The 57,508-nt window shown below is 57.5% G+C and carries 54 protein-coding genes; 37 read left to right on the top strand and 17 right to left on the bottom strand.

The genetic code is table 11. From position 1 onward, the window contains the following. From tnpC to H9S92_RS07645, 13 genes are all read left to right on the top strand, one after another. The coding region (gene tnpC, locus H9S92_RS07700) for an IS66 family transposase (RefSeq protein ID WP_222936018.1) at positions 1-1,477 on the top strand (1,477 nt) is incomplete at its 5' end. Between the two features lie 72 nt (positions 1,478-1,549). Next, positions 1,550-2,212 carry a LuxR C-terminal-related transcriptional regulator gene (locus H9S92_RS07695; protein WP_187466132.1) on the top strand — a complete coding sequence of 221 codons (663 nt, stop codon included), beginning with the start codon at positions 1,550-1,552 and terminating at the stop codon, positions 2,210-2,212. Between the two features lie 83 nt (positions 2,213-2,295). Further along, a complete protein-coding gene (locus H9S92_RS07690; protein WP_187466131.1) occupies positions 2,296-3,531 on the top strand; it encodes a hypothetical protein in 1,236 nt (411 codons plus the stop codon). An 82-nt stretch (positions 3,532-3,613) separates the two neighbouring features. Further along, positions 3,614-3,736, top strand: a complete 123-nt coding sequence (locus tag H9S92_RS22490) for a hypothetical protein (protein ID WP_264757913.1) — start codon at positions 3,614-3,616, stop codon at positions 3,734-3,736. Positions 3,737-3,803: 67 nt separating this feature from the next. After that, positions 3,804-4,823, top strand: coding sequence for a TOMM precursor leader peptide-binding protein (locus H9S92_RS07685; protein WP_187466130.1), 1,020 nt, complete (start codon positions 3,804-3,806; stop codon positions 4,821-4,823). Between the two features lie 12 nt (positions 4,824-4,835). Continuing rightward, the gene (locus H9S92_RS07680; RefSeq protein ID WP_187466129.1) at positions 4,836-6,137 is read left to right on the top strand and encodes a YcaO-like family protein; all 1,302 of its coding nucleotides are present in this window, start codon (positions 4,836-4,838) and stop codon (positions 6,135-6,137) included. A gap of 14 nt (positions 6,138-6,151) precedes the next feature. Next, on the top strand, positions 6,152-7,024 hold the full coding sequence (locus H9S92_RS07675) for a SagB/ThcOx family dehydrogenase (RefSeq protein WP_187466128.1): 873 nt from the start codon (positions 6,152-6,154) through the stop codon (positions 7,022-7,024). Next, the gene (locus tag H9S92_RS07670) at positions 7,008-7,907 is read left to right on the top strand and encodes an ABC transporter ATP-binding protein (protein WP_187466127.1); all 900 of its coding nucleotides are present in this window, start codon (positions 7,008-7,010) and stop codon (positions 7,905-7,907) included. Before H9S92_RS07675 ends, H9S92_RS07670 begins: the two co-directional genes overlap by 17 nt. Positions 7,908-7,909: 2 nt before the next feature. Further along, positions 7,910-8,629 carry an ABC transporter permease gene (locus H9S92_RS07665; protein ID WP_187466126.1) on the top strand — a complete coding sequence of 240 codons (720 nt, stop codon included), beginning with the start codon at positions 7,910-7,912 and terminating at the stop codon, positions 8,627-8,629. Positions 8,630-8,640: 11 nt separating this feature from the next. Next, complete coding sequence (locus H9S92_RS07660) at positions 8,641-9,225, top strand: zinc metalloprotease (protein WP_187466125.1); 585 nt, start codon at positions 8,641-8,643, stop codon at positions 9,223-9,225. A 25-nt stretch (positions 9,226-9,250) separates the two neighbouring features. After that, positions 9,251-9,973 carry a hypothetical protein gene (locus H9S92_RS07655; protein WP_187466124.1) on the top strand — a complete coding sequence of 241 codons (723 nt, stop codon included), beginning with the start codon at positions 9,251-9,253 and terminating at the stop codon, positions 9,971-9,973. Positions 9,974-10,041: 68 nt separating this feature from the next. After that, positions 10,042-12,177 (top strand): TonB-dependent receptor, encoded by a 2,136-nt coding sequence (locus H9S92_RS07650; protein WP_187466123.1) that lies wholly within the window; start codon positions 10,042-10,044, stop codon positions 12,175-12,177. A gap of 1 nt (position 12,178) precedes the next feature. Next, on the top strand, positions 12,179-13,264 hold the full coding sequence (locus H9S92_RS07645) for a BamA/TamA family outer membrane protein (protein WP_187466122.1): 1,086 nt from the start codon (positions 12,179-12,181) through the stop codon (positions 13,262-13,264). Positions 13,265-13,434: 170 nt separating this feature from the next. Here the strand turns inward: H9S92_RS07645 and H9S92_RS22640 are convergent, their stop codons facing one another. After that, positions 13,435-14,388 (bottom strand): T9SS type A sorting domain-containing protein, encoded by a 954-nt coding sequence (locus H9S92_RS22640; protein ID WP_187466121.1) that lies wholly within the window; start codon positions 14,386-14,388, stop codon positions 13,435-13,437. 11 nt (positions 14,389-14,399) lie between these two features. Continuing rightward, on the bottom strand, positions 14,400-15,947 hold the full coding sequence (locus H9S92_RS07635) for a T9SS type A sorting domain-containing protein (protein ID WP_187466120.1): 1,548 nt from the start codon (positions 15,945-15,947) through the stop codon (positions 14,400-14,402). A 512-nt stretch (positions 15,948-16,459) separates the two neighbouring features. Between H9S92_RS07635 and H9S92_RS07630 the strand changes: the two genes are divergently transcribed. From H9S92_RS07630 to H9S92_RS07615, 4 genes are all read left to right on the top strand, one after another. Then, positions 16,460-17,221, top strand: a complete 762-nt coding sequence (locus tag H9S92_RS07630; protein WP_187466119.1) for a ThuA domain-containing protein — start codon at positions 16,460-16,462, stop codon at positions 17,219-17,221. A 214-nt stretch (positions 17,222-17,435) separates the two neighbouring features. After that, positions 17,436-17,576 carry a hypothetical protein gene (locus H9S92_RS07625; RefSeq protein WP_187466118.1) on the top strand — a complete coding sequence of 47 codons (141 nt, stop codon included), beginning with the start codon at positions 17,436-17,438 and terminating at the stop codon, positions 17,574-17,576. After that, a complete protein-coding gene (locus H9S92_RS07620; protein WP_187466117.1) occupies positions 17,573-19,306 on the top strand; it encodes a sodium:solute symporter in 1,734 nt (577 codons plus the stop codon). The genes H9S92_RS07625 and H9S92_RS07620 overlap by 4 nt, the downstream gene beginning before the upstream one ends. 49 nt (positions 19,307-19,355) lie before the next feature. Then, positions 19,356-20,561, top strand: a complete 1,206-nt coding sequence (locus H9S92_RS07615) for an RsmB/NOP family class I SAM-dependent RNA methyltransferase (RefSeq protein ID WP_187466116.1) — start codon at positions 19,356-19,358, stop codon at positions 20,559-20,561. Between the two features lie 5 nt (positions 20,562-20,566). Here H9S92_RS07615 and H9S92_RS07610 read toward each other — a convergent pair whose 3' ends face one another. The 7 genes from H9S92_RS07610 to H9S92_RS07580 all read right to left on the bottom strand — a co-directional run bounded on the left by H9S92_RS07610 (position 20,567) and on the right by H9S92_RS07580 (position 27,848). Then, on the bottom strand, positions 20,567-21,946 hold the full coding sequence (locus H9S92_RS07610) for an adenylate/guanylate cyclase domain-containing protein (RefSeq protein ID WP_187466115.1): 1,380 nt from the start codon (positions 21,944-21,946) through the stop codon (positions 20,567-20,569). Positions 21,947-22,049: 103 nt separating this feature from the next. Continuing rightward, positions 22,050-22,445: a hypothetical protein gene (locus H9S92_RS07605; protein WP_187466114.1), complete on the bottom strand. Its 396-nt coding sequence runs from the start codon at positions 22,443-22,445 to the stop codon at positions 22,050-22,052. 63 nt (positions 22,446-22,508) lie between these two features. Continuing rightward, complete coding sequence (locus H9S92_RS07600; RefSeq protein WP_187466113.1) at positions 22,509-23,057, bottom strand: RNA polymerase sigma factor; 549 nt, start codon at positions 23,055-23,057, stop codon at positions 22,509-22,511. Positions 23,058-23,110: 53 nt separating this feature from the next. Continuing rightward, positions 23,111-23,869 (bottom strand): lipoyl(octanoyl) transferase LipB, encoded by a 759-nt coding sequence (lipB, locus tag H9S92_RS07595; protein ID WP_187466112.1) that lies wholly within the window; start codon positions 23,867-23,869, stop codon positions 23,111-23,113. Positions 23,870-24,029: 160 nt separating this feature from the next. After that, positions 24,030-24,632, bottom strand: a complete 603-nt coding sequence (locus tag H9S92_RS07590) for an MCP four helix bundle domain-containing protein (RefSeq protein WP_187466111.1) — start codon at positions 24,630-24,632, stop codon at positions 24,030-24,032. A 279-nt stretch (positions 24,633-24,911) separates the two neighbouring features. Beyond that, positions 24,912-25,895, bottom strand: a complete 984-nt coding sequence (locus tag H9S92_RS07585; RefSeq protein ID WP_187466110.1) for an NAD(P)H-quinone oxidoreductase — start codon at positions 25,893-25,895, stop codon at positions 24,912-24,914. A gap of 18 nt (positions 25,896-25,913) precedes the next feature. After that, positions 25,914-27,848 carry a sialate O-acetylesterase gene (locus H9S92_RS07580; RefSeq protein ID WP_187466109.1) on the bottom strand — a complete coding sequence of 645 codons (1,935 nt, stop codon included), beginning with the start codon at positions 27,846-27,848 and terminating at the stop codon, positions 25,914-25,916. Positions 27,849-27,993: 145 nt separating this feature from the next. On the opposite strand from H9S92_RS07580, the gene purB reads away from it, so the two are divergent. Further along, on the top strand, positions 27,994-29,334 hold the full coding sequence (purB, locus tag H9S92_RS07575; protein ID WP_187466108.1) for an adenylosuccinate lyase: 1,341 nt from the start codon (positions 27,994-27,996) through the stop codon (positions 29,332-29,334). Here the strand turns inward: purB and H9S92_RS07570 are convergent. Further along, on the bottom strand, positions 29,331-29,903 hold the full coding sequence (locus H9S92_RS07570) for an aspartyl/asparaginyl beta-hydroxylase domain-containing protein (RefSeq protein ID WP_187466107.1): 573 nt from the start codon (positions 29,901-29,903) through the stop codon (positions 29,331-29,333). The genes purB and H9S92_RS07570 overlap by 4 nt on opposite strands. 108 nt (positions 29,904-30,011) lie before the next feature. On the opposite strand from H9S92_RS07570, the gene H9S92_RS07565 reads away from it, so the two are divergent. The 3 genes from H9S92_RS07565 (at position 30,012) to H9S92_RS21995 (ending at position 32,514) form a co-directional block, all read left to right on the top strand. Continuing rightward, positions 30,012-30,998, top strand: coding sequence for an aldo/keto reductase (locus tag H9S92_RS07565; protein ID WP_187466106.1), 987 nt, complete (start codon positions 30,012-30,014; stop codon positions 30,996-30,998). A 195-nt stretch (positions 30,999-31,193) separates the two neighbouring features. After that, on the top strand, positions 31,194-31,955 hold the full coding sequence (locus H9S92_RS07560; protein ID WP_187466105.1) for a creatininase family protein: 762 nt from the start codon (positions 31,194-31,196) through the stop codon (positions 31,953-31,955). Between the two features lie 109 nt (positions 31,956-32,064). Further along, a complete protein-coding gene (locus H9S92_RS21995; RefSeq protein ID WP_222936017.1) occupies positions 32,065-32,514 on the top strand; it encodes a YqaE/Pmp3 family membrane protein in 450 nt (149 codons plus the stop codon). Here H9S92_RS21995 and lpxB read toward each other — a convergent pair. Next, on the bottom strand, positions 32,501-33,622 hold the full coding sequence (lpxB, locus tag H9S92_RS07550) for a lipid-A-disaccharide synthase (RefSeq protein ID WP_187466104.1): 1,122 nt from the start codon (positions 33,620-33,622) through the stop codon (positions 32,501-32,503). The two genes, H9S92_RS21995 and lpxB, sit on opposite strands and share 14 nt — an antisense overlap. Positions 33,623-33,760: 138 nt before the next feature. Between lpxB and H9S92_RS07545 the strand changes: the two genes are divergently transcribed. Next, positions 33,761-34,690 (top strand): DMT family transporter, encoded by a 930-nt coding sequence (locus H9S92_RS07545; protein ID WP_187466103.1) that lies wholly within the window; start codon positions 33,761-33,763, stop codon positions 34,688-34,690. A 163-nt stretch (positions 34,691-34,853) separates the two neighbouring features. Here H9S92_RS07545 and H9S92_RS07540 read toward each other — a convergent pair whose 3' ends face one another. Both H9S92_RS07540 and H9S92_RS07535 read right to left on the bottom strand, forming a co-directional pair. Then, the gene (locus H9S92_RS07540; protein WP_187466102.1) at positions 34,854-35,606 is read right to left on the bottom strand and encodes a ZIP family metal transporter; all 753 of its coding nucleotides are present in this window, start codon (positions 35,604-35,606) and stop codon (positions 34,854-34,856) included. Positions 35,607-35,726: 120 nt separating this feature from the next. Continuing rightward, positions 35,727-36,047 (bottom strand): ArsR/SmtB family transcription factor, encoded by a 321-nt coding sequence (locus H9S92_RS07535; RefSeq protein ID WP_187466135.1) that lies wholly within the window; start codon positions 36,045-36,047, stop codon positions 35,727-35,729. A 284-nt stretch (positions 36,048-36,331) separates the two neighbouring features. Between H9S92_RS07535 and H9S92_RS07530 the strand changes: the two genes are divergently transcribed. From H9S92_RS07530 to H9S92_RS07520, 3 genes are all read left to right on the top strand, one after another. After that, the gene (locus H9S92_RS07530; RefSeq protein WP_187466101.1) at positions 36,332-37,267 is read left to right on the top strand and encodes an N-acetylmuramoyl-L-alanine amidase; all 936 of its coding nucleotides are present in this window, start codon (positions 36,332-36,334) and stop codon (positions 37,265-37,267) included. A gap of 213 nt (positions 37,268-37,480) precedes the next feature. Next, entirely contained in the window at positions 37,481-38,632 is a 1,152-nt protein-coding gene (locus tag H9S92_RS07525; protein ID WP_187466100.1) for a hypothetical protein, read from the top strand. Between the two features lie 351 nt (positions 38,633-38,983). After that, complete coding sequence (locus H9S92_RS07520) at positions 38,984-39,340, top strand: hypothetical protein (protein WP_187466099.1); 357 nt, start codon at positions 38,984-38,986, stop codon at positions 39,338-39,340. A gap of 199 nt (positions 39,341-39,539) precedes the next feature. Here the strand turns inward: H9S92_RS07520 and H9S92_RS07515 are convergent, their stop codons facing one another. From H9S92_RS07515 to H9S92_RS07500, 4 genes are all read right to left on the bottom strand, one after another. Next, complete coding sequence (locus H9S92_RS07515; RefSeq protein WP_187466098.1) at positions 39,540-40,661, bottom strand: cysteine desulfurase family protein; 1,122 nt, start codon at positions 40,659-40,661, stop codon at positions 39,540-39,542. Positions 40,662-40,749: 88 nt separating this feature from the next. Beyond that, positions 40,750-41,523 carry an exodeoxyribonuclease III gene (locus H9S92_RS07510; RefSeq protein ID WP_187466097.1) on the bottom strand — a complete coding sequence of 258 codons (774 nt, stop codon included), beginning with the start codon at positions 41,521-41,523 and terminating at the stop codon, positions 40,750-40,752. 185 nt (positions 41,524-41,708) lie between these two features. Continuing rightward, entirely contained in the window at positions 41,709-42,185 is a 477-nt protein-coding gene (locus tag H9S92_RS07505) for an acyl-CoA thioesterase (protein WP_187466134.1), read from the bottom strand. A gap of 55 nt (positions 42,186-42,240) precedes the next feature. Then, the gene (locus H9S92_RS07500) at positions 42,241-42,645 is read right to left on the bottom strand and encodes a hypothetical protein (RefSeq protein WP_187466096.1); all 405 of its coding nucleotides are present in this window, start codon (positions 42,643-42,645) and stop codon (positions 42,241-42,243) included. Between the two features lie 175 nt (positions 42,646-42,820). Between H9S92_RS07500 and H9S92_RS07495 the strand changes: the two genes are divergently transcribed. From H9S92_RS07495 to H9S92_RS07440, 12 genes are all read left to right on the top strand, one after another. Continuing rightward, a complete protein-coding gene (locus tag H9S92_RS07495; protein WP_187466095.1) occupies positions 42,821-43,486 on the top strand; it encodes an IMPACT family protein in 666 nt (221 codons plus the stop codon). Between the two features lie 48 nt (positions 43,487-43,534). Then, positions 43,535-44,644, top strand: a complete 1,110-nt coding sequence (locus tag H9S92_RS07490; protein WP_187466094.1) for a TRAP transporter substrate-binding protein — start codon at positions 43,535-43,537, stop codon at positions 44,642-44,644. A 257-nt stretch (positions 44,645-44,901) separates the two neighbouring features. Next, complete coding sequence (locus H9S92_RS07485) at positions 44,902-45,948, top strand: PorP/SprF family type IX secretion system membrane protein (protein ID WP_187466093.1); 1,047 nt, start codon at positions 44,902-44,904, stop codon at positions 45,946-45,948. Between the two features lie 131 nt (positions 45,949-46,079). Beyond that, positions 46,080-46,541, top strand: a complete 462-nt coding sequence (locus H9S92_RS07480; protein WP_187466092.1) for a bactofilin family protein — start codon at positions 46,080-46,082, stop codon at positions 46,539-46,541. Further along, the gene (locus tag H9S92_RS22215) at positions 46,528-46,752 is read left to right on the top strand and encodes an AtpZ/AtpI family protein (RefSeq protein ID WP_187466091.1); all 225 of its coding nucleotides are present in this window, start codon (positions 46,528-46,530) and stop codon (positions 46,750-46,752) included. The genes H9S92_RS07480 and H9S92_RS22215 overlap by 14 nt, the downstream gene beginning before the upstream one ends. 61 nt (positions 46,753-46,813) lie before the next feature. Then, positions 46,814-47,197: a hypothetical protein gene (locus H9S92_RS07470; protein ID WP_187466090.1), complete on the top strand. Its 384-nt coding sequence runs from the start codon at positions 46,814-46,816 to the stop codon at positions 47,195-47,197. A gap of 155 nt (positions 47,198-47,352) precedes the next feature. Continuing rightward, a complete protein-coding gene (locus H9S92_RS07465) occupies positions 47,353-48,186 on the top strand; it encodes a M15 family metallopeptidase (protein WP_187466089.1) in 834 nt (277 codons plus the stop codon). A 98-nt stretch (positions 48,187-48,284) separates the two neighbouring features. Then, the gene (locus tag H9S92_RS07460) at positions 48,285-48,629 is read left to right on the top strand and encodes a hypothetical protein (protein ID WP_187466088.1); all 345 of its coding nucleotides are present in this window, start codon (positions 48,285-48,287) and stop codon (positions 48,627-48,629) included. A gap of 95 nt (positions 48,630-48,724) precedes the next feature. Next, positions 48,725-51,076, top strand: a complete 2,352-nt coding sequence (locus H9S92_RS07455) for an alpha/beta hydrolase family protein (protein ID WP_187466087.1) — start codon at positions 48,725-48,727, stop codon at positions 51,074-51,076. A gap of 298 nt (positions 51,077-51,374) precedes the next feature. Continuing rightward, positions 51,375-54,920, top strand: coding sequence for a choice-of-anchor I family protein (locus H9S92_RS07450; RefSeq protein ID WP_187466086.1), 3,546 nt, complete (start codon positions 51,375-51,377; stop codon positions 54,918-54,920). A gap of 163 nt (positions 54,921-55,083) precedes the next feature. After that, the gene (locus H9S92_RS07445; protein ID WP_187466085.1) at positions 55,084-56,502 is read left to right on the top strand and encodes a S41 family peptidase; all 1,419 of its coding nucleotides are present in this window, start codon (positions 55,084-55,086) and stop codon (positions 56,500-56,502) included. Positions 56,503-56,708: 206 nt separating this feature from the next. After that, positions 56,709-57,508: transposase (locus tag H9S92_RS07440; RefSeq protein ID WP_187465446.1), on the top strand; the 800-nt coding region annotated here is incomplete at its 3' end.

Genomic DNA, 57,508 nt, shown 5'->3' with positions numbered 1-57,508 from the left:
ATTAGTAGTACTTTTCGGCATGACTTTCGCAAAACTTAAGGCTGAAGTTGATAATCTCCGCCCGGCGCTTAGTGCTGAGGGCTTGATGCTTGTGGACTTATTCATGCCATTCTGCGAAGCTCAGCAAGCGACGATAAAGAAGCTTGAAGATAAGTTAGCGGTTACTAGTGGCAATAGTTCCAAGCCGCCAAGCAAGGATGACTTCAAGCCTACTAAGGCAAGGTCTCTACGGGAAAAGTCGGGCAAAAATCCCGGCGGTCAATCGGGGCACAAAGGAAGCAAGAGCCGCCTGATCGACAATCCCGACGAGATTATCCCCTACACGATCACCGCGTGCCCGGGCTGCGGATCTAACTTATCAGGAGTATCTCCGGATGGTTTTATTCGCAAGCAGGTGGAAGATATTCCACCGCTAAAAACGATTGTTACCGAGCACAGGATTGAAATCAAGACCTGCCCATGCTGTGCCATCCAATGGCAGGCAGCTGGTTGCCCGGAAGATATCAAGCACGAATTCCAGTACGGCCCCAGAGTCAAAGCGATCAGTGTCTATCTATCAGCTTTTCAATTCATACCTGCTTTTCGGACCAAGCAGTTACTGAAGGTTTTTGGCGTAAACTTGAGTACCGGAACGCTGGACAACTTTCGCAAGAGTGCTGCACGCCAATTACCGGAGTTTCTGGAGACGTTACGCTTTTCCATAATAGCATCCCTGTGCGGCTTTTTTGACGAGACGGGTATGAAGGTCAAAGGTATCGGACACTGGGTACATGTGGCGGCAACGGAATTGTTCAGTTTGTTCATGATTCATCCCAAGAGAGGACGTGAAGCACATGATGAGATGGATGTGCTCACTTGGTTTGAAGGAATCCTGCACCGGGATGACTATCACTCTTATCATGCCTATCCCCAAGCCACTCACTCCTTATGTGTTGCCCATCTGCTACGTGACCTTATCTATGCTATTGATCGGGATAAACAGGGAGAATGGGCCGATCCCTTCATCAAACTTTTGCTCCAAGTAAAGCGACAAAAAGTCGAATCCTCCACCAGTGTCGTTGATCGCCGATGGCAGGGCCGCCACCGAAAAAAATACCGCGAGCTCCTTGCGATCGGGCTGAAGCAAAATCCTCCGGCCGTTAAAGAGGACGGGAGTACGCGCGGGCGAACAGCTCAAACCAAAACGGTGAACCTACTGCTGCGACTAAGAGACAATGAAGACGAAGTGTTACGTTTTATGACGCATGCATTGGCTCAGTTTGATAATAATCAGGCGGAAAGGGATCTGCGCATGAATAAGGTCCGTCAAAAAGTATCTGGAGGCTTCCGTTCGCTGGTCGCCGCCCAGGAATTTATGGACATTCGCTCCTTTGTTGCTACTGCAATAAAGCGGCAGGCGGACCCGGTAGAAGAACTCGTTAACCTCTTCACTCCGGGAAATTGTGACTATATGAGGCTGGCTCGACACCCTGAATAGTTACGATTTGCTTATCTTTACCCAGGCTAGCTGGTTCACCAAACTCTACCGCCGTCCGCAAAACCATGCTCCATGCCCCTGCCGAAAGCTACTCCCATTAGCATTCTAATCGCGAAGCAGAACCAGTTGCTGAGTGATTGCCTTAAGGAACTGTTCGTCTTGAATGGCTATACGGTGGTGGGACAAACGCGCTGGGGCGCGCGGGTCGCTTCGCTGGTTAGCCTTCACCAGCCTAATATTTGCATTTTGGGGGCGGATTTTCAGGACATGCCGGTAGCAGAAATTTGCGCTCAGGTACGCGAAGCAGCTCCACTGACTCGGATCGTCATTTACGCCCACCGCTTTGGAGACCAGTACGTAGGCACACATCAGTACCAATATGGAGATGGGTTTATCATCTCAGACTGTACCTTCGAAGAGTTGCTGGTTTGCATGGAAACGGTAGCAGCTGGGGAACCCTACACCACCCCCAAGGTGCATGAGTTACTCAATAAGTCGTTTCACAACCTGACGCTGGACACACCGCCGGATTTAAAATTATCCGACCGGGAAAAGGAAATCTTGTCGTTGGTGGCCGACGCGCTAACCATGCCAGAAATCAGCCATCAACTGAACATCAGCGTAGCTACAGTAAACAATCATTGCTATAACATCCGTAAGAAGTTAGACTTGAGTGGTCGCAATGCCCTGCACCAGTATGCGTTTACGGTGAAAAATAGTAGAATTCTCTCATAATTTTTGAGAAAATCCCCCTATTGACTCAGGGGGTCGTTACGAAGTATTTTTGCGGTATACAGAATATCTGCAAAGCCAAAGCGATGGACCTTCGCATTATATATTGTACAGATTTCTCGCACAATGATCAGTGCAAAACAGGATCATTCTTCCGGGGAATCCCCGAAGAGGTGGCACAGGTATTTGAATTATCGCTAGCCCACTTCTCGAGTAACTTTGGTGAGATTACGGTATCCGCAGGAGATCAGACTTCCCCTTGCGTTGCTTCCGGAGATTTGGTGTTTCTCTTTGCGGATGTAACTGGAGCTAGATTGGCTGCTGGACTGTGCGCTTCAATTCGTCAACAAGGGGCCACGGTAATTCTTGGGGGGCCCTTTTTTTCACGCCAAGGCGGGGAGGAGGATAACGGTGCAAATGCGCTGCTCATTGGTAGCCCGTCCGTGCTCTGGGAAGAAGTAGCTGGCAGCTACTTGGCAGGTATGACGCTGCGCAAGCAGTACCTTGCCCCGGCCGAACGTTCGCCATTTGTTGTGAAGACCTATTCTGCGGCTACGGCTGCGACGCGGGTGTTTCGGAATCATTACGGAAAATTTTTCACCGTCCAACTTACTCTGGACAGCAGGTGCTATCAAAGCACAGCCAGTAACAAAGCTGGGAATATTAGCTGTCGAGACCCCGAGGATGTTGAACGACTCCTAGCGGCGATTCCGGCAGACATTCCACTACTTTTCCGTGGAGTTGACGCCTATTTGCAAAAATGGGGAGAAGAGGTGTTTTTTCAGCTCGCCGAAAAGACCGGACACCCCTGGGTTGCTGAAGGCAATGCGGAGATTTGCCTGCGGGCAGATCTCCCCCGACGCTTGGCCAAGCGTGGGTGTCATTTACTATTACTTGATATACACAGCATAGACGCAGCGGAACTTCACGGGCGCTTCGGAGGCAGCATAAACCTTGGAGGTATTGAGGACTTCTTACGGCAATGTGCAATGTTTGATCTGCGGGTTTTCGTTCGGGGGAGTTTCGGTTTTGAGCGAGAAACGCCAGCCGTCTTCCAACGCGCTTTTGCTTGGATGAAACAAGGTGGCTTCGAGCGTTGGATGCCGCAGTTATGGGTGCCTTTGCCTTACACCGTGGAGCATTCAACCTTAAGTTCCCAGGGCAGGCTCAGGAAGCTGCCCCCGGAGGAGTACGACGGGTATCACCTTGTCTACCAACCGGCAATGGGAACCGCTGAAGAATGGGAGCGCAGCTTGTACGATTTCCACCGGAAGGTTAATCGTTATGCATTCCGAAAAGTAATTATTGAACAAAACGTCTAGCGTAAGCCTGGCTCTGCCAATTGTCGCTAAACGGTTTTATATTCACACTTATTCCATCATTTTTCACTAAACCATTCGTATCATGAAGATTACCAAACTTCAGGGTGCTGGCGGCGCGCTCCGGCGCGTAGTTGCTGGCGCTTGCAACTGTAACACCTGTTCCTGCTGCAACTTCAAGATCGGCAAAAAGAAGAATGTAGCGTAATACGGTAGAAAATGGTTCCCGGTCTGCCTCGATTGATCGGGAACCTTTTCACCACAAAAAACAAATCATGGTACTAAATGAAATTATGGACATCTTTCCTGATGAAAAAATTGACGGATACCAGGTAAGGAATAAGGAAACTGGAATAGAAATAAAGTTCGAAGGAAAAACGGAAAAGGAAATATTTGAGCTAATTGTACAAATGCTGCAGAAAAAACCTACCCCGGGGGGTACGGAAGTACTGATTGAGCAGTTAAGCGTCCAGTTCCCCCGCGAGAAAGTAATATCCATTGTACAGGATTTGCGCGACAATGGCATTATTACGGATTATACATTGCGTGAATTGCTCAAGCGAAAGAGCGCGCCTCAGTACCTTTTTTGGAGTAGGGTAGAATTTGCTCAATTGGGGGAAAGCGCAATAGCACTACAAAATAAGTGGGCAAGTACCAGCCTGGGAATTATTGGTGATGGTCACCTGGTAGAATTGATCGAACAGAAAGCCCGCTTAAGTGGGCTGGTCCGCATAGAGCAACTGGCAAGACCAGCGCAGGCTTTGGAGGAAACGAAGCTGGGAAAGCTGCTAGAGCAAGACCTCCTCATCTGTGCTTATGATGACTGGCACCCTTACCAGCTCGACCAGATCAACCGCCGAGCCTTAGCCAATAATAGGCCTTGGTTACTCATCCGGGGGATGGACGGGTTGAGTGCCTCCGTTGGTCCCCTCTTTATGGGTAAGGACACGGGCTGCTACCACTGCCTGAGTAGTCGCCGTAAAAGCCACCTGGAGCACGTCAATCAATTTGAGCATTATGAGGCTTATTTGACGGAACAACGCATTGCTGCCAAAAGCCAAGGGGCTCCCATGCCTGCTTACGACGTGATCGCTTCTTTGGCCATACTAGAGCTGATGAAATTCCGTCTTGACTTCGCGGTTCCCGTTACTTATGGCAACATGGTCACCTTCGATCTTTACGACATGGAGACTGCTATCCACCCGTTTCTTAAAGCACCAGTTTGCCCAGTGTGTAAGCCTGAATTGGAACACGCCTCGGCTCCCTGGTTAGAACCCCTCATCATTTACAATTAAATCTCCTTTGCCATGGTCGATACCCGTAAAAGTGGATTGCGTAATGGCCTTAAGCTCATTTCACCCGAGCTGGGAGTGCTACAACACATTTTTCGCTTGCCGCGCATGGATTATGACCCCAAGTTGGTGAGTTTCGGCGTATGGCCGGGAGACTCGACCAAAGTAGGGGGATTTAAGTTCAGTGGCCGAAGCAGTGGCTGTGCGCCGAATTGGGACAATGCCATCTTAACTACCGTGGGCGAAGTAGTTGAACGCTACTGCCCGGCCTTCTACAACCGTGAAAGCCTAGTTTTTGGGAGCTATGAGCAACTCAAAGAGCGCGGTGCATTTTCTCCCCGCGAAATTGCGCTATACCACGAGAAACAGTACGAAAAATTTGATTTCCCCATTATTCCTTTTACTGAAAAAAGTGAAGTAAACTGGGTAGAATGCTGGGATATTGGCTGCGGGAGGAAAGTACTTTATCCAGGAAGCCTGATCTACATCCCTTGGGTAGAGGAAGAAGAATGGGTGGCGGTGACGTCATCTACCGGGATGGCTGGCCACGTCAACGAGCACGCCGCGATTCTTAATGGGTTGTACGAAAACATTGAGCGCGATTCTTTCACCATTACCTGGATGCAGTGGTTGGACGTACCTAAAATCCTTATTGACCGGGAAATTCGTGCTTACTTAGATGAAAAATTCCCTAGCAACTTCGAGTTCCATTTCCTTGACGTCAATCTAGACCTGGGCGTACCGGCGGTGTTTGGCTTCTGTTTTGGAGAATCGGATTTTGGGAAATTCGTTGCCGTTGGTTCAGCGGCTCGCAGTACCTATGCCGATGCGCTTAAGAAAGTGGCCAATGAAATCGGGCAGGCCATTTCCTATTTTCGCTACTTGTTAGGGGAAATGCCCGATTGGGTGCCGGATGACAACTTCGACGATATAATGAATTTTGAAGAACATTCGATTTTCTACCAAAAGCGCCCGGACCTTTGGCACGTTTTTGATCGTTGGCGGTTTAAGGATGCGGAAAAAAAAATAAATTTCTATGAGAAACGCACCAACACGGATCGGGAAGAAATACGCCGAATCACCAAGTTATTGGACGACAAAGGCTACAGTGTGCTTTGCAAGGACCTTAGCACTCCAGATGTACGACAAGCTGGATTTTGCAGCCTTAGGGTGATTGTACCACAGCTAATTGAAATGGCAGGCTCTTACGCTCACTATTTCTCCGGTGGCCGTCGGCTCTACGAAGTTCCTGAAAAGCTAGGATACTTGGTGCGTGACTTCGACCAGCTAAATCCGTATCCCCATCCCTTCCCTTAACAATGGACTCACTGATGGATATTCATACCCTTCAACACAAAAAACGTTACGGTAAATTTGATACTGGGCCCTATGGCTTAGAAAAATACGCGGACTCTCAGGCGTTGATCTACCACGAAAACAGCAAGTTAGACCGTTTTCTGGCGAGGCGCTACGGGATCGGTTTAGCGCGATTCGATACTGATTATTTCCGTCAACGGTCTCAACGGCCCTACAAGGTATATCCAGGGGCAAAGAGAGTATCCTTGACCGAATACCAGTTACTTGGGCCTCCGTCGCAAGCGGACTACTTCACCCTGCTGGGTAACCGTCGTAGCGAGCGGATCTATACCCCTTACGACCTTTCCCTTCGTGAGCTATTTGTGTTGTGCCACTATACTTACGGTATATCGCGCTACGAACAGCTCGGGGAAGAAGAAAAGGTAGGCTTTCGGTATGCCCCGTCGGGAGGCGGCCTTTACCCCTTGGAACTCTACGTAGCTCTGTTGGCCGGAGATGTGGAGCTTGGATTGTACCACTATCGCCCCGACGTGGAAGCGCTGGAACGCTTAAAGAGCGGCGATTTCCGGAGCGAGGTTGCCCGTATCGTTCCTGGAGCGCCTTTTGTTGATATGGACAACTGTAGTGCCGTGTTTCTGGTGACCAGCGTCGCAGAGCGCGCCATGCTAAAATATGGCGACCGGGGCTATCGCTGGATACTGATGGAAACTGGAGCGATTGCGCAGAATACTGGCCTGAGTGCCCTTGCTTTAGGGCTAGGGTCCTGCTTGGTAGGCGGTTTTTTGGATGACGAAGTCAACCGCTTTCTAGGAATAAATGGGGTTTCAGAAACCGTTCAAAAATGCATTGTAATTGGTAAACCTGCGGACGATGACCAAGACAATTGACCTAACCACCAAACGGGTGAACAGTAAACTGGCCCTGAATTTAGTAGGGGTTGGCTTCCGGCGTAATGACCGCTGGATTTTGCGGGATGTTTCCTTTTCGGTAGCACCCGGTGAACGGGTAGCCTTGCTCGGCCCAAATGGTGCGGGCAAGTCTACGCTAACCGACCTCATCACTGGGATGATTCGCCCAATGGAAGGGGAGGTATCGGTTTTCGGGGATGCTTTCGCCGCTCACAAAGGCCGCATCGGGGTGGTTTTTGAGTACACTCCGCTTTTCGATTACCTTACGCCTCAAGAAGTGAGCCGCTACCACGCGCTAATGCACGGCCTGAGTTTTGCGCAATTACAGCCTATTATAGATAAGTTAGGGATGGAGCCCTTGATGCGCAAACAGAGCTATGTTCTTTCGAACGGCGAACGGCGTAAAGTTGGGCTACTACTGGCTTTGATGCATAGCCCAGAGTTCCTCATTCTCGATGAGGCTACGGCTAATCTAGACCCTTTCATTCGCGACCAATGCTGGGATTTGTTTCAGCGGCCTGGCCGTACCATACTTTTTAGCACCCACCACTGGGAAGAGGCGGAACGCTTTGCGGACCGCATCGTTTTCATCCACCAGGGCAAGGTATACCCTGCGGATACGCCAAGCGGCTTTCTTTCAACCCGTTATTTGGTAGCGGATAAAAAAGTGGTGCTTGATCGCTCCGCGCTTCACCTGCCCGCAGTGGTCCAATCCCCTCACTTTTTCGAAGACGACAAAGTCTACGTTTTCCCAGCGGATCTGAATGCGTTTTTAGATGCTGTGAAATTGGCTACTCCGCGCTTATCCATTTTCCCCAAAGACCTTAAAGACGTTTTCCTTTATCTCACGCAAAATAAGTAATCATGCGAGCAATACGCGTAATCGGTTGGTCTTCCTATTTACAAACCCTCTCCTTTTTGAGGGTCAAGGAAGCCCTTTTCTTTTCGCTAGCCTTTCCTATTTTCTTATTTTTACTCTTCGGATACATCTGGGGGGGGCTTGACGACCTTGAATACGTCGAATACTTATTTACTGGCATCCTCGGCATGACCATCGCCAACGACGCCTTGTACGGTTTTGGGCCCATTGTGAAGAACTTGCGAACCAACAATTTACTCAAAGTGATCAAGTGTACGCCAATACCGGTAATGTATCACTTCACAGGGCTTTTCCTGAGTCGGGTGAGCCTCATGCTTTTTACCTATGTACTATTGTTGTTGACGGCCGGGCTTACATTCAGTTACTTACCGACTAGCGAACAAGTGTTCCTTCATTTGGCGGGAGTAGCGCTGGGCTCAGTAACGTTTGCGTTGCTCAGTCTGCTACTGACGCTGCCTGGTCGCAAAGGCGATGAGAACGGCTTCCTAAATTTCCTGTTCTTCTTCATGCTTTTTACGTGTGGAGCCTTTTTCCAGATCAGCGAAACATCATTCCTTTACTCCATCGCGAGCGTACTGCCCCTTACTCACTTAGTCGCTTTCTTACGGGGTGAGACTGGAGTGCTCCTCCCGTTGATTGCGTGGATGGTTGTTTCTTTCATCTCATTTGCTTTGTTATTCCGGCGCACGCAGGTGTACCGTTAAATCAGTAGCTTATGGAATTCATCGTGATCCTTGCTATAATAACGCTTTTCACCCTCTGGCACGAGTTGGGTCACATCGCCGTGGCACGATTGCGAGGGTTGACCATTGAAAAATTTGGCTTCAGTTGGCGGCCGTATCCTCATCCCTACGTAGCCGTTAGCGATGTACCTTCGCAACGAGACGGTCTATTATTTTTAGGGGCTGGTTCTGCTTTCACGCTGTTGCTCACGATTGTTTTGTCGCTCACGGGAATCTGGCGTTTTGAGGTCGTTTACTGGGCCATCTGTATCCAGTGGCTGATCGAGACAAACCCTTTTTATTCCGATCTGACTTTGGCGGCCAATAGCCTTTTGCCAGAGCAACGACTACGCGCCTACTTGGCGGAGCACCAACCCGACCATGTGGATCAGTATGGCATGGATGGACTACTGGCTTATTACCGATCCACCATCGACGCAACCGTAGGCCGGTACCTCAACTTATACGCCTTCAGTGCCCCTTGGTATTTGCACTTTGTGCTTTGGATCGGTTTATTCGCCCTGCTTTTTGGGCCCCATTCACCCTTGGCAACGGGTGTACTAATTTCACTATTTTAACTAACCCTTTCTAAATTTTTCGACCATGAAAAATGCAAAATTTCTTTGGCTCTTCATTGCAGCCATCCTGTTTGGCACCCTACCCGCAACCGCCCAGAGCGGTGGCAAACTGCTCCCGGTGTACCTAGCCGGAGACCTGGAGGGTGCGAAAGCCATCGTTGACAACTGGTTAGTGACTGACGAGGAAGCGGACCATTTTGCCCGCTTACAGGCCTACTATGTATTGCTCAATAACACCATGGCCAGCGAAGACGGAGCGACCTTCAACCAATACGTTGGCCCAGCGCAAAAACTGGCCGAGGACCTCGCTGCCTCGGAAGGAACCAAAGCGGCAGAATCCCAGGCCATCCTGGCGGGCATCTACGGACTGAAAATGGCTTACTCCCCAATGAAAGGCATGATCCTGGGGCCTAAGTCCCAAAAACTTTACCGCAAAGCACTCAAGACAGCGCCGACATCTCCTTTGGTGTTAACCTTTTACGGGATTGCCCAGTACAACACCCCCGAAAACTGGGGCGGTAGCGTTGCGATAGCGGAAGAGAGCCTGCGCCAAGCCATCGAAATCATGGGGTGTGAGGCAATGGATCAATGGCTATACCCCCACGCCCGTGCTTGGTTGGGTATTGTCTTGGAAGACCAAGAACGACCCGTTGAGGCCCGGGATGTTTACCAAGGAATCTTAACGGACTACCCGGCCTTCGCTTGGGTAAAAAACGTGTTGCGACCCGAATTGGAAAATAAGCGTTAACCAATACCTTTGAAGCTTAGCCGATGTTTAAGCTACCTTCATCCCCTTGGCCCTACCCATTATTTTTATTGGCTTGGCTCTTCTGTGCCGTTGCCCAGGGGCAGGGCGAGGGGTGGCGGGGCAGTGTTGTAGACCTGGCTAACGGGGAGCCCCTGCCGGGAGCTACCCTTAGTTGGGTAGCCGGAGAACACCTGCTGGGGGGCACGACTACGGACGCAGCCGGGGAATTTTATCTTGCGCCTCCCTCGCCGGATTTCGCTGAGAAGTGCCAGCTGGAAGTCAGCTTTATCGGTTACCGCTTACTCGTCTTGCCTCACCCTGAACTTCCCTCCAAAGAGAAAGAACTTCAGCTGCGGCTACAGGATGCTTCCAATGAGTTGGCCCAAGTGGAAATAAGTGCTGAGCAAGTCTTGGCCGCTGGTTTTCGGGTGGAGAAGCTAGACCCGCTGGAGATCTACACCAATCCCATTGCAAAGGCCGACCCCTTACTTGCGGTTACGGCTAGCCCTTCGGCCACCAACACGGATGAATCGGCGGCGGTGAGTTTAAGGGGCAGTTCCCCCAATGCCTCCTCCGTTTTTTTTGAGGGCGTCCCCCTGTACGGGGCGGTGCGGTTTGCCCAGCTGGAGGGTATTGGCACTTTCAGCATCTTTAATACCGCCACATTAGAAGATGTGCAAGTCTTCCCTTCCAATCCCCCCCTGGAATTTGGCAACGTAGCCGCTGGCTTGATCAGCCTCCAAGGCAGCGAACAACTCCCTGAGCAGCTCTACGGAGGAGCCACGCTTTCTCTGGCTGGCCTAGGACTGAACCTGGCCGGAGCAACGGGCCAGCGGGGGCGTTTTTTAGTCTTCGGCAGTTACCAGCCGTCCGATTTACTCACCCAGGCGAACCCTGCGGCCTTAGCGCAGTTGCCCTCCTTCCGAGCCGTAGACGGCGGCGTATACTGGCATTGGCGGCCTGACTCCGTCAGTAATTTAAAACTTCTGCACTACCAATTGGATGAAAGCTACCGCTTCCTGACCGAGCACCCCAGCAACGCCGACCTCCGCTTCGACCAATCCCGGTACCGCCATTCTACGGTTTTGAGTTACCGCCGCCGCACGGGAAAGAATGCCTATTTTTCTACCGCTTTGGGCTGGACGAGGGACCGGGCAACTTTCGGCGGCGGTAACCTCAACATTGCCTCCCAGGGAGAAGACCTGTATTTCAGCCTGGCCTACCGCACCCTGTTGGGCCCCTGGACTTGGCAAACGGGCCTCACGGCCGATCACCGCCGCCTAGTAGCCCAAGGAACGGTTCCTGCTTACGATTACGCCCTCCGACCCACCGACCCTGTGACGGAGTTTACGGGTACGGAAATCCTGCCCTTGTACGAAGCCTATTCTTTCGCCAATCGTGAGTTAGGGCCACACTGGCGACTCGGACTCGGGGTACGGGGGCAATTGCCCATTGGCCCCGCCCCCCGGTTTTTGGGCGGACAGGTGTACGGGGAGTGGACGCCCACCAACCGGCAGCGGGTTTTATTTTCAGCGGGCAATTACCGGCGGCTCAACCCCGCTGGCCTGGTGGCCCCAGGAGAAGCCCAAATACTGAGTCAGCAGCTCGCCATTGATTACGAATATCGCCGCAAACGCTGGGTATACCAAGCGGGGCTTTACCACAAGCAGGAGCAATTGAAGGACCGGGCAAGAACCGTTTGGGGTGCGGAATCAGGCATTGACTTTCGCATCCCCCCCAAGTTAACCCTCTCCCTAGCGGGCACCCTGCTCCGCGTCAGCGGTGAACAACAGGAAGTCCGTAATTTCGATGCCTTTGACGTGCCCTTTTTCCTCCGCAGTACGGCCCAATACCAGGCACCCGGCGGCTGGACTTTTGGGCTGAGCAGCATCTGGCGGGCAGGGACGCTCTACTCCCCTTTACAAGCCGTGCGTTTTAACGAAGCCCTCGAACTCTATGCGCCCATTTTTGGACCAGCCGAAATGCCCCGCCGCCTGCCCAATTATTTTCTGCTGAACGCAAATGTTTCAAAGCTCATCCCCCTCGGCGAATCTTGGTCAGTACTTGCTTTCGCCAACCTCAACAACGCCTTTGACTACGAAAACCCCAGTGGGGTGGCCTACAATTTCGATTATACGGCATCGCGCTTTGAACTTTTTTCCCGCCGCTTACTTTTTTTGGGGGTAATGGTAAACTGGCTTTAAAATGAACAAGCTGCTGCTGGCCTTTACACTGCTTTGCGCACTTGCTTGGGGAAAGACCCAGGCACAACAAAGAGATTTCCCTACCGCTGCACGCTGGTCTTTTGCACCGGTTATCGGCTACGCCCCGGAAACAAAATGGCAATTTGGCATCAATGCTACCCTACTCTATCAGGGAAGCCGTGCCGATTCCATTGCACGTCGTTCGAATGCCAACGCAGTAGCCATTCTAACCACTAACCAGCAATACTTCTTCCATACAGATCACCGCACCTTCTTGCGGGGGGAAAAATGGTTTCTTCCCGGAGAAATTGACCTTTACAAGTTTCCTCAATTCTACTATGGCATAGGGGCGGAAATGCCCCGTTCAAATGAGGAAAGCATCGGCTTATCCTACTTCCAGGCCCAGCAACAAGCACTTTTCCGCATCCGCCCATCCGTTTTTGTAGGCGGTGGCCTGCGCTATTTCAACACTTTCAACCTCTCTTGGCCTGAAGGTGGGGTGCTGGCCAGCGAAAATCCAGCAGGGTTGGAGGGTAGTTCAGGGTTAGGCCCCATGGCATCCTTTCTCCTCGATAACCGGGATGATATCCTGACCCCTACCCGCAACTGCTTCCTGAATGTGACTTGGGAGGGCTACCGCAAAAACTGGGCAGGAACCCACAACTTCTCGCGCCTCACCTCCGACCTTCGTGCCTACTTTCCACTCGATCAAAAAGGCAAAAAAGTACTGGCGTTCCAGCTATTACAAACGATGACGGCAGGAGAAGTTCCCTTTACTGAATTAGCGCTGTTGGGCGGAGAAAACACCATGCGAGGTATTTACCGCGGGCGCTTTAGAGACCGACACCTGCTGGCTGGGCAGGCAGAATACCGCTTCGGGCTATTGCCTTGGCTAGGGGCAACTACCTTCGTTGGCTTGGGCAACGTAAGCAACCAGTGGCTTAACTTCAGCGCCCCCTGGCGTATGGCCGGGGGAGTTGGACTCCGTTTTGCCGTCATCCCCGGAGAAAATGTGGCATTACGCATGGACATTGCCTTCGCCGAAGGAGGCCGCAATTTCTACTTTGGTTTTGCCGAAGCGTTTTAGCGCTGACCTAATTTTTCAGCCCTGATTTTTTGGTTTTTCCTACACAATCAATTACGCCCAGAGGGACCACGAGCATTAGTTGTATTAAAGTTTACCAACCGCCTAACAATCAGCAAGCAAAAATGTAGCGCCCATTGTCCTTACCTATGCTGCACTAGTAACCACCCACCTCAACCAGCAGTCTTCAAAAACTGCTTCACCACACTCCCGCCCGGGAGGGTAAGGCGCAACACGTACCAACCTGCGGGGAGGTCAGCGGTGGGAAAAGCGATGCGGTGCGGGCCAGCGCCCAGGCCGGAGATCTTTCGTTCGCCGACCTTACGGCCGTGCAGATCGTAGCAGGTAAGGTAAGCTTGCTGGTGACTTCGTTTGAGTTCTAATTCCAGGAAAACTTCGTTCTGGGCGGGATTGGGGAATAGGCGGACGCTTTCGGCCAACACCAAGTTGCTGGTGGAGGTAAGGACCAAATCGCAGTCACTGAATTCGCCGACGCAGTAGTCGATTAGCCGGTAACTATACATATTCGTCCTGAAGTAACTGCCGCCTGAAAGCGGCCCGTACTCTTCCGAGCCAACACCTTGGTAAAAATCGTACCCATAGGTAGAAAGGTAAGGCCGCTCAGCTCCAAAAATATTGATGGATCCTTTTTCCGTCACCGTTATCCTAAAAGGGTCGAAATCAAAAAAATAATAGCCCCGCACAGTATCACCTACCTCCAAATTATAATCTTGCAATAGGGTATCGGGGGATAGTGCTCTGCTCTCCGAATAAAAGCGGTGGACCCTGCCGTATACCCGCTGGTTGGTGGTATCGTCGCGCAGCAGCCCGATCAGTTCTCGCTCGGGGAGTACCTGGTAAGGCGGAGCCAACCGAGGCCCCATGGCCGTATCAACGTAAACAATCCTATGCTGGTAAAGCTTCTTGTAATGCCTCCCATCCACGATAGAATCCCCAGCGATAACCTGTGCAAAGACGGTAAACCCATCTGCATAATTGGGCGTATTCGAGTTCAACAGCACCCAGTTGGCCCCTTCAACGGCGGTAGGGATGTACTGCGCCCCTACGGAAAGGCTGCTGCCCAAGAGCAAGAAAAAGAAGCTGACACGGAGAAGAATTGCTGACACGGATGCTTATTTTAGGGGGTTTTGACGAATTTTTTACTGCCCAGGCGGCGGCCGTTTTTTAGCAGATTGAGGAAGTAAAGGCCGGGGGGCAATGCGCGGACATCAATCTGTTCCCGTTCGCTGCTGCGTTTACTTTGCAGGATGATGCGGCCCGCCGGGCTCATCACCTCGTAGGCATACTCACCTGCGGGCAGGCCAGTGAGGCTTATTTCCAGATTGAGCCAATCCCGGGTCGGGTTGGGCCATAGTTTAAAGTCATTTTCACCATTCGCTGGATCCGTTTCCTGCACGGCTACTGGTTGCTGGAGATGGATGGTATCGGAAGTGCACCCTGGGTCCAGGCAACCATTGGCGTCGAGTTTGACGATCCAGGCTTCGAGGCTGTTCCGGCCTTCGGGGCGGAGTTCAATGATGTATCCGGCCCCGGCTATACTGCCATCGGTGAATTCAGTGACGTCAAAAAGCTCTGTCTTCACGTTGTCTTCCTCCGCCGTCCGGTGATCCTGGATGTAGCGCTCCCAGATGAGTTCTGCTTTAGAAGACATCCGGAACATCCAGCCGCACCAGCCGATGTCCGTCCAGGCCACCCCACAGCCCAAGAGATCCCCATTGCTGGTGGCGCGCAGGGTGTTCAGCGTACGGAGGTTACCGTGAAAAGTGAAGCTATCCCGTTTATTCCCCAGCGTATCGAGCATATAGATCACCGGGGGAGACTCTTGAACATCCCAATCGTTGGTATCCCTCGTCCAGGCAAAAGCGATCGTGCTGTCGTTGGCAACCGCCACTTGGGGCCAAACGACCTGGTTGCCAGCTGTTCGTCCGTAGTTTTTTTGCCAAACCAATTGGCCAGTAGGGTCGATTTTTGAGAGCCATGCTTGGTGTGGATAGCAGTTTGAGGCTCCTTTACAGCCTAATGAAGGTATATAAAACTGATCATTGATATCCTTGGCCATTCGTTCACTAGCTACTCGGCTAAAGTCATCGAAATAGTTTATTCTTCTAAATTCACTTCCGTTCAATTCTAACCAGCGTATAGTAGAGGGAAAAGACTTGGGTTCAACTTTTGGACGCTGACTAGAAAGGACTAGCTTGTCTTCAGACAAAAGGAAAAGATCTCCCACATAATATGGCTGCTCATCTGAGAAGCGCAGCACCCTTTCCGTTCCAGTTTCCAATTCTGCGAAAATTATCGTGTTATTAGAAAAATGAACTTCATTTACATGGTTAGCAGCGAGGATAATTGTGTCACGGTGTAAGATCATCGACTCTTTAAAAGAAATTCCTACCCTACCTTCAGGGAAATCCCAATTTCGAGCATAAACAACCACGCCATCCTCATCCAAGCGCACCAACCCACCTCTATCTGAATGCTCTTGATCCACGAGAAAAGTTGAGTTGAAAAACGCCATTCCGTCAGGAACCTGAATAATTTTCCTTGCGGCATCACCATACTGCACATCAAAGGCATACTTGTTTATAAAGGTGTTTTGAGCGAAGAGGGTAACACCAAAAAACACCCAGCTGCATACTACTAAAATATTAGGAACATTGCCTCTCATCGTACAACTATTTTCTGAACAACAATTCCACTTAAAGTAAAAAATTCAATTAAGTACAGTCCTGGCCTTACATTCAATTCAAAAGTATTTACATCAGCCCCATAAAGAATCAATTCTCGGATTGTTTCTCCTTGGATATTTCGCAAAATGGCATAAGAAAAGGGTTTATCTTGATGAGTACAAATACGGAAATTTTCACTTTCCCGATTGCCAAAATCAATGGTGAGGATAAAAGTGAAAGCCGCTTATTCAAAGATAGTTTGTAAATCCATACCACGCAACACCCAGCCCTAAAATAACCAAAAACAATACACCATCAGCGGGCAGCTAGCAACAGGCCAGTTGGCAAACGGAAGCAGAGGGGCGCTAGGAAAATTATCGCCAGCCCTCAACTGCTTTTCGTACGTGCGCTGCTGCCTCCCCCCACTCCCCTTGAGAATTTTCACCCCGCCCGGACCTTGAATTCGGCGAAGGGGCTTACCTTAGGCCCCATCCACAAGTCTAAACGATCCATGCAAAAGCTTCTCCTTACCTTCCTTTGCACCTGCGTCAGCGCCCTGGTGTTCCACCTGAACGCCCAGCAATTTAAGGCCCTCATGGTGGTGCAGACCGCCGGCTGGCAACACGAAAGCACTTTTGATGCCATCCCCGCCCTGCAAAAACTGGCGAAACTCCATGATTTCACCCTCGATGTGAAACAGCGGGCCATGCCCCTTACCGACCAGCAACTGGCCCGCTACGACGTTCTGCTGATGGTCAATACCACCGGCGACGTGTTCACCGACGCCGAGCAAGGTGCCGTAGAACGTTTCATCCAATCCGGCAAAGGCTGGGTGGGCGTGCACGCCGCCTCCGACACGGAGTACGACTGGAAATGGTACACCGATATGGTGGGCCACATGTTTCATATCCACCCCGTGGTGCAAACCGCCATGCTCGAAGTGCAGGAGCCCGACTTCCCCGGCCTGACGGCCTGGCCCAAGCGCATGCTCTGGACCGACGAATACTACGAATATAAGGACGGCAGCAAAAAACCGGGCTTCAACTACGTGCTCACCGTAGACGAAAGCACCTACGACATTACCGCCAACTGGGGCGGCGACCGCATTGCCAAGGGCCACGGTGATTTCCACCCCATTGCCTGGTACCACAACTACGACGGCGGCCGCGCCTTCTACACCAACCTGGGCCACGTCCCCGCCGTTTTCGGGGAGCCCGCCTTCCTGCAACACCTCTACGGCGGCATCTGGTGGGCGGCTAAGGGCAAGAAGTAATTGGCTTTCCCTGCTGCGCAGGTCTTTTTGAACCACTAAGGGCACTAAGGGCACTGAGTTTCACTAAGTATTTGAAACAGCGCTTTTTGAACCACGCAGTCACCATCCTTAGTGCCCCTTAGTTTACTTACATCCTTAGTGGTTCAAAAAGGCCGCGCAGCGGAACCAGAATGGTTCAAAAACCCGCGCAGCGGAATTTAACTACCTTGGCACCATGTCCGAACAAAACGAAGCCGACTCTAACGACGAGACCCCGCCGATCTTAGGCGCGTGGCGCAACATTTACCTGTTTGTGCTCGTCCTCCACGTCTTGCTCATCCTATTCTTTTACTTGTTCAGCAACGCCTACGCATGAGTTGGATTGATTGGTTGGTGATGACGGGCACCCTGGCCTTCATCGTCATTTACGGCGTCATCAAAACGCGCTCGGTGGACAATGTGAAGAGCTACTTGCAGGGCGACCGCGACCTGAAGTGGTGGACCATTGGCCTTTCCGTCATGGCCACCCAGGCCAGCGCCATTACTTTTTTGAGCACGCCGGGCCAGGCCTACAACAGTGGCATGGGCTTCGCGCAGTTTTACTTTGGCTTGCCCATTGCGATGGTCATTCTCTGTGTGTTCGTGTTGCCCATCTACTACCGCCTCAAGGTGTACACCGCCTACGAATACCTCGAAGGACGCTTTGATTTGCGGGTGCGCACGCTCACGGCCCTGCTTTTCCTCATCCAACGGGGCCTGGCCGCAGGCATCACGATTTACGCGCCCGCCATCATCCTGTCGTCCATTCTCGGCTGGTCTTTGGGCTGGACGATCCTGATCATTGGCGTCGTCGTCATCTTTTACACCGTCATGGGGGGCACCAAGGCAGTATCCGTCACCCAAAAGCAGCAGATGATCGTGATTCTGGCGGGGATGTTCATCGCGGGCGTCGTGGTGGTCCAGCAACTGCCCGCCAACGTGGGTTTTGGCGACGCCATGGGGGTGGCCGGCAAGCTCGGCAAACTGGAAATCCTGGATTTCAACTTCGACCTCAACGATCGCTACAACATTTGGTCGGCCCTCTTCGGCGGCACCTTCCTGTTCCTCAGTTATTTTGGTACGGACCAGAGCCAGGTGCAGCGCTACCTCTCGGGCAAAAGCCTGGCGGAAAGCCGTCTGGGCCTGCTGTTCAACGGCATTTTCAAGGTGCCGATGCAGTTTTTGGTGCTCTTTGTGGGCGTCATGGTGTTCGTCTTTTTCCTGTTCCAGCCGCCACCGATTCACTTCAATACGGCCAATTTGGATAAGGTCCGGCAGAGCCCCTACGCAACGGAACTGACGGCCCTGGAAAATGAATACGCCACCGTCAACGCCACCGCCGGGGCCGCCTCAACCGCCCTGGTGGAGGCCCTGCGGACCGACGACGCGGCCAGCATCGCCGGTGCACGCACTAACCTGACTAACGCCTTGGCGGCGCGGGAGGGCCTGGCCAGCCAGGTCGATGCCCTCATCACCAACGTGGATGGCGAGGCGATCGTGGAAGACCGCGACTACGTTTTCATCACCTTCATCATCAATTACCTGCCCATTGGGCTGGTGGGTTTGCTGCTGGCGGTCATTTTTTCGGCCGCCATGTCGAGCACCAGTTCGGAGCTCAGTGCTCTGGCGACTACGAGTTTGGTCGACATCTACCGCCGCAGCCTCGTGCCCAACCGGGAGGATGCGCACTACTTCGCGGCCAGCAAGTGGCTCACCATGCTCTGGGGGGCCATTGCGCTGGGCTTTGCGGCGGTGGCCAACCTCTTTGACAACCTGATCCAGGCCGTCAACATCATCGGCTCCCTCTTTTACGGGGTCATTTTGGGCATCTTTGCGGTGGCCTTTTTCCTGAAGCGCGTGGGCAGTCAGGCGGTCTTGATTGCGGCCATCATCTCACAGGTTTTCGTGGCGGCCACCTTCATCGCCAGCGCCTACGGGGTCATCGACTTGGCCTACTTGTGGCTCAACCTGATCGGGTGCGGGCTCACGGTGTTGTTGGCGCTGGCTTTCAACGGGGGCAATCGGCGGGAGGAAGCGGCTTTGGGCGCGGACGCAGGTGCAGTTTAAGGGATGAGGAGCGAGGGGAGCAAGCCCCGCAAGCCGTACCTTCGCCCCCATGGACCGACTCTACCCCGCCCACTTCGAAGCCATCGCCGAGGCCCTGGGCAACATCTTCACCGCCGATGCCTACGCCGACCGGGAAATTGCCCGCGTGCTCAAGGCCGATAAGCGGCGGGGCAGCAAAGACCGGGCTTTCATTGCGGAGCAGACCTACGAAGTGGTCCGCAACTACCGCCTGCTGCGCCACCTGGCGGGCGGCGGCAAACCCAAAAAGCGGGAGGACTTCTGGCGGCTCATCGGCATCCAGCTGCACCTGCAAGGCCGGGAATTGCCCGCCTGGCGGGAGTTCGGCATCATCGATGCGGCCGACATCCAGGCCAAGCTCGCCGCCGCCCAACAAGACCGGGCCCTGCGCGAAAGCATCCCCGACTGGCTCGACGCCGTTGGCGAGGCCCAACTCGGCGCACAGTGGACCCCCACCCTGGCCGCCCTCAACGAACAAGCGCCCGTGGTCTTGCGCGCCAACCGCCTGAAGACTACGCCTGCCGAACTCAGCGTCGCCCTGGCCCGCGAAAACGTCGTTACCACCCCCATCGCGGCCGACGCCCTGCTCGTCACCGAACGGCAAAATCTCTTCACCACCAAAGCTTTTCAACAAGGCCTCTTTGAAGTCCAGGACTTCAGCAGCCAGCAGGCCGCCCCGAGCCTGGAGGTCAGTCCCGGCCAAACCGTGATCGACGCCTGCGCCGGCGCAGGGGGCAAAAGCCTCCACCTGGCCGCCCTGCTGGAGAACCGCGGACAACTGATCAGCCTCGACATCCACGGCTGGAAACTGGAAGAGCTGAAAAAACGGGCCCGCCGCAACGGCGTCTCCAACCTCGAAACCCGGGCCATCACCTCCTCCAAAGTCATCAAGCGCCTCGCGGGCCGGGCCGACCGGGTGCTGCTGGACGTCCCCTGCTCCGGCCTCGGCGTGCTGCGCCGCAACCCGGATGCCAAGTGGAAGTTGTCCCAAGACTTCATCGATCGCGTAGTGATTGAGCAGGCCGAGATCCTGAGCAGCTACAGCCGCATGGTGAAGCCCGGCGGCAAACTCGTCTACGCCACCTGCAGCATCCTCCCCCGCGAAAACGACGAGCAGGTAGCCGCCTTCCTCGGCTCTCCCGCTGGCGAGGGCTGGACGCTGGAACACCAGCACACCTTCTTACCCCAGGTGGAGGGGTACGATGGATTCTTTTTGGCGCGGTTGGTGAAGGGCTGAATGCCTCAAGGCGAAGTCACAAAATAACGCCGCATCGGCCCGATGTTTTTCGCCTCGAAGGTACCGGCCAGGACACAACTGTAGCCCGGGCCAAGCAGGGCTTTGGTACTGCTGGAAATGGCCACCCGCCCAATTTCTCCCGCCGCCTCCAGGCGCGCGGCCTGGTTGACGGTGTCTCCCCAGATGTCGTAACTGAACTTGTCTTTCCCTACCACGCCCGCCACTACCGGCCCGGTGTGGATGCCGATGCGGGCCGAGAAGTTGGGGTTGGTGGCCAAATACTGTTGCATGGCGAGGGCGGCGCGGACCATCCGTGGGGCGTGGTTTTCCGTCGGCCGGGGCAAGCCGCCCGCGCACATATAGGCGTCGCCGATGGTCTTGATCTTTTCCAGTTGGTGCTCGCGAACGATCTCGTCGAACGCGCGGAAGGCCTCGTCGAGCATCCCCACCAGGGCCTCGGGTTCCAGGTTGGCCGCCAAGGTGCTGAAACCCTGAAAATCGGCGAACAGGACGGTGACGGAGTCGTAGCGCCGGGCGGTGGCGGAGCCTTGCTGTTTTAGTTCCTCGGCCACCTCGGCGGGCAAGATGTTCAGGAGGAGTTCGTCGGAACGGTTGCGCTCCGCTTCGATGATGGCATTCTTGGCCTCCAGGTTGCTTTGGTAGCGCTGGTTGGCGCGGAAGCGGGCGTAAAGTCCACCAAGAACGACCAGGATGACCGCGCCGAGGCCCAGCAGGGTATTGCGGCGAAAGCGCTCCCTTTGCACTTCGGCGCGTTGGGCCGTGATGAGGTTTTCCTGTTGCAGCAGGAGCAGGCTGTCGTTGAGGTTGCGGAATTCCAGTTCGTCCAGTTCCCGTTGCTGTTGTTGGAGCTGGACGAGCTGGCGCACCTGGCTGTCCGTCAGGGCAGCAATTTCCTGGTTTTGGAGGGCGACGATGGCCCCCAGAGAGGCCGTTTCGATGGAGTCGGCGCTAACGGTGGGTGTGCGAGGGACGGACGTAGCCAGGCTGGCGTCTTCTACGGATTGGCTCCCGGTGAGTTCCTGGAGGCGCAGCAGGATAGAATCGAGGGGAGGGCCGACCTTTTCCTTTCGAAAAAGCTGGGCGGCCAGGCGAAGCTCCCGGATGCCCTCCACCCTTTCGCGGGCGGTGGCGGCGGGGTTTTCCGTAAGCGTTCGCCCCAGCAGGTAACGCCCCCTGGCGGTGACGATGGGCAGCATCGCCTGTTCCCCGCTTTCTACCAGGGCCTGGCTCTGGGCCCGCGCAATGCGGTAGTTGCCTTCTTGTAGCAAGGATTCAATGGCCTTGACCTGGCCGGTGTATCTTCCGGATTGCCCAAACAGCGGAACCGCAGAGAGGAAGACCGTAAGCAGCAATAAGTTACGCAAAACCATAGGAGCAGTCTCAGGGGCAAACAACCCGCCCCACCGCTCAAGGTAGCACATTTTCTACCGTATGGCTCCGGATTTTAACCCTACACCCATTCCCTCCCTAACTGTTGATGCGGTATTTGGCGGAGACGACGATGTCGCGGTATTCCAACGGCGTAGCGCTGGGGCTATCCACCTGCCCGTCGGGGAGTTCGTTGCGGTAATCTGCGGGATTAAAGGATTCCTCGGGGACATAGGGAGTGTTCAGTTCTTCGATGAACTGGGAACGCTGGGCGAGGGGGTTGTTCCGGTCGGTGGCAACGCTCGTCACGATGCTCGCTCCGGCCACCAACAGCAGCAGGGCGGCGACCATCCAGGGCCGGATGCCGAAGATCCGCAGGCCGCCACGCTGGTCGAGCCGATGCTCCAGGCGGTTCCAGGCCTGGGCGGAAGGCGTCCGGCGCAGGCCCGTGGCGCGGCGGCGGAACTCAGATTCAAAGGGATCGAAAGTAGCCATGGTGGGATGGTTTTAAAAGCAGTTCAGAAAGGGCAGAAACGAATAAGGTGGTGGGCAGTTTACTCAGCCATCGGCGGCGCGGTAACCGAGTTTTTCCAGCTGTTCGCGCAGTCGTTTTTTGGCGAGGATGAGCTGGGATTTGCTCGTGTTGATGCTGATGTCGAGCAGTTCGGCAATTTCGCGGTGCTTGTAGCCTTCCACGACGTAGAGGTTAAAGACCGTCCGGTAGCCCACCGGCATTTGGTCGAGCAGGCTCATGATGTCCGCCTCGGCCAGGCGCTGGACCGCTTCGGCGGGCACCGAGTAGCTGGCGGGGTTGACCTCGCTCAGCTCACTGGCCTGCCGCAGGGCGTGCTTCTTGCGGAGCAACATCAGGGCCTCGTTGACCACAATGCGGCGGATCCAGCCTTCAAAGCTCCCCATTTCGGTGAAGGTGTCAATCTTTTCAAAGACTTTGTAAAAGGCAGCCACAATCACGTCTTCCGCATCGGCATCCCGGGCGGTGTAGCGCCGGGCGACGGCCAGCATCAGGGGACTGTATCGATCGTAAACCTCCCGTTGGGCACGGCGGTCATTGGCTTTGCATCCAGTGATGAGGTCTTGCTCGTTCATGGGAAGGATTACGGCTCGCGGCGACGATGCGCTGCTCTTCAGATGCCAACAGCTCAGCAATTGGTGGGTTCGGCCCAGGAAAATCCAAAGACTTCCTGAAAATGCCGCTGCACCAGGGGTTTCACCTCCTCCAAAGCTATCCTCCGTCCCAGTTCCTGGCTGAGGCTGGTGACACTCCGGTCCGCTTCCGCAATCCCGCAGGGGACGATGTGGCCAAAATGGTTCAGGTCCGGGCAAACGTTGAAGGCAAAGCCGTGCAGCGTCACCCAGCGGCTGAGGTGGACGCCAATGGCACAGATTTTACGCCGCGCCAAACCCTTTTCAGTATCGCCCGGCAGCCACACGCCGGTGTAGCCAGCGTCGCGCTCGGCGGCCAGGCCGAAGTCAGCGCAGGTGCGGATGACGACCTCCTCCAGAAAACGGACGTAGCGGTGCACATCCGTAAAAAAATCTTCCAGATCAAAGATGGGATAGGCCACCAACTGCCCCGGGCCGTGGTAGGTGATGTCTCCCCCCCGGTTGATGCGGTGAAAGGTAAAACCACCCGCCGCCAATTCCTCCGCGCTGAGCAAGAGATGATCGGCCGAACCCGACTTCCCCAGCGTATACACCGGCGGATGCTCTACAAACAGCAGGTGGTGTCGGAGTGGCTCGGGAGCCGTGCCCTGCTGCACCAACTCCCGGTTCCGGCGCTTGCGGGCAATGCTTGCGGTGTGGAGATCGGTCTGTAAATCCCACGCCTCCTGGTAACCCAGTCGGCCAAGGTCGCGAAATGCTACGGGAGCGCGGGTGATGGTCGGTTCACTAGCCATAAGGTGGCAAACAACGCACGGCGGAGGGGGGTTGTGTGCCGAATGGGCAACTGGGCGCGGCCGCAGGTGCTCCCCCCCGCCCCCCCGAAGGGGGGAGAATGTTGGCCCCCCGCCCCCCAAAGGGGGAGGAGCAAAGGAAGACAATACACCCGGCAAGTTCCTATTCCGCCGGCTCCTTCCGCGGCGTGTAGATGATGATGACCTGCACGGCGATGGCCATAACGATAAGGGCCGCAATTTCCAGTTGCGTGAACAAATCGGCTGAACCGATGGCCCGGTTGCTTTCCGCTACTTCTAGTCGGCTTTGCTGCATCTGGATAACGGAAAGGTCGTCAAGGTGGGTGCGGATGGAGGCGACTTTTTCCGTCAGCGCGTCATTGAGCAGGGTACCGCTTCCGACGGCGGATTCCAGGCCTTCCAACTCCTGCAAGCCCTGGCGGAGGCGCTTGAAAACAACTTCCTCCTGCGGGGTCAACTTCGTCGTCGCAAATTGCTCGATGTTGGCGGCAATCTGCTCGTTGTTCGCGCTTACCGTGGCCACTATTTCGTTAGACGGGAGGGTGACGTAGGCCAATTCCTTTTGCCCGATTTGCACGGAAATACCGTAAATCAAATTCTGGGCCACCAGGCGGTCGGCGTAGATGGTTTGCACCGCGTCACGCACGATGGTAAAACTCTGGCGGTCAATTAAGTTGGTGGTCAGAATCAGAATGAACACCAGGGAAATACCCAGCACCCACTTTACTTTATTGAAAACATTCATTGTCGTGGTTTTATCGAAGAAAGAGATGATGGACCTGGGTCGTCAAATCGGAGAGCTTGCCTAATGGCTATACCTCCGGGCCAAGCGATTGCCCCGCGGCGGAGGATCCAGCAAATGGTCCGGCTAAATCTTCAGCGTCCGATCCCTAAAGAGGGTAACGCGCTAAAATACGCCCCAAACGGGACATTCAGAAGGAAAGCGGGACAAATATTCGTGGCGCGTCTTCCTTTGCTCCTTTACATTTTCCCCCTGCACCTGCGGCCGCGCCCAGGTGCCCTACTACTCCCCGATGCAGAGCACGATTTTGCCGATGTTGGCGTTGGAGGCCAGGTATTCGAGGGCGGGGGTGACCGACTCCCAGTCGTAGATTGTATCGATGACGGGCTGCAGCTGGCCGGTGGCGAAGGCGGGCCAGATGCGGGTGCGAAAATCGGCGGTGAGGGCTTCTTTGTAGGCGGGGCTGCGGCTGCGCAGGGTGGTGCCGGTAATTTGCAGGCGCTTGGCCAATACGGGGGCCAGGTCCACGGCCGCAGCGTTGCGTCCGCCCAGGAAACCGAGCAGCACCAGCCGTCCGTCGGTGGCCAGCGCGCGGAAGTTTTGGGCCAGGTAGGGCCCGCCCACGAAGTCGAGCACCACGTCCACTCCCCGCCCTTCGGTGGCTTCCAAGACGACGGCGGCGAAATCTTCGCTGCGGTAATCGATGCAGCGTTCTGCGCCCAGGTCGTAGAGCGGACCGTGCTTGCCCGCGCTGGCCGTCACCAGGGGTACCGCACCCGCCAGGCGGACGAGCTGGATGGCCGCCGTCCCCACCCCGCTGGCGCCAGCGTGGATGAGCACCGTCTCGCCCTCCCGCAGTTCCGCCAGCCAGTGCAGCGCCTGAAACGCCGTCAGAAACACCTCCGGAACGGCCGCCGCCTTGGTGAAGGAAAGCCGCTCCGGCAGGCGCAGCAACATCTTTTCCGGCACCGCAATGCGCTGGGCAAAACCGCCGCCATTGAGCAAAGCACAGACGTTGTCGCCTACCTCCACCTCCGTAACGCCCGGGCCTAAGGCAATCACCGTTCCGGCCATTTCCAGGCCCAGCAGCGGGTTGGCGTCGGGCGGAACGGGATATTTGCCTTCCGCCTGCAACAGGTCCGCCCGGTTGAGCGCCGTAGCGGTGATGTGGACCAGCACCTCCCCGGCACCGGCTTCGGGCTCGGGGGCGGAGCCGATCTCTAGCTGGCCCGTGGTGAGGTAGTGGGTGTGGTGGATGGCTTTCATGGGTGTAGGACGTTCGATTTAATTGACCGTTAATTCAAAGGGGGTGACGGGCAGTCCTTCCTTGCTGAACAGGTTGCCATCGGGGTTGTTGGCCCAGTTGTAGCGGACGGTCTTGACTTTCAGGCCGGAGGGAACTTCGACGAACAGCGCATTTTCGCTTTCGTCCAGGAGGGCCCGGGCGAAGTGCCATTTCCCGCTCGCGTCCTGGATGGTCAGGCCCGTGGGGTAGCGGTAGCGGTCGGTGGATTTTACCATCAGCCCTCCGCCCACTTCTGCGAAGCGGACCACTACGAAGCCTGCGTCATTTTTGGCGGATTTCGCCACCGGGCTGCGGGCCTGGACTTTCTTGCCGTAGATGTCTTTGAGAGCGTGGAGGGAAAGGCGGCGGCCCACTTCCCACTTGTTGCGGGGGTGGATGTCGTCGGCCTCGCCGATATCGGTGATGACCGCCTGTCCGGTACGCGGCAGGGCGGTGGCAATGGTCTGGCTGTTGCGCAAGACGGCCCAGCCGGGCTCATTGGGGGTGGATACTGCGGCCTGAAAATTAGCCAGTTGCACCCAGAAGAAGGGCAGATCGGGCTGCTTGAAAAAGCCGCGCCATTGTTTTACGAGGCCCTGCATCAGGTCGGCGTAGCGTTCGTTGTCGCCGGGGCCAGCGTTGCTTTCGCCCTGGTACCAGAGGACGCCCGTCAGGGGATAGCCTTCCAGCGGAGCGATCATGGCATTGTAGAGGATGGTGGGCACCTGGTTGGGTTGGCCGCCGGCACGAAATTCGCCGATGTTGTACCTGAAATTGCCGGCCAGGTTGACGGCCCCGGCGGATGTTTCCAGGCGAAAATCGACGGGGCTGGCCGAGAAACCGCCGCCGCCGCCGCCGTCCATCACCCGGATGGCGATGGTGTTTTCCCCCGTCCGCAGCGTCCCGGCGGGCAAGGTATAGACCCTGGGTTCCGCGTAGGCATTGGGCATGCTGCCGACGGCGGTGCCGTTGAGGTAGGTCCAGTCGCCATCGTCAATGGCGCCCAGGTAGAGGGTGGCGGGGCCGGCCGCCTGTGCGGAAGTGAGGGTAAAGGTGCGGCGGAAATAGAAGTAGCCATCGACGTTGGGGTAGCCGGCCGCTTCCCAGTAGGTGGGCAGGGTCATGGTGGGCCAGCGGCTGTCGTCAAAGTCCGCCCGCAGCCAGCCCAGGGCTTCGCCTTCGTCTTTGGTGGGGATGGCCCGCCCGGGAAAGACGGTGGCGAAGGTGGCGCGGCCTTCCTTGCCCGCAGCCTGCATAATTTCATCAACGGCATTTTCGGCCACGGCCTCCATGCCCAGGGCGGCGGGGCTCATCCAGGGCTCGATGCGGCTGCCGCCCCAGCTGGCGTGGAGGAGGCCGATGGGGACGTCCACTTCCTTACGGACGTAATGGGCAAAGTAGCTGCCTACGCCGCTGAACTCGCCGATGCGTTCGGCCGTGCCCACCATCCACTGGTCGTCGGTAGCCTCGTCAATGTCCAGGTGAACGAGGGGCTGGGTGGCGTAGGACCGCTTCACCTTCAGTTCGCGGATCAGGGGGTCGGCGATGCTGCGGGCGCGGCTGCTGTCGGGGTCCGATTGCCGCAGGCGCCACTCCATGTTGGACTGCCCGGAGAGGAGGTAGACGTCGCCAAAATAAATGTCTTCGAGCAAGATGGCTTCGCGTTTGGTCTGGACGGATATCTTGTGGGGTCCACCGGCGGGCGTGGGGGGCAGCAAGACCCGCCAGCGGCCGTCCTTGCCCGTTTTGACGGAGAGGCGTTGTTCCCCGAAAAGCACTTTTACCACCGTCCCCGGCCGGGCCCAGCCCCACAGCGGATGGTCGGTATTGCGCTGTAGTACGGCGTGGTTGGTGAACGACTCGAACAATTGCAGTTCCTGGGCGCGGCCGCAGGTGCAAAGCAGAAACAAAACAGCAAGGAAGGTAAAGCGCACGGCAGATCGATTTTGAGCGGTGGTAAATATGGGGAAAGTTTTGCTTTTCCGGCCTTCCGTTGCTTCCCCACCGTTCATTGCACCTGCGACCGCGCCCACAAACCCACCCCTGCCCTATCTTCGCCCCCCAAATCACCCAGCAAGCATGTCCGCACTCCGCGCCATTGGCCCCATCGACGGGCGCTACGCCCACCAGACCCAGGAATTGAGCGACTACTTCAGCGAGTACGCCCTGATTCGCTACCGCGTGTTGGTGGAAGTCCGTTACCTCCAGGCCCTCCACCGCCTGGGACTGCCCCAGCTCAGTCACGTCACGGCGGTGCAGATGGACGACCTGAACCGCATCGTGGCCAAGTTCAGCGAGGCCGACGCCGAGGCCATCAAAAAAACCGAACGCACTACGAACCACGACGTAAAAGCGGTGGAATACTTCGTCAAAGAGCACGTCGCCGCCAGCGGATTGGGCGAAATTGTGGAGTTCGTTCACTTTGGCCTCACGAGCCAGGACATCAACAATACGGCCATCCCCCTGACCCTGCGCGATGCCCTGGATGAGGTCATCTGCCCCCAGCTGGAGAGCCTGATCAGCCTGATCGACCGCCACGCGATGGCCTGGGCCGACGTCCCCATGCTCGCCAAAACCCACGGGCAGCCCGCCTCCCCCACCCTGCTGGGCAAGGAATTCAGCGTCTGGACCCACCGCCTGCGCGAACAACTGCGGCAGCTTCAGGAAATCCCCATCCCCGCCAAGTTCGGGGGCGCCACCGGCAACCTCAACGCCCACTACGTCACTTTCCCCGACTACGACTGGCACGCCTTTGCCGACGACTTCGTGGCCAAGGACCTGGGCCTGCGCCGCTCCTACCCCACTACCCAGATTGAGCACTACGATAATCTGGCGGCCATCTTTCACGCCCTCAACCGCATCAGTACCATCCTGATCGACCTGTGCCGCGATGTATGGCAGTACATCTCCATGGAATACTTCCGCCAGCAGACAGTGGCCGGCGAAATCGGCAGCTCCGCCATGCCCCACAAGGTCAACCCCATCGACTTCGAAAATGCCGAAGGCAACCTCGGCATCGCCCGCGCCCTGTTCTCCCACCTGGCCGATAAACTGCCCATCAGCCGCCTGCAACGCGACCTGACGGACTCCACCGTCCTGCGCAACCTCGGCCTGCCCATTGCCCACCTCCTTCTGGCGAACAAAGCCATCACCAAGGGCTTCGGCAAACTGCTCATCAACGAGGAAAAGATCGCCGCCGACCTCGAAGCCAACTGGATCGTCTGTGCCGAAGCCATCCAGAATATCCTGCGCCGCGAAGGCTACCCCCAGCCCTACGAAGCCCTCAAGGAACTCACCCGCGGCCGTACCCACTTCAATGAGGCCAGCTTACACGACTTCATCGACGGTCTCAACGTCAGCGACGCCATCAAGACGGAGCTGAAAGCCATCCGGCCCGAGACTTACGTGGGCCGCTTTTAGTGGGCCAGGGCAGCCCCCAGCTGCGCCAGCACCCAGTCATTGACTTCCATATCCATGACCAGATGCACCCGGTCGGGACCATCATTGCGCACCGAGTGGGGGTCCGAAAGGCGCAGGTACCAGCACTCCCCCGCCTGCATGATCACCCGCCGGCCGTTGAGCAGGAAGTGGACCTCCGGGTTGGTCACTACCGGAACGTGGATGCGCACGGTGCCCCCTTCGACGTCCAGATCGTGGTCGCGGTGCTCCTTAATGATCGACCCTCGTCCCAGCCGCATCAAGCGGGCCGCCAAGAGCCTGGTGTGAAAATGGCCCAACACCTCCGCGAAGTAAGGACAGGCCGCCAGAAAGGGCGTATCCACGTAATCATCGGACGTAGGATCGGAGTAAATCATCATTACGGGGTGGGTAGCATTGCGGTTGGCACGCAAGGGGATCACCGACCAGGAGCCCTCGTAGTTCTGGGTCACGTAATGGTCGATCCAGTCGGCCGATGCCGCCAGCACTTTTTCCAGGTCCTCTTCCAGGCGGCGGGCGTCAAAATGCAGCGACAACTTATGGCTATCCATCGTTCTATGGTTTATTTCTTTGCGCATTCAACCATGCTGAAAGGATAAATGTAGGTAGAGCGGACCGGATGAACCCGTATTTTCCAAAACTTCCGATCTGCACCGCTTATGAACTACCGTCCCCTTGGCAAAACCGGTTTCCGCATTTCCGAACTCTCCCTCGGCACCTGGCAGGTGGGGGGTAAGTGGGGGGAACCTTTCGACGACCAGATTGCCGAATCCATCCTCCACGCCGCCATTGATGCGGGGGTAAACTTTATTGATACGGCCGACGTCTATTCCGCCGGGCTGAGTGAGGAGGCCGTGGGCCGGGTCGTCCGCAGCCGGAAGGAACACGTTTACGTAGCGACGAAGTGTGGCCGGCAGATCACCCCCCACACCAACGTCGGCTACACGGAAACGGCCCTGCGCGGCTACGTCGAAGACAGCTTGCGCCGGACGGGCCTGGAGCGGCTGGACCTGATCCAGCTCCACTGCCCGCCCACCGAAGTGTACTACCGCCCGGAGATTTTCGGCCTTTTCGAGCGCCTGCGGGAGGAAGGAAAAATTGCCCACCTCGGCATCAGCGTAGAAAAGGTGGAAGAGGCCCTGAAAGGGATGGAATACGACAATGTGGCGTCCGTCCAGATCATCTTCAACGTCTTCCGGCAGCGGCCTTCCGGGTTGTTTTTTCAGCGGGCGCGGGAGCGCAACGTGGGTGTAATTGTGCGGGTCCCCCTGGCCAGCGGGTTGCTGACGGGCAAGTTCGACGCCACGTCTACCTTCAGTGCCGAAGACCACCGCAACTTCAACCGCGAGGGTGCGGGCTTCGACAAAGGCGAGACCTTTAGCGGGGTGGATTATGACCTGGGCCTCCGGGCCATGGAGCGCATCAAGGCCCTGTTCCCCGGCGAAAGCAACCTGGCCCCGCGGGCTTTGCAGTGGATTCTGCGCTTCCCGGAAGTCAGTTGCATCATCCCGGGCGCATCGCGCGTTCAGCACCTCTATTCCAACCTTTCTGCGGCCGAGCTGCCTCCGCTGAGCGATGAACAGGTGGCGGGAATGAACGCGGTGTATGAAGATTTGATTAAGGAAGGGGTGCACCAGCGGTGGTAGTTTGAATGGCTTCGCTGGGCGCGGCCGCAGGTGCAGGAAAAGGACAAAGGAGCGGGGGAGGTTCGGGTGAGGGACACGGGATAGTTCAACAGTGCAGTAGTTCATAGTTCAATAGACTCACTTAGATGAACAGTCTCGGGCATACCCTCAACCGGATCCTGGTTTTATCTTCCCCGCTGAACCAAAGCCATTGTCATGCGCCCGTACATCCTCGCCGAAACCAACTGGAAAGCCGTCTCCGCCACCCGTTTTACGTTGGCGGTACTGCCCTGGGGAGCGACCGAAGCCCACAATTACCACCTGCCTTACGGTACGGACAATTACCAGGCGGAGGGCATTTGCGCCGCCGCAGCCGCCAAGGCCTGGGACCGGGGGGCGAAGGTGATCGTTCTGCCGGGCATACCCTTCGGCGTCAATACGGGGCAGGCAGACATTACGCTCGACATCAACCTCAACCCTTCCACCCAGCTGGCCATTCTGGACGACATCGTCGCCACCCTCCAGCGCCACGGCATCCCGAAGCTGCTCGTCTTCAACGGCCACGGTGCCAACCACTTCAACAACCCCCTGCGGGAACTTGGCCTCAAGTACCCCGGCGTTTTCCAGTGCTGGACCAGCTTCTTCAAGTCCCTGCCCCGCGAGGAGTACTTTGAACTGCCCGGCGACCACGCCGACGAGCTGGAGACGAGCCTCATGCTCCACCTGCACCCTGAGCTGGTCTTGCCCCTGGCCGAAGCAGGCGACGGCAGTGAAAGAGGCCCCCGCATCCCCGCCTTCAAGGAACCCTGGGCCTGGGCCGAGCGGCAGTGGAGCGAGGTAAGTGCGGATACGGGCATCGGCGACCCCTCCCTGGCCACCGCAGCGAAGGGGAAAAGATACTTTGAAGCAGTGGTTGCAAAGTTTGCCGACCTCTTTTACGATCTGGCAGAATTGGACCGCCGCGACTTCTACGCCTAAAATACGCTGGCCTCCCAAAAAACCTTGGCGGACCATGGAACATTGGCCTGGCAAATGGAGTTATGCACAGCAGCAATATTGCTCTCACAACCCACCTGTTTTTTCGCTTATGCGTTATGCTACTTTTTTCCTCCTCTTTACCCTTCTGCTTGGTTTTAGTGCGCCCGCCCACGCCATCATCGTAGCCCCCGGCACGCCCGTCACCACGGATGCCCCCGCTACCGAAGCCGACGCCCGCGCCGCTGCGGCCGCCTACAAAGCGACCCTGGATGCCATGACCCCCGCCGAACGCCGCGCCCACAAAAAAGCCCAGAAGCAAGACCTGCGGGATGCCCTGCGCCAGTACAAACAAGACGTCAAAAATGGCACCCAAGATGCCGATACCAACACCCTGCTGCTGGTCATCCTGGCCATCCTGCTGCCCCCCGTGGCCGTGCTCGTGCACCAGGGCGAGCTGAACAGCAAATTCTGGATTGCCCTGATCCTGACGCTGCTTTTCTACCTTCCGGGCCTGATCTACGCCCTGCTGGTCATCTTCGGCAACGCTAAGAAGAAGTAATCAGCCGCGCAGCGCGTACCGCTGCGCCGCCTTCCCCCAGCCGCTCGCGGAGCAGTTGGAGGTCTTTTAATTGCCGGTCTCGCAGGGGGCCGGCAATTATTTTTTCCAGGTGACCGGCCAGGTTGGCGGGGTTGAAATCGGCCTGGATCAATTCCGGCACCACGGGGGCATCCATGACCAGATTAACGAGGCTGATGTACTTGATGCGGTTGGCGATCATCCACTTGGCAATGCGGTAGGCCAGCCAGTTGCCGCGGTACACGACAACCTGGGGGACCCCAAATAGGGCCGTCTCCAAGGTAGCCGTGCCGCTGGTAACGATGGCGGCGTGGGCCGACTGAAGGACCTGGTAAGTAGCGTTCATCACCACCCGGACGCGGGGGGGGGCGGTGGCTCCGGCAATGATGGCCGCGTAGAAACTTTCCTCCTGGGCGGGGGCTCCGGCAATGACGTAATCGTGTTCCGGGTGCCGGGCGGCAGCGGCGAGCATGAGCGGCAGGCCGACGGTGATTTCCTGGCGGCGGCTCCCGGGCAGCAGCGCAATCGTCCTTCGCTCTTGAACGACTTGCTCTGCATCCTGCGGCCGCGCCCCGTTGCTTTCGGCCTCCCGCACCACGTCAAGCAATGGATGGCCTACGAAAGTGACCGGCACCCCCCGCGCCGCGTACCAGTCGGCCTCGAAGGGGAGGATGACGAGCATTTGATCGACGTAGGCGCGAATGCGTTTAACCCGCGAGGAACGCGAAGCCCAGACCTGGGGGCTGATGTAGTAAGTGACGTGAAAACCCGCAGGTTTGGCCCACGCCGCGATGCGGAGGTTGAAGCCCGAATAATCGATCAGCACCAGGCGATCGGGCTGGAAAGCGGCGATGTCGTCCCGGCAAAAACGCTCATTGCGCAGGATCGTGGGCAGGTTGCGGATCACTTCGACCACGCCCATGAAGGCCAGCTCGCGGTAGTGCTTGGCGAGGGTCGCGCCGGCCGCTGCCATCAGGTCGCCCCCCCAGGCGCGTACCTCGGCCGTGGGGTCCTCCGCCCGGATGGCGCGGATGAGGTGGGAGCCGTGCAGGTCTCCGGAAGGCTCGCCGGCGATGAGGTAATACTTCATGCAAAAGGGGCTTGACACCGGCAAACCTAAGGAAAAGCACGAAGAGCGTGTCTTAATCCTGTCAGGCTCCGCACCCCCCGCCCTTCAAGCCCGCGATTTAGCCGACCTTTGCGGCCCGTTTACCGAATGCCTCCGCCAATGCCCCTCGCTGCTCCCGTTCTGCTTTCGCCCGACCGCAAAATCGGCGTTGGCCTCATGCTACTGGGGGCCGTGCTTTTTTCCTGCAAAGCCATCGTCATCAAACTGGCCTACCAGTACGAGATTTCCAGCATCAGCCTGCTGGGCCTGCGGATGGCTTTTTCGCTGCCCCTCTTTCTGCTCATCGGGTATTTCCGGCGGGAGCGATCGGCCACCAACGGCCCCTTGAGCGCGCGCGACGTGGCGACCATCGTCGTCCTCGGCATCTTTGGATACTACCTGGCCAGCTACACCGATTTCCTGGGGCTCAAGTACCTCAGCGCGGGTTTGGAGCGGCTTATTCTCTTCGTTTATCCCACGATGGTATTGCTCTTGCAACGCATCATTTTTGGCACGCGGATCCAGCCCCTGCAGTGGGTGGCGACGGCGATCTGCTACGCTGGCATTGGCCTGGCCTTCAGTGATGCGGATTTCAGCGCGGGCAGCAACCTGATGCTGGGGGGCGGACTGATTCTGCTGAGCGCATTTTTGTACAGCTTTTACGTGATCGGCAGTGGGTTTTACGCGACGAAACTGGGTACGGTGCGCTTCACGTCTTTGGCCCTGGTGGCGGCCAGTGTGGCGGTATTGGTGCACGTATGGGTTTCGGGCAATACCCTGTTTGGTTTCCCCCCGGTTTTATACCTGTACGGGGCGGGGTTGTCGGTCTTTTGCACCGTCATCCCCACGTATCTGGTGACGGAGGGCGTGCGGCGCATCGGGGCGGGAGACGCGGCCATCCTCGGGGCCATCGGGCCGGTAGCGACAATCGTGCTGGAATATCTCGTGCTGGGCGAGCACCTTACGCTCCTACAGGGCTTGGGGGCGGTGTTGGTGATCGTCGGCGTCATCATCATCAGCCGGGGGAAGAGCAAAGGGGGAAAGGAATAATGGGCGCGGTCGCAGGTGCAAGGGAAGGACGAGGAGCAAGGCCGCTGGGATGGTCGATTAAGTGCGTCGCTGAAAGCAAGCCCCCACCGGCCCTGGAGGGGCCGCTTATGTAGCGTCGGGTGGAAGCCCGACGTTTTCGATTTAGATGAACAGTCTCCGTGCCCTAATGCGCCGTAAAATACGCCACCAGCATACCGGCGATGACGACCACGAATTTGCGCACTGTTATCCCGTGTTCCTTACGGCCGTCGGCTTCAAAGAGGATGGTGGTAGAAATGTGGAGGAAGCTGCCCACGACGAGGGCCAGGACGCGGTTGCGCCACACCGGATCGATGCTGATCGCTTCGCCAAAAACGGCGCCCAGCGGAGACAGGCTGGCAAAAACCAGGAGGCATACCCAGGTGAAGGCCTTGCTGAAGCCCGAATAACGCAGCAACAGGCCCAGGGCGAAGGCCGCCGGTATTTTGTGAAGGATGATGCCCACCAGCAGGTGTTCAGCGTCCATCGCCGTGTGGGCGGCCAGGGATTCGCCGGGCTCAGGGGCCGTTCCCAGCGGCATCCCTTCCAGAAAAGCGTGGAGGCCAAGGCCCACCATTACCGTCAGGGCAAAGCGGAAATTGCCGTGCTCGTGGGCGTGCACGTGCCCGTGTTCAATCCCCTGGCTCAATCCTTCCAGGAGGAGCTGAATGAAAAAACCGGCCAAAAGCCAGACGCCCGTGTGGTACTGTGGGTTGCGAAAGACCGTCGGCATCATCTCCATCGCCGCAATGCCCAGCAGGTAGGCACCACTGAAGGACAGCAAGAGGGGGAGGTACCTGCGCCAGTGTGCGCTCTCCGTACGACCGCGCATGACCTGTGCCAAGCCGCCACCGAACAACACACAGGTAAACAAAAGAGCATATTGCCAAAGGGCCATAAGGAGTGATCATTGGCCAGGACCGCACTGGCGCTGGCGCAAAGTTAATGCGACTTTGTGGCAATTACGAAAAAGCTTTTCGTGGAAGCCCCGCGGGTAAAGCGGGAAAGGGGATCGCCTTTACATGTTGCACTGGCAATTTTCCAGACATTCAATGATCAGGCTGACGTCGCGTTCCTTAAGCGAGTACATCATTGAGCGGCCGTCGCGCTTGACGGAGAGGATACCCTTTAGCTTCATATTCTGCAGGTGATGACTGACGAGCGACTGCTCATAACCGAGCGCTTCGCAGATGTCGGTCACGTTCAAACGCGGGTGTTGCTCCAGCAGGTGGATGATCCCCAGCCGCAGCGGGTGCGCTACGGTCTTGAGGATGTAGGCGATGCGTTCGAGCTTCTCGGCTTCCTGCCCGTTGAGGGCGTTGGGCTTGACTTGTTCCATGCTGGGGGCGATGTCTGCGTAAGTTGGCACAGTCCTTCCCAGGTACTGCTGCACCATAAATGAAGTGCGGTAGCGGGGCGGGCCGTGGGAAGAATACAACTCATTCCCCTTCTAGGTTGACTCCGTCCTTTCGGTCCGGGCGGTGGCGGGCTGGCGGGGGTGTTGAGCCGGGGTCAGCCCGAGCCGGGGTGGAGGGGATGACCGAACGACAAAAATTCTTACCTTGCTCGCGGCAATTCCCGGGCCGTAGCCTACTGTGGCCCTCCGCTATTGCCTCCGCTTGTATGAAGGACTTCCTCCAGGCCATCGTCGATATCCTTGCCGTGCTCTTTGGCGATGCCCCCCAACGGCCGCGACCACCCAGGCCCCTGCCGCCAGCCTTGCCCCCGGCGGCGCCCCTGCCCCCGCGTGCGGATCCTGCGGAACCCCAGGATGCCTCCGACGTCGGTGGCGAAGATGCCATCGTGGTCAGCCACGAAGCAGAGCCTCCCCGGGATACCAACGGCCCTGAATTTGACCTGGATCCTTTGCCCGCCCCCGACGACGGCAACAGCCCGCCACTGTCCCCTGATGATCGCCCCCGGGGGCCCGTCCCCCCCGCCCCCGAGTACCGCGCCCGCTACCTCTGGTGCATCGATAATGGCCACGGTGCGCTCACCGCCGGCAAACGCAGTCCCATCCTCGAAGACGGTCGACAGCTTTTTGAATACGAGTTCAACCGTGCCGTCACCGCCCGCATTTTCGCCCAGCTCGATCGCATCGGCGTGGCCTACTTCAACGTCGTGCCGGAGGTGCAAGTCGGCAATTTCCTCACCGAACGGGTAGACCGGGCCAACCGCCTCAGCAGCGCCCTGCCCAAAATTTTCGTCAGCGTCCACGCCAACGCCGGCCCCGCGGCTTCCGAACAGGACTTTACCGACGATCGCGTCCGGGGCATCGAGACCTGGTACTACCACGGCAGCCAGACGGGCCGCGCCCTGGCCGCCGTTTTTCAACGCCACCTGATTGCCCACACCGGTCTGGTCAATCGCCACCTCCGCAGCAAAGTAACGGGCCAGTTTTACGTCCTCCGCGCCACCCGCATGCCCGCCATCCTCACCGAAAATGGCTTTTTCAATAACCGCTTCGAACTTCCCCTTCTCCTCAGTGATGCTTTCCGCCAGCAGGTGGCCGACGCCCACGTGCAGGCCATCCTGGAGGTGGAGCGGGAAGGGGTTTAGTAAAGGAGGAAGGGAATAAGGGGGGAAAGAAATAAAGGAGCTACCGCACGAGATAGTGACGCGGCTCGGAGAGTGTGTCGCTGAAAAGAAGCTCTTTATTGGCCCTGGGCCCCGCGAAGCGTTGGGGTATATAGTCCGATGTTTTAGGTTTAGTTGGCGAATTGAACACCACACTTTGATGAACAGTCTCCCACAAGTCTTACCTTAGGCCCCATGTCCATCACTACCCAGGAACAGCTTGAGGAATTAAAGGAAACCCTCCGCACGGCGGTGGCGGAAGCGGCTACGGACGAGGCGCTGGAGTTGCTCCGCACGGCCCTGCCCCCCGAGCGCCCCAAGCACCAGCAGGTCATTCTCCTGGCCAGTCGCTACGCCGATTTGCTGCAGTACCAGATCGGTAACACCCTGGATCCGCTGCGGATTGATGTCCTCCGCCAGGAACTCCGCCAGGATATTCTGGCCTTCGTTACCCACCTGGCTTTGGTCGACTTCAGCCCCCAGGCCCCCGGCCGCCCGGAACTCAAGCCCGGCCACCTGCTGTACAAAGTCCCGCCGCGCATGCAGGTCCGCCAGGCCCACGAATGCCTGGTGCGGGTCGCCCACCAGCTCAGCCAGGTACTGAGTGGCATTGCGCTGGACGACAGTGTCAGCCTGGAAGAAATCCCCGTCGCTCAGGTCATGGAAGTGGAAATCATCGACCCCTGCCTCGACGGGGTCCGGCAGTTTGATATCCTGCTGCTTTCCGACGGCGAGCAAATCGTTGACGAGTACAGCTACACGGAGTGGGTTTTTCACGTGCGCCCCCTGGTAGAAGGCCGCCATGAACTGGTGCTCAAAATTTCCGTCCTGCTTACCGTCGCTGGTAAGGAGCGGACCAAAAACCTCATCCTTCGCCGCCCCATCGAGGTGCGCGCCGATGCCGAACCCGGGCCGGCTACTCCGCTGCAACGGGTCAACACCGCCGACCCTGGTGCCGTCGGAGCAGCCGCAGAAGAATTGCCCAACCCGGAAACAGAAATTGAAGCCACCCTACCACCACCCCGCCCCGCGCCCCCCCAGGCAGGCGGGAAAGGACTCAGCACCCAGCCGTTTCCCAGCCCCCTACCCCACTACAGCCCTTCCACCGTCCCGCCCGACGACGTCACCTTCAGCAGCCGACCCAAAAAATCTTCGGGGTGGCTGCGGCCCATGCTCACGGCAGCAGCCACGGTTCTTTTTCTCCTAGTCGGCTTCTGGGCAATTGACGGCAGAAAATCCAGCGAAAATTTAACCGGTACCGACGATCCCACCAACGGCGTCCGAACGGATTCGCTTCAGGATGCCACGGACCGCCAGGATTCTTTGCGTCTCCAGCAAGAGCAATAGCCAGGAACGCGCCGGATGCCCCGATGGCTGGCCAGCGCTCCTCCGCTTTGGCAGTATTGGTGAAAAAATAAGAGCGTGTCTAAAATTTTTAAGAACTGATAATCAATGACTTATGGTTCTGGCTAGACAAAAAATTGCGCGCATAGTGGACTACGTAAGCCATTTTTTGTGACGCCAGGTTCATAGCACGAAGTACTGCGTAGCAAACTGCTTGGTTATCAGGAAGTAAAAATTTAGACACACTCTAAGCTGCTAAAAATTCGGTGCAGATGTAAAAAGTGTGCCTACATTAGCTATTGCTACACCTTACGTGGTGCAGTAAATTTCCCTTTTCTAAACTATACCATAATCATGACGAAAGAAAGAATTGGCATGGCCCTCTGGGGCCTCGTTGGCATCGCCCTGCTGGGCAGCAGCATTATGAAACTCATCGGCGGCGAGGAAGTGGAGGCCATGTTGGGCAAAAATGCACTCTATCTGGGGCTGATTGAGCTCACCTGCGTAATCGCTATGTTTCTTCCCGCCACGCGCAGCCTGGGCTTTTTCCTCTGCGCCAGCTACCTCGGTGGCGTCATCGCTACGGAGTGGATCAATGTTGGGGAGGCACCTATTCCCGGCGTAACGCTCAGTACCCTGCTCTACGTTGGCATCGCCCTCTACCGCCCGGCCGCCATGGGTTACCTGCTGGGGGGCAAGGATAAGGTCTAGGAGAATCAGTGGTTCGAAAATGGTGGAGCCGGCAAGCTTGTAGCCCAAGGAGTGACTTGGAGTAGAGCATGGAGTGGCTTGGAGTTTCATGAGGTGAAGGCGACAACGCTTAGCCCTTCTTCGTGTCCTTAGTGGTTCAAAAAAAAAGCGAAGCTCAAAAAACGCAGCACTTAAATAAAGCTCCGCAGGAGCTACCCACTTACAGCATCCCCCCCAACTTCTCCACCACCGCATCCAACTCCGACTTGGTATTGTGGTGGCTGAAGGAGAAGCGGATCGTGTGGCGCGGGCTCCCCGGGTAAAGGTGGCCGATGACGTGGCTCCCCACGTCAATACCGCTGGAACAGGCCGACCCTCCGCTGGCGGAAATCCCCGCCATATCGAGGTTCATCAACAGTAATTCGCCCTTAGCGCTGGCCGGGAGACTGACGCTGAGCACTTTGAACATGCCGTTTTCGGGGTCGCCGTTGAAGCGGATGTCCGGGTATTGCTCCGTCAGGCGACGCATAAAGTAGGCCTTCAGTTCGGCGATCGTGGCCGCCCGCTGCTCCCGCTCCGCCGCAGCGCGTTCCAGGGCTGTGGCCAGGCCGACGATGCCGTAGATGTTCTCCGTGCCCCCGCGCATGTTCCGCTCCTGCGCCCCGCCATCGAGGTAGGGCTTGATCTGGTTGTTGTTGTTCACGTAAATGAAGCCCACGCCCTTGGGCCCGTAAAACTTATGGGCCGAACCCGAGAGAAAGCTGACCTGCGTCGCATTCAGGTCAATGGGCAAAAAACCCATGGTTTGCACCGTGTCGCAGTGGAAATAAGCCCCCGCTGCGGTGCAGAGGGCACTGACCTTTTCCAGGGGCAGGAGGTTGCCGATTTCGTTATTGGCGTGCATCAGGCTGACCAGCGTTTTTTCCTGGCTGGCGGCCAGGCGCTGCTCCAGATCGGCCAGGTCGATGTTGCCCTTCGCGTCGGTGCCCACCATTTCAATGCGCGCTACGCCCGCCGCGCGAATGCTGTCAAGGCTGTGCAAAACGCAGTGGTGCTCCAGCGGGGAGGAAATAATGCGGGTCACGCCCAGATCGCGGACGCTGTTCTTCAGGGCCATGTTGTTCGCCTCGGTCCCCCCGGAGGTAAAAAAGATCTCCCCAATGCTGCAATTCAGGGTATTTGCTACCGTCTTGCGGGCCTTTTCGATGAGGGCCCGGGCCTGCCGCCCTTCGGCGTGGATGCTGGAGGGGTTGCCGTAGTGCTTGGCCATCACCTCGGTCATGGCCGCCAATACTGCAGGATCAAGGGGCGTCGTAGCGGCGTTGTCAAGAAATATCCGCATGGATTAGTTTTGGTTGTTACTGGTCAGGAAAAAATGGCCGAAAAAGAGCGCAAAAATAGTGGGGCCCGCCCGGAAGCAGGCAAGGGCTTTACAGGGCCAGGTCGAGTAAAATCGGGCAATGATCGGAATGCACGGCATCTTTAAGGTGCTCCACCCGGGTAACTTTATCGATCCACCCCGGGCTGAGGCTGTGGTAATCGATGCGCCAGCCTTTGTCGTTGTTGCGGGCGTTGGCACGAAAACTCCACCAGCTGTAGGCCTGCCCCGTGGGGTGGCGGTGGCGGTAGACGTCAATCAGGCCCGTTTCCGCAAACCACTTCGTCATCCACTTCCGCTCGTCGGGCAGGAAGCCCGAGCTGTTCTGGTTGGTCTGTGGGGAGTGGAGGTCGATTTCCTGGTGGGCAATGTTGTAGTCGCCCACCACCAGCAGGTTGGGGCGATCCTTTTGCAGGCGCTGTACGTAGGCCAGGAAGTCGTCCAGAAAGCGGTACTTAAATGCCTGTCGCTCATCTCCCTGCCCACCGTTGGGGAAGTAGCAGTTGAGGATGGTTAGGTCGCCGAAATCAGTGCGCAAAACGCGGCCTTCCCGGTCGTAGTCCTCCATGCCAAAGCCCGTCTCGGTCAGTTCCGGCGGCAGTTTACTCAGGGTCAGCACCCCGCTGTAACCTTTTTTGCTGGTGGCGCTGTGCCACTGCTGGTAAGTGTAGCCGGCGGCAATCAGCTCGTCGGTGTCCACCTGGTCGGCGTGGGCCTTGGTTTCCTGAAGACACAAAATGTCGATATCGGTTTGGGCCGCCCAGCTGGCCAGGCCCTTGGTCAGAGCGGCGCGGATGCCGTTCACGTTGTAGGTAACAATACGCATGGCGCGAAGGTAAGACGGCCATTGGCAATTTCCCGGCGGATTAGGTGGGCGCGGACGCAGGTGCTCACCTCAAGATAAGGAGCAAGGGGAGTCGGCCCCCGCCGTAGCTACCACCCCGAGCCACGGACCAGTGAAAAAAGCAAGGCCCTAACCCCTCACGATCAGAAGCTTAAGCGGACAACTGCTCAACCGAAAATTTCGCGCAGGTTTTTCGCCTCGCCGGGTTTCATGCGGCCGGCGAGGACCAGGCGCAGTTCCCTCCGGCGCAGGGCGGCGGCAAAGCGCTGCTCTTCGATTTCGGAAAGGGGCATCACCTCCGGCACGGGTACGGGGGTGCCGTTGTCTTTGTCCAGCGCCACAAAAGTGAAGTAGGCGTGGTGGGTCCGGCGGGCGTTCTGTCCCTGCATGCTGGCGGCGGTAGCTTCCACGTACACCTCCAGGCTCGTGTTGAAGGCCCGGGTGACGGTAGCCTCCAGCGTAACCACCTCTCCGTTGCGGATGGGTGAGCCAAAGGCCACGTTGTCAACGGAAGCCGTTACTACCGGCCTGGCGCAGTGTTTGCCGGCGCAGATGGCACAGGCGATGTCCATCCAGCGGAGCATGTTGCCACCCATCAGGTTGTTCTGTGGGTTGGTGTCGTTGGGCATCACGAGCTCAGACATGATCGTCCGGCTGTCGGCCACTTTTTTGGGGGTTGGTCGGGGCAAAAGACTGTATTTACCGGAGCATTACACCGGGTGAATTGAGAACGGGTACGGCTTCGAGGGCCTCCGCCGAAATGGCACCGGCCTTAAAGATGAAGCGCTTATCGAGCAGGGTATCCGCGTCATTAAAGCTGATCCAGTATTCATTCTGGATGCCGAAAAGTTCGCTTTGGATGGGTTCCACGCGGATGGCCGTATAGGCAGGTAGCTGCTGGTGGAAATGCCGCAGAACGGTGGTCGTCTTGTCCCGTCCATCCAGTATGCCGTGGCCCTGGCTGGTGATCAGGACATTCTCCATCGGGTCGTCGCGGAGGTTGACGAGGTAGATGTCCCAAAGTACTTCTTCCACGTTGCCGTTGCGCGGTACGGCGGCCACGATGACGTCTTCTACTTCGGGGGTGATAATGTCTCGTTTCATGGGATTTGCTTTAAAAAAGTGGGTAGGGTGGGTGCTGCGCCGCGAAGATAAGCTTTTCTTTGTTCCTTTGCTTGTTTTGGTACTTTATCTAAGGTTATCACTTTACTAAATTTCCTTCCCTCTTTCCGTTCCACCTCCAGCCCTGCATCCATTCATTCCCTTATTCCCGCCCTGCATGTCTTCCGCTCCTCCCGATGCCTACCTGATTCCTGCCGCCGACGGTAGCGGGGAATTCCGGGACCGCGGCAGTAAGTTCGTGGCGGCTCTCTGCCACGTGCGCACCGAAGCAGCGGCCCTGGCTGCCGTGGACGCCCAGCGCCGGGCCCACCCCAAATGCAACCACCACTGCTATGCCTACCGATTGGGGCCGGGGGAAGACCGCTGGCGCGCCAACGACGACGGCGAACCCAGCGGCACGGCCGGCAAACCCATCCTCGGCCAGATTGATAAAGTGGGCTGGAGCGACGTAGTCATCGTCGTCTCCCGCTACTTCGGGGGGACCAAGTTGGGCACTTCGGGACTGATCAACGCCTACCGCGAAGCCGCCCGCCTGGCCATCGAGGCCACCCCCGGCACCTTCCAACCGCTCACTACCGCCGTTACCCTGCGTTTTGGCTACGACCTGATGGGGCCCGTCCTCTCCGCCCTCTCCGTACTGGGCCTGGACATGGAAGACCAGGACTTTGGCAGCACCGCCACGGTACGTCTGGCCCTGCCCCGGAGTACGACTGCCGCGACGCTGCGGGCACTCAAGGCGGCCGTCGCTGGCGTCTATCTGGAGTTGGTGGACGACGATTATGCCGTAGCGGGCCTGGAGATTGCCATTGCCGAAGGGGAGTGATCGGGGTGGCCTTCCATCATCAGCTATGCGTAGCCTAAATTTAGCCCAATGAAACGTTCCACCTTTTTCAAATCGCTGGCCGCCGGCACCATTTCTCTGCCCATCTTCCTGCGCCTGCTGGGCGGGCGGGGCCACGCGCAACACCGGGCATCCACCGTGAGTGGGGAGCAGTACAACTGGAAGATGGTTACCACCTGGCCGCCCGGTTTCCCGGTGCTGGGGGAGGGCTGCCAGCTGGTGGCCGACCTCTGCCGGAAGATGTCGGGCGGGCGGCTCAACATTACGGTGTACGGGGGCGGCGAGCTCGTCCCCGCCCTGGAAGCATTCGACGCCGTCCGGCAGGGGGCTGCCGAGGTAGGCAGCGGCGCGGCGTACTACTGGGCGGGCAAGGTACCCGCCGCGCAGTTCTTCGCCGGCTTCCCCTTCGGCTTCAACGCCCAGCAGATGAACGGTTGGCTGCTCAGCGGCGGCGGCATGGAACTGTGGCGCGAACTCTACGCCGCCCACAACCTGGTGCCCTTCGTAGGGGGCAATACCGGCGTGCAGATGGGCGGCTGGTTTAACCGGGCGATCAATACGGCCGAAGACTTTAAAGGCCTCAAGATGCGCATGCCCGGCCTCGGCGGCAGGGTGCTCGAAAGACTCGGGGGTACACCAGTCCTGCTGCCCGGCGGCGAACTATACACCGGCCTCGAACGGGGCATCATCGATGCGGCCGAATGGGTAGGTCCCTACCACGACTACGTCATGGGCTTCCACGAAATCGCGAAGTACTACTACTACCCCGGCTGGCACGAACCCGGTACCGCCTTTGAGTATTTCGTCAACAAAGAAAAATACGAAGCTCTGCCCGAAGACCTGCAGGAAATTTTCCACGCCGCCACCCACGTCTCCAACCTTTACATCATCTCCGTCTTCGAAGCCAGGAACGGGGAATACCTCAACAAACTCCGCGCCGTTGATACCCTGCAGATCCTCCCCTTCCCGCCGGAACTGCTGGCCGAAGCCCGCAAAGCCTCCGCAGCCGTAGTGGCCGAATACGCTGCCTCCGACCCCTTCGCCGCCCGGGTATACGCCTCCATCCAGGAGTTCCAGCGTACCGTCGTGCCTTGGTCGCAGATGGCCGAAAAAACCTACTACAACGATTTGATGATTTAGTAAGCCCGGGAAGCCCCGCCGGTAAAATACCAACAAGGCTTACAAAACCGTTAGGTCTCCCAGAAACGTGCCGTTAGGCAAGTAGCCGTCAACTTTAACGGACCGCCGTTACCGTGGCTGTCGGCGATTTGTTTACATTTGTCCCACGTCAACATCAGGCAATAGTTGAACCACCCTGTAAATGCGAACAATCGCCGCACCAGGGCAGTCCAGCTATGAACAGTTCCTCAGCATCCCACAAACCAGTGCAGCTCAACATGCGGTTATTTCACTCCCTTTGCTTCGTCCTCTTCTTTGCCATTGGTCTTCAGGCGCAGGACATCCACTTTTCCCAGTTTTATATGTCTCCCCTCAACCTGAATCCGGCGCTGACGGGGGTGATGAATTGTAACAGCCGCATTGCGGTCAACTACCGCAGCCAGTGGGCGTCCATCCTGGGCAGCTCGGCTTTCCAGACCTACAGCGTCAGTTACGACCAGCGCGTAGCCGTGGGGCGCAACGACTTCTTCGGCATTGGTGGCACCTTTTGGGGCGATAAGGCCGGGCAGGCCGACTTTGCCACCACTACTGGCAAGGTTTCCCTGAGCTACAGCAAAAAAATGGGTGGCAGCCGCAACTTTGGCAACTACCTCGTGGCCGGCGTTGAGGGCGGTGCGGCCCAGCGCAGCCTCAACTTCCTGGCCCTCCGCTGGGGGACCCAACACGACGGTGCCGGTGGCTTCGACCCCGGAGCCGTGAGTGGAGAAACGGGCTTCGACCGCGACCAGTTCCTGTTTGCCGATCTCGCCGCGGGCCTGCTCTGGTTCATGGTTTTCGACGAACACAACAGCCTCTACCTCGGCGGTGCTTTCCACCACCTCAACCGCGCCGACCAGAGTTTCAACAGCGAAGAAAACGAGTTGCTTTACAGCCGCTACACCGTCCACGGCGGTGGTGAGTTTCTGCTGGGCCAGCGCTTCGGCCTCGTCCCGGGCGTCATCGTCATGAGCCAGGGCCCCAGCTTCCAGGTGAACGCCGGAACGAACCTCAAATTCCTGCTCGACGGCGGCCGCAACCGCAGTACGCAGTCTTTCCAGGTCGGTCTCTGGACCCGCATCAGCAACCGCTATGACTCCAGCGTACTGACCGATGCCCTCATCCTGAGCACGCGCTTCGATTACGAGAACTTCTCCCTGGGCTTCAGCTACGACATCAACACGAGCTCGCTCAATACGGCTACGGACGGCAACGGCGGCTTCGAGCTTTCCCTGCAGTACAAAATCTGCGGTGGGCAGCGGCGGGGCGTTTACTGCCCTACCTTCTAAAAGCGTGTCTGAAAGGCACCCCTTTTCCTATTCCCGGCGGAGCGCTGCGGAAAGGCAACAACGGTTTTTCTGAGGCATTCGTTCTACCATAGTTTTTCAGCACCAAAGATTCATCCTCAAGTTTTACAGTTATGTTCGGCAACAACAATGGGAAGGACAGCAAGTCGACCGAGTCCACCAGCAGCAGCAATTCCGGCGGCAGCGGCGGTGGGGTAAACACCATCGATGTCAATACCAAAATCAAGGGCAACATCACGGCAGGAGGCAACATCCGCATCGATGGTACCCTGGTGGGCAACCTCAAGTGCGAAGCGCTCCTCGTCATCGGCCCCAAGGGCTACATTGAGGGCGACGTAGAATGCGTCAAAGCCATCATCGAAGGCAAATTCCAGGGCAACCTCGTCGTAAAAGACGACCTGACCCTGCAAGCCACCTCACAGGTATCGGGAGACGTGAAGGCCACCAAAATGGCTGTCCTGGGCGGTGCCCAGATTAATGGCACCTGCACCGTGCCCTTCAGCGGTACCGCCATTACCAAGGCTACGATGACCGCCGATAACCCGCTGAAAAACAAGACGGGTGCTACCTCTTGACGAGAAAAAGCAGCAGGAACTCCGCAAGGGCAGCCGTAACTGGATCAAGTACAGCGGCATGGCTTTTCAGATGATTGGCATCATCCTGATCCTGACACTGGCTGGCGTTTATCTCGACCGGTGGTTGGGCTGGACGCCCGTGGCTACGGTCATCCTCAGCCTGACGGGTGTAGTGGCCGGACTGTATACTGCGCTGAAGGACTTTCTTTAGTTCCTGGTTCATAGTGTCGTCCCGCTGTTGATGATAGTTGGTGTTGCAGTACCTTTGCGGCATGACTTACCCCCGTTTCTACCGCCTGCTGGCGCTGGCCACCTTGCTCGTGGTGGGTGGGGCCACCCTGGCCCACGCTACTTTGCCACTGACTTACGCCCTGCCCCTGACGGTGGGAACGGCGCTGTTGCTCCTGGTGCTGAGCCTCGTCATTTTCTGGCTGGGCAAGCGGACGGTGCGGGCCGAGAACAAGTACCTTTTTGGCAACGTCTTTATGGGCGTTACGATCCTGAAGCTCGTCTTGTGCGGGGGGCTCATCGTCGGCTACATCCTGCTGGCGGAGCCGGTGAATAAATACTTTGTGGTACCTTTTTTCTTTACCTACCTGGTGTACACGGCCCTGGAAATGTTTTTCCTGGTTAAGTTGGCTGGCGAGAGCAAGTAAAGGGGGAAAGGAATAACGGGGGAAAGGAGTAAAGGGATAAAGGGGGGAAGGGAATAAAGGGGGAAAGGAGTAAGAGGGGAATGCTTACTGCAATATCGACCAGTAAACTATGAACTATCGACTGGTGAACTGCCGCTTCGCCCTATCTTCGCGGGATGAAGATCAGCTTACTCCTTCTCGCCTTGCTGGTACTGGCGTGCGGATCCAAGGACCTGGCCGTGGTGCCTGCTACGGTGCTGGCGGTGGATTCACCGGCCTTATCGCCAACGCTCCCTGCACCTGCGTCCGCGCCCGAAACTACTGCCGACTCGGTGCCCCGCCTACCCAGTTACGCCTACCTGACCGGCAAATTTGACCCGACGCAGCACCCCGACTTCGTGCCGGTAGCCGCCCGCTACACCGACGGAGACCCCTACGTGCTGCACCGCGAGACCTACGCGGCTTTTGAGCGCATGCACGCGGCGGCCCTGGCCGATGGCATCAAACTTTTCATCGTTTCGGCCACCCGCAACTTTGCCCGGCAGCGGCAAATCTGGGAAGCCAAATGGAAGGGTGAGCGCCTGCTGGAAGGCAGGGAAAAGGCCGACGTGGTGTACCCCGAGGCCGCCGACCGCGCCCGGGCCATCCTCCGGTACTCCTCCATGCCCGGCACCAGCCGCCACCACTGGGGCACCGACATTGACCTGAATGCCCTGGAAAACAGCTACTTCGCCAGCGGCGAGGGGAAGCGCATTTATGACTGGCTGCGCGCCAACGCGGCCACCTACGGCTTTTGCCAGCCCTACAGCCCGAAGGGCGTCGCGCGGCCCCACGGCTACGAAGAAGAACGCTGGCACTGGAGCTACCTGCCCCTGGCCCGGCAGCTGACGCAGTACGCCGCCACGGAACTCAAAGACAGTGACATCAGCGGATTTGCCGGGGCGGAAGCCGCTGCAGAGATCGAAGTCTTGCGCCACTACGTCCTCGGCATCAACCCCGAGTGCCAGTAAAACGGCCCAAAATGAATTTTTCCCACACAAAAAAACTTCGGGACACGACGAACCCTTCCGGGGCCGTATCTTGTTCCCCCACGTAAACCACTCTACCTATGGAACTCTTTGACATCAACCGAGTAGCCCTCATCGTCACCCCCAGCGAAGCACTGTTGCGGTGGGCCATCAGCGAAGACCCCGGCCTGGCCGAGGACATTGACCTGGAGGATCCTTCGGACCTCAGCAGTGTTTATTTGCTACCCGACTTCGATGACATCGAAGAAGCCGACGAGTGGCTGGAGGAGAACTATCTCCCCATTCTGGAGACCTTGCTGGACGAGTACATCCCGGAAGACAGTTGGCCGGACCGGCTGGAGTTCAAACACCTGGAAAAATACGCCAAGTATAGCCTGACCAACATCGTCATTGATACGCAGGACGCAAGTTACGACGAGGAATAGGCGAGTCGATTGGCCGCAACGCCAGGCAGCTCCGTTGAGGGGCCATACTTTGTATCCCCTCAAAACAACCATTTTCCTTCTCCTAAGTCCCTCCCTTGTACTACCAAACTCCTTCACCAGCCATTGCGGATCTGGTAAACCTCAAGCCCGACCCGCTGATGCTCTTTGGTCCGGATCGCAACCTGATCCTGATGGCCGACCGCCCGAGTTACCCTTCCATTGAGGAGCTGCGGGAGCCCAAATTGAAGCTGGCCGGGCGGCTGATCAACCCCCATACCTTCATGCCCCACGGCAACCGGGGCTACCGTGCGCCCCGGCTGCGTAACCTGGCGACCAACGAAGAGCGTCCGCTTCTGGGCTTGCCGGCGGAGGGCGACTACCGCTACTTCAACTGGTCACCTTCCGGCCAGCGCTTCGGCTTTTGCCGGGTACTGTCTACCGGCCTGCAAGTGTGGATCGGGGAGCTGAGCACCTTGCAGTGCCGGCCGATTGGTGCCGCCGACCTGAACAACAGCCTGGGTGGCGTCCCCTTTGATTTTGTGGGCGACGACCAGATCATCGTCCGTCGCCGCTTGCTGGGGGTGGTGCGTCCGCCGGACGATGCGCCCATCATCGGGCCCAACGTGCAAGACACCAGCGGGCAGGAAGGACACAACCGCACCTACACCAACCTGCTGGAAACCCAGCACGACGTGAACCTCTTCCGCTACTACGCCGAAGGACAGCTTTATATGGTGGACCTGGTGAGCGGGGAAGAACGGCCCTGGGGGCAACCCGGCATCATCGCCATGCTAACTGCTTCGCCGAACCGGGCCTACTTCATGATTTCCTACGTGACGGAGCCCTTCAGTTTCAACGTACCCTACGAAAAATTCGGCGACCGGGTGGAAATCCTGGACGCCGAAGGGCATTGCCTGGTCGTTCTGGCGGAGCGACCGCCCCAGGAGGACCTGCCCGCTGCGTTTGGCTCCGTCATCACCGGCCGGCGCCGCTTTACCTGGCGCAGCGACCACCCCGCCCAGATTTACTGGACCGAAGCCCAGGACGGCGGTGACCCCCGCAACGAGGCCGAGGTGCGCGATCAACTTTTCTACCTGGAGCCGCCCTTCACGGGTGAGCCCGTACCGAGTATCCAACTGCCCCTCCGCTTCGGGGCCTTGCGCTGGTGCCGGGGCGACCTGGCGTTGGTGATGGACTGGAGCTGGAAAGACCGCCGGCAGGTTACGCGCCGCTGGTGGCCCGACGCACCAGAGCGCCCGGCCGAAACGTGGTTTGACCACAACTGGGAGGACAATTACCAGGACCCCGGGCACTTCGTTTCGGTCAATCTCCCCAGCGACCACGACGTGCTGCTGGCCCGCGACGGGGGCAACACCCTGGTGCTGGTGGGCGAAGGACACAGCCCGGAGGGCAGTCGTCCCTTCATCGATTTGTTTGACGTTGAGCACCGGACGACCCGGCGCGTCTTCACCTCCGCCCCACCCTACTACGAGCGGCCGCTGTTTTTCCTGGATGAATACCCCGATTGGTTCCTGCTGGCCCGCGAGCAGCTTACCGAGCGGCCCAATTTTTACCTCCGCAACCTGGTAACGGATGAAGAGATTGAGCTGACGAACTTCCCCCACCCCTACCCCCAGCTCCGCGATGCGCAGTTTGAGAAGGTACACTACGAGCGGTCGGATGGCGTAAAGCTGTTTGGCGACCTGCATCTGCCGCAGGGCTTCCGGCCGGGCGTGGATCCTCCCCTGCCCGTACTGATGTGGGCCTACCCCCAGGAATTTAAAGACGCGGAAAAAGCGGGGCAGGTGACGAGCAGTCCGTACCAATTCACGCGCATCTCCCCGCTGGCTCCCCTACCCTTTTTGGCCAGTGGCTACGCGGTTTTTGACGACTTTGCGATGCCGATTGTGGGCGAAGGCGACGTAGAGCCGAACGAAACCTTCATCGATCAAGTACAGATGAATGCCGAGGCGGCCGTGCGTCGCCTGGTGGACATGGGGGTAGCGGACCCGGCCCGGATCTACGTTGGCGGCCACAGTTACGGGGCTTTCATGACGGCCCATTTGCTGGCCCATACCCGTTTGTTTGCGGCGGGCATTGCGCGCTCGGGGGCCTACAACCGCACGTTAACGCCCTTTGGCTTCCAGGCCGAAGAGCGGAACTTCTGGGAAGTCCCCGACACCTACATCAACCTTTCGCCCTTCGTACACGCTAATAAAATCAATGCTCCGCTGCTCCTCATTCACGGAGAGGAGGACACCAACAGCGGCACTTACCCCATGCAGAGCAAGCGGATGTTTGCCGCGCTCAACGCCCTGGGCAAGACGGCGCGACTTTGCCTGCTGCCCTACGAGGACCACGGCTACGCCGCCGAGGAAAGCATCCTGCACATGCTTTGGGAAATGGAGACGTGGATGGGGAAGCACTCATTGGGCCATAGTTCATAGTTCATAGTTCGTAGTTCAGTAGTGGTTTTCATCTGCCCCGGATTACGGATGCGGGGCATCCTACATCCGGGGTTATTCAGGTTGGACCCCTACCGGGGCCAGGGCGGCAGGTGCGGGACCATTCCGCGGGAAGAAATTTGCGCTTAATCTTCTGTTTACCTGACTCTCATAAGACGGGACTTTCCTTAGCTTTAACTTCAGATTGACTTAACGCACTGCGGATACTTTTGCGGGATTATCGCTACTGAGCGGCTATACGGCCCAAACACTAGCACTTCAATTCCTCAAAAGCACGCAAATGAGAGCAATTCTACTCCTTTTCTCCCTTTTCTTCACCGGTGCTTGGGCCTTTGCCCAGGGTACCGGAGACCTGTCGTTCATTGCCTGGAACGCCGATGGCGACGACGGCTTTGCGATGGTCACCTGGGTCGAACTGGCCCCTAACACCACCATCCTTTTCCGCGATGAAGAATGGGACGGCAGTGCCTTCGGTACCGGCGAAGGCCAGGCCGAATGGAATACGGGCGACGTGGCAATTCCTGCCGGCACCGTCATTCTTTTCCAAAACACGAGCACCCCGACGCCCACGGTTTCCTTTGGCACCCTGAGCAATACCGACATTGCCCTGAGTGCCACCAGCGAGGGTATTTTCTGTTTCATTGGTACGGATACCCAAACGCCCAGCACCTTCATCTGCGCCATCGGTAATGCGGGAGAATCCGTCGCCTTTGGCACCTTGGCTGGCACGGGGCTAAGCGTAGGGACTACGGCCATCGTGCTCCCGTCCGGCGCAGACGTAGCCGAGTACGTTGGTCCCCGCACGGGCCTCGACGTAGGGGGCTACCAACTGGCCCTCAACGACAATGCCAACTACCTTACCCAAGACGGCAGTGGAGACCAGCACAACGACGGCACGGCCCCGGATGAGCCCTTCAGCACCACGCCGTTCGAAATTTCGGATATGGACCTGACGCCGCCTTCGGCCGTGGGCGTCACCATCAATTCCAGCACGCAGCTCACCATCCAGTACAGCGAAGCCATCACACCTGCATCCGCCGAAGCGCTGGCGAACTACCTGCTGGCTCCTGCGGTCAGCATTGTGTCGGTGGTTTATGACGTGGACAATAACCGGGCGGTGCTCACCCACGCTGGCTTCACTACCGCCGTGGCGTATACCCTGACGGTTAGTGGCCTGGAAGACCTGGCCGGCAACGTACAGCTTACGCCCAGCGTCTTCACTGATCTGCTCGTCAACGCCGCCCGGCCCAACCTGCGGATTACCGAGATCATGTACAACGCACCGACGGGTGCTAACGAGCTGGAATTCGTAGAAATCTGGAACTTTGGAGCCGAAGCCGTTGAACTCGGTGGTTTTGTTTTCCGCGACGAGGCCAACTTCGTCTATACTTTCCCGGCCGGCGAACTGGCGGCCAACACTGGCCTCCTCCTGGCCAGCGACGCCGACGGTGCTGCGGCCTTTTACACCGGCGCTACCTTTATCGATCTGCCCGGCTCGGGCAACCTGCTCGGCAACGGCGGCGAAGCCCTCCAGCTGCTCAACAGCATCGGCGACGTGATCGATGCCGTAGAATACGACGATGCTGCCCCCTGGCCGCTCGCCGCAGACGGCAGCGGACCGTCTCTGGAACTCTTCAGCCCCGAACTCGACCAAAACCTCGGCACCAGCTGGATTGCCTCCCTGAACGTGGTGGGTAATCTCGGTGGGATTGACGTACTGGCCTCCCCCGGCACATACGCTGCAATCACCCTGGCCTCCGCTTCTTTCCAGGAGAATCACAGCATCTTCCTCGAAAGCCAGGATACCGTCCGCATCCCCGTCAGCATCCTGGGCAACCTCGGCCAGGGGAGTCTGACCATCGCCGTGGAGTCTACCAACGCCATTGCCGGAACCGACTTCGAGCTGCTCACCACCACGGTGGACCTCGCTACCCTGCCCATGGGCGACGCAACTATTGAAGTAAGCATTGCCGTAGTCGACAACAGTGTGGCTGACAACGCCCGCTACATTGCCCTCCAACTCTCCGGCAGCAACATCCTCGGCGGCAGCATTGGCCGCCACGTCGTTTACCTCAACGACGACGACGCCGAGGTGCCCGTAGCTACCGATGCCCTGGACCTGCGCTTCACCACCAGCTATTTGGTCGAAGGTGGCGGATCGGCCGAAATTCTGGCCCACGACGCTACCACTGACCGGCTTTTCGTGGTCAACTCCATCAACACCAAACTGCACATTCTGGACTTCAGCAATCCCGCTGCGATCACGGAGATCAGCCAACTGGACATGACCGTTTACGGCAGCGCCATTACGAGTGTTGCCGTGCGCAACGGCCTGGTGGCCGTCTCGGTGGATGCGGGTGACTTTGCCACCGGCCGGGTCATCTTTTTGGATACCGACGGAGCGTTCATCAATGAAGTCACAGTAGGCAGCCTGCCCGATCACCTCAGCTTCACCCCCGATGGCAACTTCGTCCTGACCGCCAACGAAGGCCAGCCCAGCGACGACTACACCACCGACCCCGAAGGCAGCGTCTCCATCGTTGATCTCTCCGCCGGCGTGATGAGCGCTACGGTGAGCACCGCCGGCTTCACCGCCTTCAACGGCGACCTGGCAGACTTGCTGGCTGCCGGTGTCCGCATCTTCGGTCCCGGTGCCACGGTGGCCCAGGACATGGAACCGGAGTACATCACTTATTCCTTCGACAGTGGCACCGCCTACGTAACCTGCCAGGAAAATAACGCACTGGCCATTGTTGACATCGCCAGCCGGACGATCACCGATATCCTACCGCTGGGCTACAAAGACTACCGCGAACTGGACAACGCCTTTGACTTCTCGGACCGGACGGACAGCATCGTCTTCGCCAACTGGCCCGTCTTGGGCATGTACCAGCCCGATGCGCTGGACTACTTTGAAGTGGAAGGGGAAGGTTACCTCATCACCGCCAATGAAGGCGACGCCCGGGATTACGGTGCCTTCAGCGAAGAAAGCCGCATTTCGGGCCTGAACCTCGACCCCACCGCTTTCCCCGACGCCGACTTCCTCCAGCAAAACACCGTACTGGGCCGCCTCAACGCCACCACCGCTACGGGCGACACCGACGGCGATGGCGACATTGATGAGATCTACACCTACGGCTCGCGCTCCTTCTCCGTTTGGAACGCTACTACGGGAGCGCTCGTCTGGGATTCCGGCAACGAGTTGGAACGGATTACGGCCGCCGACACAACCTACGGCTCCCTGTTCAACGCCAGCAACAGCAACAACAATTACAAGAACCGTTCGGACGACAAAGGGCCCGAGCCCGAAAGCGTAACCACCGCCACCATCGGAGGAAAGGTTTACGGTTTTATTGGCCTGGAGCGCATTGGCGGCATTATGGTGTACGACCTGAGCGACCCCACTGCGCCGGCCTTCACGACTTACGTCAACAACCGTACCCTCGGCGATGACGAAGGTGGTGATCTGGGTCCCGAAGGCCTGCTCTACCTGCCCCCCACGGAAAGCCCCACCGACACGGGCCTGATCGTGGTGGCCAACGAGGTCAGCGCCACCGTCAGTGTGTACACCATCACGAACGACGAACTGGTCAGCATCAGCGACCGCCCCATCGTAGCCCGCACGATCAAGGTTTTTCCCAACCCGACCAACCTCGGCGTCAGCTACTTTGAACGCCCCGTCAGCTACCGCCTCTACGACGTCCGTGGCACCCTGGTTAAATCCGCCGAAAACGCGGCCTATGCCGAACTCAGTGGCCTCCCCGCGGGCACCTACATCCTGAAATCTACCCAGGGTGAGGTGGCCAGAATCGTGGTCAGCCAGTAAAAATTTGCCCGTTTTTTCTCAGCGGACTATCCCAAATGCTTGGGGTAGTCCGCTTTTATTTTGGCCGGTTTCCGGGTTTTAAGGCTTATTTAAGGGACCTATCCTAGGTAAAAAGCGGCGCGGCAAATACATTTAGGCTCCTGCTTAAAACAAATGCGTTACGATGCTGATCCGCTCCCTGTTCTTTTCTCTTCTCACCCTTTCTTCCCTCCAAGCCCAACGCATGCTCCCTTCTGCGGCGGTGCCGGAGATGGTAGACGCTATTTACACCAATATTCGCGACAGCCACCCCGCCTGTTTTACGGCGGAAGGCAGGGCCAAGGTAGATGGGGCGCGGGCGCAGGTGCAGGGAACGTTGGAAAGGATAAGGATGGCGGACAGCCTTTCGATGCTGGCCTTTACCCAACTGGTAACTCCGCTGCAGGAAGCCACCCAGTGTGGCCACCTGATCCTGGATCCCTACGTGGATTCCCTGCAAAGTCTGGCCATCAGAGAAAACCGTTTTGCCCTGAGCCTTTACCAGGTGGAAAGCGGGGAATTTGTGCTGCGGTCTGGGCTGAAGACCACCACCGACTCCCTGCCCCCGGGAACCGTCATCACGGCTTTGGAAGGCCAGCCGGTGGAGGAACTGGTAGCCGACTTCGCCCACTTCTCCGGCGTCAATGACCAGGGCAATGACGCGGCCAGCCGGACGGTGGCGGCCCGGGTTTTGCCACACTACTGGCAGAAATACTACGGCCTGCAGCGGGAGCTTTCGTTTGAATTCCTGGCGGCAGACGGAAGCCAAGAGGAGCGGACCATCCTGCCGACTCACCAGCCCTACGTGGACGTAAAAAAAGTCAAAACGCCCATCGCCGAAACCCTCTCGCTCGGCTTTTCGGATTCTGGCGAAACGGGCATCCTGACCATTCGCAGCTTCAAAACCATGGAATTTACCGATGGCAATTACTACCGCTTCATTTCTACCGCCATCGATAGCCTCAACAAGCTGGGGACCCAAAACCTGATCATCGATATCCGCGACAACACCGGCGGGTCGAGTGGGCGGATTGAAGCACTGTACCGCTATTTTTCGGAGGTGCCTTTCCAGTTTGCTGCGGCAGCATTGCTGACGGGTCCGGCGCGCGCCACCCCGGAAGCATCGCAGCGCGACCTCAAGGCCTACTCCAGCGGTGCGGTCAGCAAGCGGGAGCGCCGAATGCAGAAAGGCCTCACCCGCTACATAAAGCCCCACAAGCCGGAGCGGCGGTTTAAGGGTGAGGTGATCGTTCTGGTCAACGAAATCAGTTTCTCGGCCAGTGGGATGTTCGCCCGCTACGTGCAGGGCTCGGGACGGGGCAAAGTGGTGGGCCAGCGCACGGGGGCGTCGGCGGGAGTCACCTACGGCGGCAGCAGTAAAACGGACCGCACCTTTATTGGTCCCAACCAGGAATACGAACTCCGCGTCAACACCATCGCCCTGGAACTCCCCCACGCCCGGCCGGGTAACGTAGAGCCCGATGTGCTCGTCCCCATCACCGCCGCTGGCCTGCGCGCTGGCAAAGACGAGACGCTGGAAGTGGCGCTGGGGATGTTGGAGTAGGTTATCTTGGTGCATTAACCAAAACGAGGGGATAAAATCACCTCGCTACGTTGGGGCCTTTCCGGGTCTGGGGACAAATAGTACAACTTACACCAATATTGACCTAAATGAACGGTAAAATATTAGTTGTTCCGAACCACACTACTCTACATTTTTAGAAAGTGCGAAGCGAGCACTACCTTAGGGGTTAACCACAACTCCAACTCATGCTCACTCCGCAACTGCGTAAATTTACTGACTTGTACGGAAAATACGGTCTTGGTGCTACAAAAAACCTTCACTTGATCTGCCAACTTCTCATTTTGGGAAGAACTTGCAGCCTATGGAAACTCAAGGATTATGTCGGCTTGGCCCTCGACAAACCGCTTGTTCAGCCCGCCAGTCACTATCAGCGATTGATTCGATTTTTCGATGCCTGGCAAGACAACGCTGGCTTTATTCTTGACGTTCAGCGACGAACGCTGAGCCTACTTCGTCGCTTTCGTTTTACTCACTTACTCTTGGATGGTACCAGTTGGAAGCGAGGTCAGCAAAAGTATCACTACATGGTGTTGAGCGTTCTAGTCGGCTCCGTGGCCATCCCCATCTATTGGAAACAACTAGGTAAAATTGGTGCTTCCTCCCAAGCAGAGCGCAAAGCTCTGTTTACTGAAGCGATGAAACATCTCGACCTGAAGGGCATGACGCTGCTTGCTGACCGAGAATATGTCGGCCAAGAATGGTTTAAGTTCCTGATTGACAACAAAATAGAGTTTGTCATCCGACTGAGGTTCGGCGACTTCTACCAAGCTGTAGACGAAGCTCCCGGTAAGACTTATCAGCAGATGTATGACCAGTGCCGGAGTCACGGTAAGTTCTGCCGCAAACGTATAAAGTTGGGTGGACAGTTCTATTTTATATCGATGCGTCCTAATCCTAAAGGGACCGCTGGTGATGAGGTGATCATTTTTCTGACGCGCCTCCGACCGGTCAAGAAGACTGTTGACCAATACATAAAGCGTTGGCG

The sequence above is a fragment of the Neolewinella lacunae genome, from assembly GCF_014349155.1.
GTDB classification, from domain to species: domain Bacteria; phylum Bacteroidota; class Bacteroidia; order Chitinophagales; family Saprospiraceae; genus Neolewinella; species Neolewinella lacunae.
This window is presented reverse-complemented; position numbering and strand designations above follow the sequence as displayed.

Coding starts and splice junctions, on each gene's coding strand:
- H9S92_RS07460 (WP_187466088.1), top strand. CDS start 48,285: ATGGAACTCTTTGACATCAACCGAGTAGCCCTCATCGTCACCCCCAGC.
- purB (WP_187466108.1), top strand. CDS start 27,994: ATGTCCGCACTCCGCGCCATTGGCCCCATCGACGGGCGCTACGCCCAC.
- H9S92_RS07670 (WP_187466127.1), top strand. CDS start 7,008: ATGACCAAGACAATTGACCTAACCACCAAACGGGTGAACAGTAAACTG.
- H9S92_RS07510 (WP_187466097.1), bottom strand. CDS start 41,523: ATGCGTATTGTTACCTACAACGTGAACGGCATCCGCGCCGCTCTGACC.
- H9S92_RS07655 (WP_187466124.1), top strand. CDS start 9,251: ATGAAAAATGCAAAATTTCTTTGGCTCTTCATTGCAGCCATCCTGTTT.
- H9S92_RS07465 (WP_187466089.1), top strand. CDS start 47,353: ATGAAGATCAGCTTACTCCTTCTCGCCTTGCTGGTACTGGCGTGCGGA.
- H9S92_RS07450 (WP_187466086.1), top strand. CDS start 51,375: ATGAGAGCAATTCTACTCCTTTTCTCCCTTTTCTTCACCGGTGCTTGG.
- H9S92_RS07505 (WP_187466134.1), bottom strand. CDS start 42,185: ATGTCTGAGCTCGTGATGCCCAACGACACCAACCCACAGAACAACCTG.
- H9S92_RS07500 (WP_187466096.1), bottom strand. CDS start 42,645: ATGAAACGAGACATTATCACCCCCGAAGTAGAAGACGTCATCGTGGCC.
- H9S92_RS07590 (WP_187466111.1), bottom strand. CDS start 24,632: ATGAATGTTTTCAATAAAGTAAAGTGGGTGCTGGGTATTTCCCTGGTG.
- H9S92_RS07490 (WP_187466094.1), top strand. CDS start 43,535: ATGAAACGTTCCACCTTTTTCAAATCGCTGGCCGCCGGCACCATTTCT.
- H9S92_RS07470 (WP_187466090.1), top strand. CDS start 46,814: ATGACTTACCCCCGTTTCTACCGCCTGCTGGCGCTGGCCACCTTGCTC.
- H9S92_RS07690 (WP_187466131.1), top strand. CDS start 2,296: ATGGACCTTCGCATTATATATTGTACAGATTTCTCGCACAATGATCAG.
- H9S92_RS07445 (WP_187466085.1), top strand. CDS start 55,084: ATGCTGATCCGCTCCCTGTTCTTTTCTCTTCTCACCCTTTCTTCCCTC.
- H9S92_RS07485 (WP_187466093.1), top strand. CDS start 44,902: ATGCGGTTATTTCACTCCCTTTGCTTCGTCCTCTTCTTTGCCATTGGT.
- H9S92_RS21995 (WP_222936017.1), top strand. CDS start 32,065: ATGCGTTATGCTACTTTTTTCCTCCTCTTTACCCTTCTGCTTGGTTTT.
- H9S92_RS07535 (WP_187466135.1), bottom strand. CDS start 36,047: ATGGAACAAGTCAAGCCCAACGCCCTCAACGGGCAGGAAGCCGAGAAG.
- H9S92_RS07495 (WP_187466095.1), top strand. CDS start 42,821: ATGTCTTCCGCTCCTCCCGATGCCTACCTGATTCCTGCCGCCGACGGT.
- H9S92_RS07585 (WP_187466110.1), bottom strand. CDS start 25,895: ATGAAAGCCATCCACCACACCCACTACCTCACCACGGGCCAGCTAGAG.
- H9S92_RS07565 (WP_187466106.1), top strand. CDS start 30,012: ATGAACTACCGTCCCCTTGGCAAAACCGGTTTCCGCATTTCCGAACTC.
- H9S92_RS07685 (WP_187466130.1), top strand. CDS start 3,804: ATGGTACTAAATGAAATTATGGACATCTTTCCTGATGAAAAAATTGAC.
- H9S92_RS07570 (WP_187466107.1), bottom strand. CDS start 29,903: ATGGATAGCCATAAGTTGTCGCTGCATTTTGACGCCCGCCGCCTGGAA.
- H9S92_RS07675 (WP_187466128.1), top strand. CDS start 6,152: ATGGATATTCATACCCTTCAACACAAAAAACGTTACGGTAAATTTGAT.
- H9S92_RS07540 (WP_187466102.1), bottom strand. CDS start 35,606: ATGGCCCTTTGGCAATATGCTCTTTTGTTTACCTGTGTGTTGTTCGGT.
- H9S92_RS07545 (WP_187466103.1), top strand. CDS start 33,761: ATGCCCCTCGCTGCTCCCGTTCTGCTTTCGCCCGACCGCAAAATCGGC.
- H9S92_RS07525 (WP_187466100.1), top strand. CDS start 37,481: ATGTCCATCACTACCCAGGAACAGCTTGAGGAATTAAAGGAAACCCTC.
- H9S92_RS07635 (WP_187466120.1), bottom strand. CDS start 15,947: ATGAGAGGCAATGTTCCTAATATTTTAGTAGTATGCAGCTGGGTGTTT.
- H9S92_RS07600 (WP_187466113.1), bottom strand. CDS start 23,057: ATGAACGAGCAAGACCTCATCACTGGATGCAAAGCCAATGACCGCCGT.
- H9S92_RS07615 (WP_187466116.1), top strand. CDS start 19,356: ATGGACCGACTCTACCCCGCCCACTTCGAAGCCATCGCCGAGGCCCTG.
- H9S92_RS07620 (WP_187466117.1), top strand. CDS start 17,573: ATGAGTTGGATTGATTGGTTGGTGATGACGGGCACCCTGGCCTTCATC.
- H9S92_RS07520 (WP_187466099.1), top strand. CDS start 38,984: ATGACGAAAGAAAGAATTGGCATGGCCCTCTGGGGCCTCGTTGGCATC.
- H9S92_RS07605 (WP_187466114.1), bottom strand. CDS start 22,445: ATGGCTACTTTCGATCCCTTTGAATCTGAGTTCCGCCGCCGCGCCACG.
- H9S92_RS07695 (WP_187466132.1), top strand. CDS start 1,550: ATGCCCCTGCCGAAAGCTACTCCCATTAGCATTCTAATCGCGAAGCAG.
- H9S92_RS07665 (WP_187466126.1), top strand. CDS start 7,910: ATGCGAGCAATACGCGTAATCGGTTGGTCTTCCTATTTACAAACCCTC.
- H9S92_RS22490 (WP_264757913.1), top strand. CDS start 3,614: ATGAAGATTACCAAACTTCAGGGTGCTGGCGGCGCGCTCCGGCGCGTA.
- lpxB (WP_187466104.1), bottom strand. CDS start 33,622: ATGAAGTATTACCTCATCGCCGGCGAGCCTTCCGGAGACCTGCACGGC.
- H9S92_RS07630 (WP_187466119.1), top strand. CDS start 16,460: ATGCAAAAGCTTCTCCTTACCTTCCTTTGCACCTGCGTCAGCGCCCTG.
- H9S92_RS07625 (WP_187466118.1), top strand. CDS start 17,436: ATGTCCGAACAAAACGAAGCCGACTCTAACGACGAGACCCCGCCGATC.
- H9S92_RS07515 (WP_187466098.1), bottom strand. CDS start 40,661: ATGCGGATATTTCTTGACAACGCCGCTACGACGCCCCTTGATCCTGCA.
- H9S92_RS07480 (WP_187466092.1), top strand. CDS start 46,080: ATGTTCGGCAACAACAATGGGAAGGACAGCAAGTCGACCGAGTCCACC.
- H9S92_RS07560 (WP_187466105.1), top strand. CDS start 31,194: ATGCGCCCGTACATCCTCGCCGAAACCAACTGGAAAGCCGTCTCCGCC.
- H9S92_RS07660 (WP_187466125.1), top strand. CDS start 8,641: ATGGAATTCATCGTGATCCTTGCTATAATAACGCTTTTCACCCTCTGG.
- H9S92_RS07530 (WP_187466101.1), top strand. CDS start 36,332: ATGAAGGACTTCCTCCAGGCCATCGTCGATATCCTTGCCGTGCTCTTT.
- lipB (WP_187466112.1), bottom strand. CDS start 23,869: ATGGCTAGTGAACCGACCATCACCCGCGCTCCCGTAGCATTTCGCGAC.
- H9S92_RS07645 (WP_187466122.1), top strand. CDS start 12,179: ATGAACAAGCTGCTGCTGGCCTTTACACTGCTTTGCGCACTTGCTTGG.
- H9S92_RS07680 (WP_187466129.1), top strand. CDS start 4,836: ATGGTCGATACCCGTAAAAGTGGATTGCGTAATGGCCTTAAGCTCATT.